Origin of the sequence: Paenochrobactrum sp. BZR 201-1, from assembly GCF_044987585.2 — a bacterium.
Taxonomy (GTDB): Bacteria; Pseudomonadota; Alphaproteobacteria; order Rhizobiales; family Rhizobiaceae; genus Paenochrobactrum; species Paenochrobactrum pullorum.
Map to the genome: position 1 here is coordinate 1 of NZ_JBJDRZ020000026.1, position 47,086 is coordinate 47,086.

At 48.9% G+C, this 47,086-nt stretch carries 42 protein-coding genes and 2 pseudogenes; 17 read left to right on the forward strand and 27 right to left on the reverse strand.

Features of this window, described 5'->3' with window-relative positions; genetic code table 11:
• Window positions 1–265: 265 nt before the first annotated feature.
• The 4 genes from ACI0FR_RS13520 to ACI0FR_RS13535 form a co-directional block, all read right to left on the reverse strand.
• Entirely contained in the window at window positions 266–1,084 is an 819-nt protein-coding gene (locus tag ACI0FR_RS13520; RefSeq protein WP_404907771.1) for an ABC transporter permease, read from the reverse strand.
• Window positions 1,081–1,926 (reverse strand): ABC transporter permease, encoded by an 846-nt coding sequence (locus ACI0FR_RS13525; protein WP_404907769.1) that lies wholly within the window; start codon window positions 1,924–1,926, stop codon window positions 1,081–1,083. Before ACI0FR_RS13525 ends, ACI0FR_RS13520 begins: the two co-directional genes overlap by 4 nt.
• Window positions 1,923–3,026, reverse strand: coding sequence for an ABC transporter ATP-binding protein (locus tag ACI0FR_RS13530; protein WP_374833416.1), 1,104 nt, complete (start codon window positions 3,024–3,026; stop codon window positions 1,923–1,925). The genes ACI0FR_RS13525 and ACI0FR_RS13530 overlap by 4 nt, the downstream gene beginning before the upstream one ends.
• A gap of 129 nt (window positions 3,027–3,155) precedes the next feature.
• Window positions 3,156–4,208 (reverse strand): ABC transporter substrate-binding protein, encoded by a 1,053-nt coding sequence (locus ACI0FR_RS13535; protein WP_374833418.1) that lies wholly within the window; start codon window positions 4,206–4,208, stop codon window positions 3,156–3,158.
• Window positions 4,209–4,391: 183 nt separating this feature from the next.
• Here ACI0FR_RS13535 and ACI0FR_RS13540 point away from each other — a divergent pair, with 183 nt between their 5' ends.
• On the forward strand, window positions 4,392–5,435 hold the full coding sequence (locus ACI0FR_RS13540; RefSeq protein WP_374833420.1) for a LacI family DNA-binding transcriptional regulator: 1,044 nt from the start codon (window positions 4,392–4,394) through the stop codon (window positions 5,433–5,435).
• 42 nt (window positions 5,436–5,477) lie between these two features.
• Here the strand turns inward: ACI0FR_RS13540 and ACI0FR_RS13545 are convergent, their stop codons facing one another.
• Complete coding sequence (locus ACI0FR_RS13545) at window positions 5,478–7,202, reverse strand: IlvD/Edd family dehydratase (protein WP_374833422.1); 1,725 nt, start codon at window positions 7,200–7,202, stop codon at window positions 5,478–5,480.
• Window positions 7,203–7,408: 206 nt separating this feature from the next.
• Between ACI0FR_RS13545 and ACI0FR_RS13550 the strand changes: the two genes are divergently transcribed.
• Window positions 7,409–8,269, forward strand: coding sequence for an amidohydrolase family protein (locus ACI0FR_RS13550; protein WP_404907765.1), 861 nt, complete (start codon window positions 7,409–7,411; stop codon window positions 8,267–8,269).
• A gap of 130 nt (window positions 8,270–8,399) precedes the next feature.
• Here ACI0FR_RS13550 and ACI0FR_RS13555 read toward each other — a convergent pair whose 3' ends face one another.
• Together ACI0FR_RS13555 and ACI0FR_RS13560 are read right to left on the reverse strand one after the other, a co-directional pair.
• Window positions 8,400–9,245: a fumarylacetoacetate hydrolase family protein gene (locus tag ACI0FR_RS13555; protein ID WP_404907763.1), complete on the reverse strand. Its 846-nt coding sequence runs from the start codon at window positions 9,243–9,245 to the stop codon at window positions 8,400–8,402.
• Between the two features lie 28 nt (window positions 9,246–9,273).
• The gene (locus ACI0FR_RS13560; RefSeq protein ID WP_404907761.1) at window positions 9,274–10,593 is read right to left on the reverse strand and encodes an aspartate aminotransferase family protein; all 1,320 of its coding nucleotides are present in this window, start codon (window positions 10,591–10,593) and stop codon (window positions 9,274–9,276) included.
• A gap of 295 nt (window positions 10,594–10,888) precedes the next feature.
• Here ACI0FR_RS13560 and ACI0FR_RS13565 point away from each other — a divergent pair, with 295 nt between their 5' ends.
• The 4 genes from ACI0FR_RS13565 to ACI0FR_RS13580 all read left to right on the forward strand — a co-directional run bounded on the left by ACI0FR_RS13565 (window position 10,889) and on the right by ACI0FR_RS13580 (window position 14,464).
• Window positions 10,889–11,938 carry a LacI family DNA-binding transcriptional regulator gene (locus tag ACI0FR_RS13565; protein WP_374833430.1) on the forward strand — a complete coding sequence of 350 codons (1,050 nt, stop codon included), beginning with the start codon at window positions 10,889–10,891 and terminating at the stop codon, window positions 11,936–11,938.
• Window positions 11,939–12,006: 68 nt separating this feature from the next.
• Complete coding sequence (locus tag ACI0FR_RS13570; protein ID WP_404907758.1) at window positions 12,007–12,813, forward strand: AraC family transcriptional regulator; 807 nt, start codon at window positions 12,007–12,009, stop codon at window positions 12,811–12,813.
• 325 nt (window positions 12,814–13,138) lie between these two features.
• Window positions 13,139–13,753 carry a LysE family translocator gene (locus tag ACI0FR_RS13575; RefSeq protein ID WP_404907757.1) on the forward strand — a complete coding sequence of 205 codons (615 nt, stop codon included), beginning with the start codon at window positions 13,139–13,141 and terminating at the stop codon, window positions 13,751–13,753.
• A 327-nt stretch (window positions 13,754–14,080) separates the two neighbouring features.
• Window positions 14,081–14,464 (forward strand): DoxX family protein, encoded by a 384-nt coding sequence (locus tag ACI0FR_RS13580; RefSeq protein ID WP_374833436.1) that lies wholly within the window; start codon window positions 14,081–14,083, stop codon window positions 14,462–14,464.
• A 67-nt stretch (window positions 14,465–14,531) separates the two neighbouring features.
• Here the strand turns inward: ACI0FR_RS13580 and ACI0FR_RS13585 are convergent, their stop codons facing one another.
• Window positions 14,532–14,903 (reverse strand): VOC family protein, encoded by a 372-nt coding sequence (locus ACI0FR_RS13585; RefSeq protein WP_374833438.1) that lies wholly within the window; start codon window positions 14,901–14,903, stop codon window positions 14,532–14,534.
• Between the two features lie 233 nt (window positions 14,904–15,136).
• Between ACI0FR_RS13585 and ACI0FR_RS13590 the strand changes: the two genes are divergently transcribed.
• From ACI0FR_RS13590 to ACI0FR_RS13610, 5 genes are read left to right on the forward strand one after another with little or no spacing between them, the layout of a single operon-like run.
• The gene (locus tag ACI0FR_RS13590) at window positions 15,137–17,338 is read left to right on the forward strand and encodes a TonB-dependent receptor plug domain-containing protein (protein WP_404907754.1); all 2,202 of its coding nucleotides are present in this window, start codon (window positions 15,137–15,139) and stop codon (window positions 17,336–17,338) included.
• A complete protein-coding gene (locus ACI0FR_RS13595; protein ID WP_374833442.1) occupies window positions 17,332–18,303 on the forward strand; it encodes an ABC transporter substrate-binding protein in 972 nt (323 codons plus the stop codon). The genes ACI0FR_RS13590 and ACI0FR_RS13595 overlap by 7 nt, the downstream gene beginning before the upstream one ends.
• Complete coding sequence (locus ACI0FR_RS13600; RefSeq protein ID WP_374833444.1) at window positions 18,303–19,292, forward strand: FecCD family ABC transporter permease; 990 nt, start codon at window positions 18,303–18,305, stop codon at window positions 19,290–19,292. The genes ACI0FR_RS13595 and ACI0FR_RS13600 overlap by 1 nt, the downstream gene beginning before the upstream one ends.
• A gap of 2 nt (window positions 19,293–19,294) precedes the next feature.
• Window positions 19,295–20,293: a FecCD family ABC transporter permease gene (locus ACI0FR_RS13605; protein ID WP_374833446.1), complete on the forward strand. Its 999-nt coding sequence runs from the start codon at window positions 19,295–19,297 to the stop codon at window positions 20,291–20,293.
• Window position 20,294: 1 nt separating this feature from the next.
• Window positions 20,295–21,089, forward strand: coding sequence for an ABC transporter ATP-binding protein (locus tag ACI0FR_RS13610; protein ID WP_374833448.1), 795 nt, complete (start codon window positions 20,295–20,297; stop codon window positions 21,087–21,089).
• Window positions 21,090–21,098: 9 nt separating this feature from the next.
• Here ACI0FR_RS13610 and ACI0FR_RS13615 read toward each other — a convergent pair whose 3' ends face one another.
• A complete protein-coding gene (locus tag ACI0FR_RS13615; RefSeq protein ID WP_374833450.1) occupies window positions 21,099–21,668 on the reverse strand; it encodes a TetR/AcrR family transcriptional regulator in 570 nt (189 codons plus the stop codon).
• Between the two features lie 63 nt (window positions 21,669–21,731).
• On the opposite strand from ACI0FR_RS13615, the gene ACI0FR_RS13620 reads away from it, so the two are divergent.
• Window positions 21,732–23,216, forward strand: coding sequence for a DHA2 family efflux MFS transporter permease subunit (locus ACI0FR_RS13620; RefSeq protein WP_404907750.1), 1,485 nt, complete (start codon window positions 21,732–21,734; stop codon window positions 23,214–23,216).
• A 59-nt stretch (window positions 23,217–23,275) separates the two neighbouring features.
• On the opposite strand, the gene ACI0FR_RS13625 is transcribed toward ACI0FR_RS13620, so the two are convergent.
• The 7 genes from ACI0FR_RS13625 to paaN form a co-directional block, all read right to left on the reverse strand.
• On the reverse strand, window positions 23,276–25,213 hold the full coding sequence (locus tag ACI0FR_RS13625) for a 3-hydroxyacyl-CoA dehydrogenase NAD-binding domain-containing protein (protein ID WP_404907748.1): 1,938 nt from the start codon (window positions 25,211–25,213) through the stop codon (window positions 23,276–23,278).
• 1 nt (window position 25,214) lies between these two features.
• Window positions 25,215–25,916, reverse strand: coding sequence for an ABC transporter ATP-binding protein (locus tag ACI0FR_RS13630; protein ID WP_374833456.1), 702 nt, complete (start codon window positions 25,914–25,916; stop codon window positions 25,215–25,217).
• Window positions 25,903–26,691 carry an ABC transporter ATP-binding protein gene (locus ACI0FR_RS13635; protein ID WP_404907745.1) on the reverse strand — a complete coding sequence of 263 codons (789 nt, stop codon included), beginning with the start codon at window positions 26,689–26,691 and terminating at the stop codon, window positions 25,903–25,905. Before ACI0FR_RS13635 ends, ACI0FR_RS13630 begins: the two co-directional genes overlap by 14 nt.
• Entirely contained in the window at window positions 26,688–27,647 is a 960-nt protein-coding gene (locus ACI0FR_RS13640) for a branched-chain amino acid ABC transporter permease (RefSeq protein WP_374833460.1), read from the reverse strand. The genes ACI0FR_RS13635 and ACI0FR_RS13640 overlap by 4 nt, the downstream gene beginning before the upstream one ends.
• A complete protein-coding gene (locus ACI0FR_RS13645) occupies window positions 27,647–28,519 on the reverse strand; it encodes a branched-chain amino acid ABC transporter permease (protein ID WP_343804916.1) in 873 nt (290 codons plus the stop codon). Before ACI0FR_RS13645 ends, ACI0FR_RS13640 begins: the two co-directional genes overlap by 1 nt.
• 94 nt (window positions 28,520–28,613) lie before the next feature.
• Complete coding sequence (locus ACI0FR_RS13650; RefSeq protein ID WP_374833498.1) at window positions 28,614–29,768, reverse strand: ABC transporter substrate-binding protein; 1,155 nt, start codon at window positions 29,766–29,768, stop codon at window positions 28,614–28,616.
• Window positions 29,769–29,796: 28 nt separating this feature from the next.
• Window positions 29,797–31,440 carry a phenylacetic acid degradation protein PaaN gene (gene paaN / locus ACI0FR_RS13655; RefSeq protein WP_404907741.1) on the reverse strand — a complete coding sequence of 548 codons (1,644 nt, stop codon included), beginning with the start codon at window positions 31,438–31,440 and terminating at the stop codon, window positions 29,797–29,799.
• 107 nt (window positions 31,441–31,547) lie between these two features.
• On the opposite strand from paaN, the gene paaG reads away from it, so the two are divergent.
• The 4 genes from paaG to ACI0FR_RS13675 all read left to right on the forward strand — a co-directional run bounded on the left by paaG (window position 31,548) and on the right by ACI0FR_RS13675 (window position 34,877).
• Window positions 31,548–32,336, forward strand: coding sequence for a 2-(1,2-epoxy-1,2-dihydrophenyl)acetyl-CoA isomerase PaaG (paaG, locus tag ACI0FR_RS13660; protein WP_374833464.1), 789 nt, complete (start codon window positions 31,548–31,550; stop codon window positions 32,334–32,336).
• Window positions 32,333–32,776: a hydroxyphenylacetyl-CoA thioesterase PaaI gene (gene paaI / locus ACI0FR_RS13665; RefSeq protein ID WP_374833466.1), complete on the forward strand. Its 444-nt coding sequence runs from the start codon at window positions 32,333–32,335 to the stop codon at window positions 32,774–32,776. Before paaG ends, paaI begins: the two co-directional genes overlap by 4 nt.
• A gap of 60 nt (window positions 32,777–32,836) precedes the next feature.
• On the forward strand, window positions 32,837–34,147 hold the full coding sequence (gene paaK, locus ACI0FR_RS13670) for a phenylacetate--CoA ligase PaaK (protein ID WP_404907738.1): 1,311 nt from the start codon (window positions 32,837–32,839) through the stop codon (window positions 34,145–34,147).
• Window positions 34,148–34,277: 130 nt separating this feature from the next.
• On the forward strand, window positions 34,278–34,877 hold the full coding sequence (locus tag ACI0FR_RS13675) for a TetR/AcrR family transcriptional regulator (RefSeq protein WP_374833470.1): 600 nt from the start codon (window positions 34,278–34,280) through the stop codon (window positions 34,875–34,877).
• Between the two features lie 63 nt (window positions 34,878–34,940).
• Here the strand turns inward: ACI0FR_RS13675 and paaZ are convergent, their stop codons facing one another.
• The 10 genes from paaZ to ACI0FR_RS13725 form a co-directional block, all read right to left on the reverse strand.
• Complete coding sequence (paaZ, locus tag ACI0FR_RS13680) at window positions 34,941–37,013, reverse strand: phenylacetic acid degradation bifunctional protein PaaZ (RefSeq protein WP_404907735.1); 2,073 nt, start codon at window positions 37,011–37,013, stop codon at window positions 34,941–34,943.
• A 53-nt stretch (window positions 37,014–37,066) separates the two neighbouring features.
• Window positions 37,067–37,819 carry a Phenylacetic acid catabolic protein gene (locus ACI0FR_RS13685; protein ID WP_404907732.1) on the reverse strand — a complete coding sequence of 251 codons (753 nt, stop codon included), beginning with the start codon at window positions 37,817–37,819 and terminating at the stop codon, window positions 37,067–37,069.
• An 11-nt stretch (window positions 37,820–37,830) separates the two neighbouring features.
• Window positions 37,831–38,907, reverse strand: a complete 1,077-nt coding sequence (locus ACI0FR_RS13690) for a 2Fe-2S iron-sulfur cluster-binding protein (RefSeq protein ID WP_404907729.1) — start codon at window positions 38,905–38,907, stop codon at window positions 37,831–37,833.
• An 89-nt stretch (window positions 38,908–38,996) separates the two neighbouring features.
• Entirely contained in the window at window positions 38,997–39,518 is a 522-nt protein-coding gene (gene paaD / locus ACI0FR_RS13695; protein WP_404907727.1) for a 1,2-phenylacetyl-CoA epoxidase subunit PaaD, read from the reverse strand.
• A 5-nt stretch (window positions 39,519–39,523) separates the two neighbouring features.
• Window positions 39,524–40,366, reverse strand: coding sequence for a 1,2-phenylacetyl-CoA epoxidase subunit PaaC (gene paaC / locus ACI0FR_RS13700; RefSeq protein ID WP_404907726.1), 843 nt, complete (start codon window positions 40,364–40,366; stop codon window positions 39,524–39,526).
• A complete protein-coding gene (paaB, locus tag ACI0FR_RS13705; RefSeq protein WP_184222979.1) occupies window positions 40,366–40,650 on the reverse strand; it encodes a 1,2-phenylacetyl-CoA epoxidase subunit PaaB in 285 nt (94 codons plus the stop codon). The genes paaC and paaB overlap by 1 nt, the downstream gene beginning before the upstream one ends.
• A 54-nt stretch (window positions 40,651–40,704) precedes the next feature.
• Window positions 40,705–41,697 (reverse strand): 1,2-phenylacetyl-CoA epoxidase subunit PaaA, encoded by a 993-nt coding sequence (gene paaA, locus ACI0FR_RS13710; RefSeq protein WP_374833482.1) that lies wholly within the window; start codon window positions 41,695–41,697, stop codon window positions 40,705–40,707.
• Window positions 41,698–41,716: 19 nt separating this feature from the next.
• Window positions 41,717–42,922, reverse strand: coding sequence for a 3-oxoadipyl-CoA thiolase (pcaF, locus tag ACI0FR_RS13715; protein WP_404907723.1), 1,206 nt, complete (start codon window positions 42,920–42,922; stop codon window positions 41,717–41,719).
• Window positions 42,923–43,059: 137 nt separating this feature from the next.
• Window positions 43,060–43,896, reverse strand: a complete 837-nt coding sequence (locus ACI0FR_RS13720) for a PaaX family transcriptional regulator C-terminal domain-containing protein (protein WP_404907722.1) — start codon at window positions 43,894–43,896, stop codon at window positions 43,060–43,062.
• Window positions 43,897–44,082: 186 nt separating this feature from the next.
• Window positions 44,083–45,585 (reverse strand): C69 family dipeptidase, encoded by a 1,503-nt coding sequence (locus ACI0FR_RS13725; RefSeq protein WP_374833488.1) that lies wholly within the window; start codon window positions 45,583–45,585, stop codon window positions 44,083–44,085.
• A gap of 902 nt (window positions 45,586–46,487) precedes the next feature.
• Between ACI0FR_RS13725 and ACI0FR_RS13730 the strand changes: the two are divergent.
• A pseudogene (locus ACI0FR_RS13730) lies at window positions 46,488–46,966 on the forward strand (IS5 family transposase); the annotation flags it as partial.
• Window positions 46,967–46,988: 22 nt separating this feature from the next.
• Here ACI0FR_RS13730 and ACI0FR_RS13735 read toward each other — a convergent pair.
• Window positions 46,989–47,086, reverse strand: a pseudogene (locus ACI0FR_RS13735) (IS5/IS1182 family transposase); the annotation flags it as partial.

Genomic DNA, 47,086 nt, shown 5'->3' on the forward strand with positions numbered 1-47,086 from the left:
GGCTTTCTATCAGAATATGAAAATATGTAATAAAGCTGCATAAGCGTCGAACAAATTGCGCGCCGCAAAATCCAGTGAGGTTCAAATACACTTCTTGGTTGGCGAGTGCTCAAATTGTTGCTTAATTTCGAAATGCCGACCATTGATATAATAATCTCTGAGTTAAAGGCGGGATCTGTCTCTTTAGAACCGGCCGTTTGTGACCAACAATGATGATTGATCGGCATTGTACCTTATATTGAAATTTCTAATTTCTTCATAAGTATCAGGATGCATTGTCGGTGGCTCGTTGTGAGCGTTTAAGCACTGCAATAAGGCCAAGAAGAGCAATAGACCCGAATGTCAACAAGGTGGATACAGCGGCAACCACAGGTGAAACGTCGAAATCTAAATCTTCAAAGATCTTGCGCGGTAGTGTTTTGTCTTCAACGCTGGACAAGAAAAAGGACACGACGGGCTCGTCAAACGATATGATGAAGGCAAAGACGCCGCCAGCAATAACCCCCGGCATAATAAGCGGTAAGGTGACGTTGCGAAATGCTTGCCATCGTGAGGCTCCAAGGCTCATGGCGGCCAGTTCAAGTCCTGCGTCGGTTGCTGCAAGAGCTGCCGATACGGTTATAATAACATAAGGCACTGCAAGCACCGTATGTGCAAGCACAAAAGCGATGAGCGATCCAGATAATCCCATGCGCGAAAACATCAGATACATCGCAACGCCCACAACGATATTGGGTGCAATGATTGGTGCAAGCATTGTCATGGAAATGACTTTGCGGCCGATTATTCTGCCCCGTGCAAGTGCCAGAGCCACCATGGTCCCAAGAACCATAGCAAGGGTTGCCACAATGAGTGCAATTTTGAGTGAAAACAATGCAGGCCCAAGCCAGTTGGGATCGCCAAGAAGGCTTTTATACCAATCCAGCGTAAAACCGCGTGGAGGGAACTGCAAATAGCGATCTGGCCCTACGGAAATCGGAATCACGATAAGTGTTGGCATGAGCAGAAAGGCAATACCTGCTATTCCTGCAAGGCGGGCGAGAAGGACGGGAAGCCGATAGATCGAAAATAGTTGGGTTTTCATCGTGATTCCAGCTTATTGAGTTTAAGAAAACGGCTGAATACGGCAATCAGACACATCACCGAGATGAGGAGTAGCGCGGAAAGCGTTGCGCCACGTGGCCAGTCAAATTTTTCAGTAATTTCATTACTGATTGCTGTAGCCAACATCATGCTTCGCGGGCCGCCGATCAATGCAGGTGTAACGAAGGCGCCAAGCGTTACAATGAAAACCATCAGGCTGCCAGCTAAAACGCCTGGTCGCGAGAGCGGCCAGATTATAAGGCGGAAAACGGAAATCTGGGAGGCACCAAGACTAAGTGCGGCGCGTGGAAATTCTTCCGGAATAGAACGTAAGGATTGATAGATTGGCATGACCATGAACGGCAGCATGACATGCGCTTGCGCAACAACAACGGCAATTTCATTGTACAGAAAGGGCAAGGGCGCGTTGGTGATTCCTGTCCATTGCAGAAACGAATTGAATACACCATTCCGCTGTAGAAAAACCGTCCACGCAAAGCTGCGTACCAAAACGCTGGTCCATAACGGAATAAGGACACAAGCGCCTATAACTGCTGCCCAGATTGGTGAGACATTGCGCATGAGATTGGCGATCGGATAACCGATAGCCAGAGCAAGCAAAGCCACAAGAAAACTGACTTTGAATGTTCGCCAGAATATAATCAGTGTAAAATCATCAGTTAACACTTCGCGATAATGACGCAAAGTAAAATCAGGATCGAAAAAACTCGTGCTTATCAGCTTGATAATAGGCCAGCAAAATACGAATAACAGGATTGTCAGCAAGGGTGCCACAAGCATCCAGCTTGTACCTGTTGAGAGATCTTTGCGGTTTGTACTCATGGGCGTGTACCTGCGCTGGAAAAGCAGACTGCTTTGCGCGGTTCTATCGCAAATAATATTGGTGCACCGATACCAAGTTCCCTTGCGGCATCCAGGCTGAGACGAGCCGTAATGCGGGTGCCACTTTTTGTTTCAGCTGTTACAACTGTTGTGGCGCCCGTGAAACTGCGGGAAATGACGGTCGCTTGCGCTGCTTCCGGCTCGGAGCCAACTTTTAGCGTTCTGATATGTTCAGGGCGCACATACACATCTACGATTGATTGAGGAGCGAGATGGGTTCCGAAAGGGGTAAGTGCTTCAACGTGCCCGCCATCTTTGAGATTAATGAAGACTGTTTCGCCGGCAACAGAACTGACCGTTCCTTGCAACTGGCTGCTTTCGCCAACGAAACCGGCAACGAATTGCGTCTGCGGAGCATGGTAAAGGGTATCAGGCGATGCGATCTGTTCAATTTTGCCTTGGCTCATGACGGCGATGCGATCAGACATCGTCAGCGCTTCTTCCTGATCATGGGTTACGAAGATGATGGTCAGGCCAAGTTTGCGCTGTAGTTCTTTAATTTCAATTTGCATCTCTTCGCGCAGCTTTTTATCAAGTGCAGAAAGAGGCTCATCCATTAATAATAAAGGCGGGCGGAAAGAAATAGCGCGGGCAATAGCCACACGTTGTTGCTGGCCACCGGATAATTGCGCCGGCAATCGATCACCAAAGGTGGAAAGCCTGACTGTACTGAGGGCTTCATTAACGATTGGCTCTGACTGAGCTTTGCTCATTCCGCGCATACGCAAAGGGAAACGTACATTCTCTCTTACGCTCATATGTGGAAACAAAGCATATTTTTGAAAGATAATGCCGATTTCACGTCGATTGGGGGGCAAGGTCGTGACATTACGATCTCCGATGCTGATCGTACCGGAGGTTGGTATTTCAAAACCGGCCAGACACATCAGCAAGGATGTTTTTCCAGAGCCACTTGGTCCGAGAATTGAGAGAAACTCACCAGCAGTTACATTGACATTGGCATTGTCGACTGCCGTGACGCTGGATCCGTAGCGTTTAACTAAATTCGAAATGTTGACGCTGGCACCCATTTTTTGCATCTGCGGTTCTCCGATATTACGATTGTCGGCGAGGGGGAAAGCCTCGTTTCATGAAAGGGAATGTGTACGACCGTGATTGGATCAAAAGCAGCTATTGCATGGCCCGAAACAAGTCGGGCCATGTCAAAATCAGCGGCTGAGATACTCGATCATGCGCTGGCGCATTTCTGCGTCATTATCGGCGATCCATTTCCAATCCGGATCGATCTGAACTGCCAAATTCTCTGCACTGCCGCCGCGTGATTGACGCTCTTCCGGGGTCAGCAAATCAATGGCTTTTTTGTTTGGCGTTTCGAAAGGAAATTCTTTCGAGAAGGCAACGTGTGCCTCAGGATTGGCAAGGTAGAAATTGATGAATTCTAATGCGCCTTTTTTATTCTTGGCGTTTTTCAAAACACCCCACATGCCGATATCTTTGATACCTTGGTACCAGGTGAAAGAAACAGGCTCGCCACTTTGAACAAGAGTGGCAGCGCGACCGGATCCCATCATCGACATGACGGCTTCACCGGTACGTAGCACATTTTGTGATTGGTCGGCAGTTTTCCACCATACGGAGATTTCCGGCTTCAATTCGTCCAGTTTGGCAAAGGCGCGCTCAACATCAAGTGGAAATAATTTGTCGCGCGGAACGCCATCTGCTTCAAGTGCAGCGATCAGCAGCCACGGCCAATAGCTTGCATCCGGCATGGCACGGGGGCCCGGAAAATTTTTCACATCCCAAAAGTCAGCCCAGTTTTTGGGTTGTTTGCCTTCCGGAAAAGCATCCGTGTTCCATGCCAGAACATTTGCTCCCCAGGTTCGCAACACGCCATTGCCCATGCAGGTGCCTTCAATGGCAAATTCGGCGGCATTGGTTAAATCTGCACAGTCGATAGGCTCAAGATAGGATGCTTGTGCATAATTATCATTTGGCAATGCGGTAACGATATCCCACTCGGCTGCAGGGAAATCGGCCATAGCTTTGACCTTTGCCCATTGCGCACCGAGTCCGGAAGCCACTGGAATGACACGTATACCGGTTTTGGCGGTGAACGGCTCATAAAAATTCTTTTTCATGGCCTGTTCGAAAACACCGCCGGCAGTGACGATGACGATTGAGTCATCGGCTGCTTGGGCAGTGATTACTACATTGAAAAGAAGGGCTGCGGATGCAGCGAATCGAAGGAGATGTGCTTTCATCTGTTTGTTCCCGGTTTTATTGTTTCTTGCTTTATGCCTTTAACGTTACATATTGTCAATCCGTAACGAAGGATGCAGTTTCTATTATTTATCACGCAGCTTTCGTTAATTCTTTATGATAATATTATTTTACGTTATAGTTGTATTTTATGTATGGATTCAGCGAGGTATGAAGAGAGTGAAATGACGGAAAGTAAAACAAAGCCCAGACGGTGGGTGACCATCAAAGATGTGGCTGCCGCTGCCGGCGTCTCTCCGATGACAGTGTCAAATGTTATCAATAAGCGACACAAATTCGTCAGCGATTCGACTCGTAAAACGGTGGAGCGTGAAATTGCACGTCTTAATTATCGCGTACAGCAAAATGCGCGTGGGCTTCGTGTGGCAAGACGGCGTGCTGTCGGGATTATCATCGTTGATGAAACGCAATCTTTTCTTTCGGATCATTTCAACTCTCATATTGTTGCAGGTCTGAGTAATGTTTTGAGCCAAAATGATCATGCGCTCAGCATTCAGGGGATCAGTCTTGATCATTTTGAAAAATCATTTGCGGTGCGAAATTTTTCGGTTGATGGCTTTTGCATCATTCTTTCCGGCAAAACTGAAGATCGCCGCAAAGTTATCGACAAATTGGTCGAGATGGATCAACCGGTAGTTTTATTTCAGGAACCTCGGATTGAAAGTGATGCTGATATCTGCATCATCAGGCAAGATGATACACTGGGAGGGCAAGCGCTGGCAGATCATTTTGCTGCCCGCCGGCTCCGGCGTTATTTAATCTTGCGACCGGCAACCGATTGGCCGGCTATTGAAGCGCGGATCGAAAGTTTTACCCAGCAAATCACGCGGCTTGTACCGGATGCAACAATTGATATTATCCATTCGGCCAATGAAGATTTTGATAGTGTGCGCGAGGCATTTGCTGCTTATCTGGAAGATCATGAATTGCCGGAAGCTATTTTTGGTGCCAATGATCGTTTGGCAATCGGCGCGATGGCGCTTTTACAAACGCGGGGCATTGCTATCCCCGGGCAGGTGGCCATTGCTGGTTTTAACGGCTTTGAATCCCGCCGTTATGCGCAGCCCCTTATCACCACCGTTATTTCGCCGGCTTATGCCTTGGGTGAGACAGCCGGAAAAGTTTTGCTTGAGCGTTTTTCCAGCGACAGATTTAAAGAAAAAGAAATTGTGCTCCCAGTTTATCTGGAACCTGGAGCGACGACTTGATCCGGCAGGTCTGATAACTGCCGGATCAAACGGTTTGTTGGTTTATACGGATTTTGCTGGTACGGCACTGCCGCTTGCGCCCACCAATACACCGAAATCGGCCCCCTTATCGGCTTGCATGACATTTTCGATAAAGATACGGCCATAACCGCGGCTATAATGGGGCGCTGGTGCTTTCCATTCTTTGCGTCTGGCTGCCAGTTCTGCATCGCTGATATCAAGATGCAAGCGCCCCATTTCGACATCAAGCTCGATCATGTCGCCGTTGCGCACAAAAGCGAGCGGGCCACCCACTGCCGATTCTGGTGCAACATGCAAAACGACTGTACCGAAAGCGGTGCCGCTCATGCGTCCGTCGGAAATGCGAACCATGTCCCGGATACCCTTACGCAGCAGCTTATTCGGCAGGGTCATATTGCCCACTTCAGGCATACCCGGATATCCGACCGGCCCTGCATGTTTGAGAACAAGTATGCAGTTTTCATCAACATCAAGTTCATCCGTATCAATACGGGCTTTGAAGTCTTTCATGTCTTCAAAGACAACTGCTCGTCCACGATGCTTCATCAATTCCTGCGAAGCGGCAGAAGGTTTGATAACGGCGCCATCCGGCGCCAGATTACCGCGCAAGACGACGATACCGCCACGATCTTTGAAAGGTTCGTCCAGTGCTCTGATGACATCGCGATCATAGCATTCTGCTCTTGCAACATCTTCGGCAATGGTTTTACCCGATACAGTGATTGCGTCACCATGCATGAGTGGCAGCAGTTCTTTCATAAGGGCCGGAAGGCCACCGGCATTGAAGAAATCTTCCATTAGATAAGCACCCGATGGCATCAGATTGAGCAGGCAGGGCACTTTTTTACCCAAACGATCCCAATCATCGAGGGTGAGGTCAATGCCAAGTCGCCCGGCTAATGCCAGCAAATGAACAACAGCGTTGGTCGAACCGCCAATACCACCATTAACGATGATGGCATTCTCCAGCGCTTTTTTAGTGACGATTTGCGAGAAACGGATATCGTCCTTCACCATCTCCACAATTCGTTTGCCGGATTGTGCGGCAAGAACTGCTCTGCGGCTGTCAACGGCAGGTACTGCGGCATTTTGCGATAAAGCAATGCCCATTGCTTCTGCCATCGAAGCCATGGTGGATGCCGTTCCCATCGTCATGCACGAACCGGCGGAACGGCTCATGGCTGCTTCTGCATCAAGAAATTCCGCCATCGACATTTCGCCGGTTTGCAGCATTTCATCATAACGGATGACGTCGGTGCCAGAGCCGAGAAGACGGCCACGGAACCGGCCATTGAGCATAGGTCCACCCGATACCATAATGGCAGGAACGTCGACACTTGCGGCGCCCATCAGCAAGGCGGGGGTGGTCTTGTCACAACCGGCAAGCAGCACTACACCATCAATTGGGTTGGCGCGGATGGTTTCTTCTACATCCATGCTAACCTGATTGCGGTAGATCATGGCTGTCGGGCGTACCAGCGACTCGCCAAGGCTCATGACCGGAAATTCCAGCGGCAGCCCGCCAGCAGCCAAGACGCCTTTTTTGACATGCTCTGCAAGGCCGCGCAGATGTGCATTGCAAGGGGTTAGTTCCGACCAGGTATTGCAAATTCCAATCACTGGCCTGCCATCAAACATTTCCGGCAAAATGCCTTGGTTTTTCATCCAGCTTCGGGCATAAAATCCATATTTATCGGCTGTCCCAAACCATTGCGCACTGCGAAATGCCGGCTTTTTCTCGCTCATAAGTCATGTCCTCCCATGGGTTAAACAAGAAAATTAAGTTTAACGTTATATATTTGATATTCTTGTTATCAAGACCTGTCAACGACCGGATAAACTGCTTCTATATGGAATAATGCGACATCTTTACCCTGACGAGATGATCGAGACTTGACAGAAAGCTCGTAAATAGGTTTAACGTTATATTACGATTACAACGGAGTCTTCTTATGATCGTCGATTGCCATGTAAACATCTTCAATCCAGAACAAACCACACCCCTTTTTGCTCGTCTTTCACCAACGTCCAGACCGGGAAAAATGGGTTTGGAAGCCGATGCGGATACTATTTATAAAGCAATGGAAGACGTGGATAAGGCGATCTTGTTCACTTTGCGTTATGCAGATGCCATTGGTGTTGATGGTGATGATGAAGTGACCGCGGCTGCTGTTGCCAAATATCCGGATAAATTCATTGGTTTTGCCGCGATGGATCCGCGCCGTCCTGATTATATGGACTTATTGGTTCACGCCATTGAAGACCTCAAACTGACAGGTGTGAAATTCGGTCCGATTTATAATGGTGTTTCATTGCTTGATCCGCGTTTGGTTCCGGTTTACGAATATTTGCAGAAGAAAAATATTCCGCTGACCATGCATATGGGAACGACCTTCAGTCCTACAGCTCCCGTCCAATATGGTCGACCGCTTGATGTAGATACAATCGCGGCCCGCTATCCTGATTTGAAGATGATCATGGCGCATATGGGGCATCCTTGGTATGAAGAATGTATCATTGTCGCACGCAAACATTCCAATGTTTATTGCGAAGTATCTGCTCTGCATTATCGTCCATGGCAGTTCTACAATATTTTGATTTGTGCGCAGGAATATCTCATCACTGAACGCGACAAGATTTTCTGGGGAACTGATTTCCCATGGACAACGGTGGAGGAATCAATCGGAGGGCTGCGTTCTGTCAATGATCAGGTGGAGGGGACACGTCTGCCACGCGTTGCTCAAACGACAATTGATCGTATTTTACATTCCAATCCATTGGAGCATTGGTGGCATGGCGGCTATCCAGGCTGAAAACAGTCATAAAATTTGTGAAAAGAGCAGGCTTAGGCCTGCTTTTTTTGTTTCGGTCTTCATTTAAAATATGCGATAAAAAAATGGCCGGAACAAACCGGCCATTTTTTATTAATATTGCAATAAAGACTTAAAGATCAGCGGTAAAATGCTGCTTTTGGGTACCCAATCCTTCAATGCCAAGTTCGACAATATCACCGTGCTTGAGATAGCGTGGCGGTTTCATTCCCATTCCAACACCCGGAGGGGTTCCGGTGGAAATAATATCGCCCGGCATCAGGCTCATGAACTGGCTGAGATACGAAACCAGATAGGCTACCTGATAGACCATTGTTTTGGTCGAACCGTTCTGCATCGTTTCGCCATTGACTTTGAGCCACATGGACAGCCGTTGCGGATCATTGATTTCATCTTTTGTCACCATCCACGGACCGATTGGCCCGAAGGTGTCACAGCTTTTGCCTTTGGTCCATTGACCTTGGCGCTCATTTTGAAAAGCACGCTCAGATACATCGTGAGCCACACAATAACCGGCAACATAATCGAGTGCTTCTGCTTCGGAAACATATTTTGCCTGTTTGCCGATGACGATACCAAGCTCGACTTCCCAGTCAGTTTTTTCTGAGTCGCGCGGGATCAGAACATTGTCATTGGGGCCGACAACGGCGGATGATGCCTTCATGAAAACGACAGGTTCTGTAGGCAGGGCAAGACCTGCTTCTGCGGCATGGTCGGCATAGTTCAGACCGATGCAGATAAATTTGCCGACATTGCTGACACATGGGCCAAGGCGGGGGGAGCCGTCCACAATTGGCAAAGATTGTGGGTCGATTTTTGCCAATTGCGCAAGGGACGCAGGATCAAGCACTTGACCGCCTATATCGGTGATCCGGTCAGACAAATCACGAATTCTTCCCTCGGCGTCCAGCAAGCCGGGCTTTTCTTGCCCCAGCTCTCCGTAACGTAATAGTTTCATGGTTCAACTCCTTTGCCCTCGATAATTGTCAGGCGAGTTCGTTTACAACTTTTTCTGTAATCTCAATGGTGCGATCAATATCTGCATCCGTGTGAGCAAGCGAAATTGACCCCTGCTTGGTGACAACAGGGAAATGGAAAATGCCATTTTCAATAAGTGCGCGACGATAGGTGATATCACGCTCCATGTCGTTGTTCATCACCACATCGCGCCAATTTTCAGGTGCATGATCCATGAAATAAACGGCAAACGCTGAGCCTTGACGCACAATGGTGGTTGGATAATTGCGTCTTTCAAAGACACTCTTTAAGCCTGCTTCAAGACGTACTCCAAGGCGTTCCAATTCACCATAAACCTCAGTTTCACGGGTTTTAAGGCGTGACAGACAGGCTTTTGCAGCTGCAGCATTGACCGGATGGCCATTATAGGTGCCAGCGACAGAGACACGTTTCTTTGGATCAGGATGGGCGCATAAGCTCATAATTTCACGCTTGCCGCCGACGACACCCATAGGATAGCCATTGGCAACCGCTTTCCCAAAAGTACAAAGATCAGGTGTCACACCTGATAGCTGCTGATAACCGCCCAATGCATGGCGAAAGCCGGTTTTAACTTCATCAAAGATCAGCACTGTGCCATATTTATCGCATAATGCCCGCAGGCCTTCCAAATAGCCTGGCAAAGGTTTGACGATACCGATATTTTGCAGCACTGGCTCCAGAATAATGGCGGCAACATCGCCCTTGGCAAGTACTTTTTCCGCTGCAGCCAGATCATTATATTCGATGGCGCGCACTGTCTGGTCGATGACTTTAGGGACGCCGGCTGTGGTGACAGAAAGCGGATATTCCTCACCTTCCTGATGATCTTCCACGAATGAACGCGGATCCATCAGGTTGTAACTGACATAGTCGAAGCAACCATTATAGCCGCCCTGCATGACAACAACGACATCACGTCCAGTGTGGGCACGTGCCAGACGCAAGGCATAACCGACCGCTTCGGAACCCGTGCTAGTAAGCTGCAATTGTTCAATGCCGGGGACACATTCAACCAGTAATTCGGCTACTTCTGCTTCCCAAGGCATGGTGCCTGCGCCGATTAGCGAAGCACCGGAGCGGATCATATCGATGACCGCTTCATCAACCTCGGCATCGCCATGGCCGAACAGATAAGGTGCGAAACCGGCGTGGTAGTCGATATATTCTTTGCCATCGGCGTCATAAAGATAGGCGCCGCTTGCGCGCACAAAAAGCTTGGATGGGGTGATGGCGCGGTTAAGCGACATCGTTCCGCCAGCAATGTACTGGCGTTGGCGTTCAACCGTGCTTTGCAGTGTATCCGGCATGTCATCAACTTTCATTGGATGGTGAAAAAACGTTTAGTCGATGAATCAGGAGATGACGATCTTTCCGATTTGTCTCGACAATGATAGAAATATGGCTAGGTTTAACGTTAAGTCAAGCGTAAATCATGGGGAAATGTGCGTTAGTGTAAATTGTGTGATGGATGCACAGGGATAAAAGGGTTGTACCTTTTATCGTTTCCCCGATAAGTGAATAGGATAGATCAGGTATGCCTAGATAACAGGGATGGGCTTTTTCTGACGAAAAAGGGAATAGATTTCCGTAAGGAGCAGGCAATTGGATAAATCAAAAATGGTGAAACAAAAAGATGTGACCATCAAAGATGTGGCACGCGTCGCACAGGTTTCAGCTATGAGTGTTTCCAATGTCCTTAATGGCAGCGGGCGGGTTTCAGAAACGACCGCCGCCAGAATTCGTAAAGTGATCGAAGAACTGGGCTACCGGCCGTCCGTTGCAGCACGCAGACTTCGCTTGTCGCGTCAATGGACAATTGGTATGCTGATTATCGTTGAAGATCCCAATTTTCTGAGTGATCCATTTATCACTGCACAAGTAACGGGTCTCACCAATTATTTGACGGCTAATTCCTATAGCTTGATTCTACGGGGAATGAAGCCATCCGACTTCAGAACTTCAGGTATGTTTCAAGACATCGAAGCTGATGGAATGGTTGCTTTATTGTCCGGCCATAAAGATCAACGTGATTTATTCGTGAAAGAACTTGCCAATCTTAATGTGCCATTGGTTCTGCTTGAAGAACATAAATCGCGTCAGGATATGGATTGCATTACCATCCGTCAAAATGATGAAGAGGGAGGATATCTGATTGGTCAGCATCTTATGTCGTGCGGCGCGCGTCGTCTGTGGACATTGATGCCTTCGGCTGATTGGCCTGCTATTCAAGCCCGTATGACGGGGGTGCAACGCGCTCTTCATCAAGCGGGATTGGATGTCGCCTATGTCATTGATTGCGGTGATGAAAGTTATGATTTTACTTATGCTGCAACCTTGGTCGCTTTACAGGAACATGAGGCACCGCATGCAATTGTCGGCGGTAATGATCAGATGGCAATCGCCGCAATGAAAGCTTGTAAAGATTATGGATTACGGGTGCCGGAAGATGTCATGATTACCGGATTTAACGGTTTTGATATTTGGCGTTATGTTGATCCGGTACTCACCACTGTACGATCTGCGGCTCATGCATTGGGTGAATGTGCGGGCAGCGAATTGATACGCCGCCTGCATGAAGGTCAATTTAGACAGCAAGAGATTATTTTGCCGGTCACTTTCCAACAAGGAGCGTCCACACGCGCTTTTGCTTGATGCTATGGGGTATGATTTTATTTTAAATCCAATCTAGTCAGGAATAGTCTTCATGGTAAAATAATGACATGAAAAAAGGGCGCTTTCATTTAATTCCATGCGAAATGAAGGGAGCGGAGGCAGTGCTTGCCGATTCATCCCATAGTTTTGGGCGCCATATGCATGACCAATTTGGTATCGGTATTATTTTAACAGGTGCCCAAAAATCATTAAGCGGGCGCGGTATGGTTGAAGCTGAAGCGGGAGACGTCATTACGGTTAATCCCGGAGAGATCCATGATGGCTCACCCATTGGCGATAATGGCCGCCGCTGGCAAATGCTTTATTTTGATCCGATGTGTTTGATTGAACCCATCCGTGCCATAACAGATTGCAAAATTGATATGCTCGAATTGTCTCGTCCAGCATTGCAAGACACAGTTTCCGCCAGAAGTTTTTTGAAGTTATTTCGTGCTGTTACCGATAAAAATGGCGGTGAAAGCGAGATCGAACGCCGTGAAAATCTGTTGATTTTGCTATCAAGGCTGATGGATTACCGTGTGCATGATCAATTTATCCTGCCTAAGGCGATCAATGAGGCGCGTGAGCGAATTGATGATGATCCGTGTGCGTCACTTTCCCTTGACGAATTGGCGAAAATTGGCGGGGTTAGCCAATTTCAGTTGATCAGAGGTTTCACAAAGCTGACAGGTCTGACCCCGCATGCCTATCTGGTACAGCGCCGATTGCAACGAGCGCGTAAAATGATCGCCGCTGGTGCGTTACTTGCCGATGCCGCCTATACTTGCGGTTTTGCTGATCAAAGCCATATGACACGGATATTCGTGCGTGCTTATGGTTTTTCACCGGGGCATTATGCTGCTTTAATCAATTAGAGCGTGTCGCACTTTATCTTATCTACTGTGCTTACTCTGACGACTTGTTTTTACGCATGTCTCCCAAAACCGGTGCCCACTTTTGGGAGACATGCTTTAGCTGCAATTTTCTTCAAGACGCGAGGTAATAAAGCTGCTCAATTGCTTGAAAACCAACCAGCCGAGGCGTTTTCATGCAGCTTTTTCATAGTCTGAACATTCAACATTATTTTTTGCAATTAGTCCTCATGTTTTATCGAACTGAGGCTATGGTTTATAAAATCAGGCAATCTAGTTGCAACTCTCAACTTGGTTATGCTGCAATCTTCTTGAAGGGGAATGCGGCATGACACCCGAGTTTTTGTTAACATCACTTATTATTATTGCCTCACCCGGCACGGGCGCGATTTATACCATTGCTATCGGCCTTTCGGATGGCGCACGTATGAGCTTTATTGCAGCACTGGCATGCACGTTGGGTATTATACCGCATATGGTTGCTGCGATCAGCGGTTTGGCTGTGCTGCTCCACACCAGTGCAGTGGCTTTCAACTTTTTAAAATATTTCGGCGTTGTTTATTTGCTTTATATGGCTTGGGGTATGTTTCGGGCACGAGGCGTGTTGAGCCTGAACAGGCATTTTCAGAGTGGAAAAACACCACGCCAAATTATTATCTCGGCGATATTGATCAATGTGTTGAACCCTAAACTTTCCATCTTTTTCTTTGCTTTTCTACCACAGTTTGTCTCGGCAGACAGCAGCTTACAATTCGGCCATATGATAGAATTGAGCTTGGTATTTATGGTTCTGACATATATCGTTTTTGCGGTTTATGGGATTTTCGCTGCCACTTTACGCCAATATGTCATTTCCAGTGTTCTTGTCCAAAACTGGTTGCGACGGAGTTTTGCTGCAGCCTTTGCTGCATTGGCTGTGCAACTTGCTCTGACCCATCGATAGAGACGAAAGTACTGATTTCAAAACAATAAAAAAGGCCGGGGCAACTCTGCACCGACCTTCGATATATCATTTAAACTCAGTGCCAGTACATCCGTGGTCAAAGGTTTCAAATGACTTTAGACAATTGCGAGCGCTGTGAGATGAGCGCTCATAAGCTTTGTCTATGACCAAGATATAGGTGCGCAATGTGTTTAAAATAAGGACAAAGCTGTTTTTTATCTTCGTATCCGGATCATCTGTTCATTATGAACGAATATTAACTTGATTTTGGTCTTTTCATTCGATTGAGCTAATCCTGACTAAAAAACACTAGTTTGGAGATCCTCGATGAATTTAAGCTTCCTCAACAAATATGAACCCTATGCACTCGCAGCCCTTCGTATCATGACAGGCCTGCTTTATTTGGCTCATGGTACACAAAAGGCTTTTGGTTTTCCTATTGAAGGGCCTGCAAGCTTATCGGCAATGGCGCTGATTTCGGCAATTTTGGAAGTTGTTGGCGGCACGCTTATTGTATTGGGTCTCTTTACCCGACCGGTCGCTTTTATCCTGTCAGGGCATATGGCTTTTGCTTATTTCATTGCACATGCGCCAAGAAGCTTTTACCCGATCGCCAATGGTGGTGATTCATCAATCCTGTTTTGCTTTGTGTTCTTGCTGCTGGTTACGAGCGGACCGGGTGCTTTTGCATTAGATAAACGAAACGCCTAAATCTTTTTTGTGGTCTGGTGATTTTATATGCCTGATCAACAGGTAAGCATGATCATCAGACCATTTTTTATGAAGTTGTAACAGGTTGCATGAATTCAATCCGGTTGCCGAATGGATCATTGGCATAAAGACGGTTAAAGCCTTCCAAGGGTTCATCGCTCACCATAAGATAGCCCGAAGATTTAATCTTGTCAGCCAAGGCGTTCAAGTCGCTTACGATAAAAGCCGGATGTGCTTTAGTGGCGGCGATAAAAGGGGTCTGTACGCCTAGGTGAATTTTAATGTCGCCCGATTGAAACCAGCAACCGCCACGCTTTTTTAAATTATCAGGTTTTTCAACTTCATTTAATCCTAATAATTGCGCATAAAATGAGCGCGCTTTCTCTTCCTCACCTTGTGGCATTGCCAATTGCACATGATCCAACTGGATTAATTTCATGGTGAGCCTCCATTGTGCCTGAATATGTGTTTGCTTCGGCCATAATTCTTTTCACTTGCAAAAGGATTGGACATTCAGAACTATTAAATCAATGGGTTAATATAAAGTGCGACTTATTTATCGCACTTTGTGCTCTTTATTTATTAAAACCTGTTACTTAGATTTTACTGCCTTGACGAATGTGACAGAAATATGACAACTCAACTCAAGTTTAATTGAAAAGTGAGATTGTCATGAAAAATGCGCGGGTGTTGTTATTATCAACAATATCGGTAGCCGGTGTTTTATTTGCCGTTTCTGCCCATGCCCAGCAGGCAAATGAAGTTTTGCAGCTTAAAGAAATCGTAATCAAGGATCTTGTTCGCGGTTCTGTTGCAAATGCTTATGGTGTCCGTGCCAAAGCGCCAAACTCAATGACGGTGATTGAAGGTGAACAGCTCAATCAGTTCAGTGATTTAAGTGCTGGTGATGCAATCCGCCGTTTACCAGGTGTAACATTCCCTGGTGTCAACCGGTCACGCGAGATCAAATTACGTGGTATCGGACGAGAATATACGCAAGTTTTGATTGATGGCCGCCCGCTGATCGATGGCGATTCTAGCCGCAACTTTGAAGTTGACCGTCTGCCGTCAGCTATGATCGAACGCATTGAGATTATTCGCAGTCCCTTATCTAATATGGCGTCGCTGGGTGCTGCCGGTACAGTGAACATCATCACCAAACGACAGTTCGAGCGTAAAGGTGGCGGGTTGTCTCTGGGCGGCGGCTATTTGACCAAAAATGGACCTGTCGGTGATATTAATGGCTGGGCTTCGGGTTCCGAGGGAGGCTTCCGCTATTTTCTGGGTGCCGATTATCAGCGCCGTCGTGTGAACGAAAGTTCATCCGAGATGTCTTTCAAGGGTGATGGCAAGCCTAATGGCGGCTCCGATGAAGAGCAGGAACGCAGCTTTGATGACTATCTCGTTACCGGCCGTTTTGAATTTGATGTTTCGGAAAAAGATACCATTACTTTTGCTCCGACCTATTCACGTTCTTATGAAAAGCGTGACCAGACAAGTTTCAAATTTGAAAAAGATCAGGTCGCTTTGAAAGAACAGAGCGATGAATTGCGCAAGCGCACCCGTGAGACTTATGCCGGTTATTTGGAATGGGCGCATGAGTTTGATGATGAAACCCGCTCGCGTTTATTTCTTGACTTGCAAAAAGGAAGTGAATCAACAACGCGCGATAGCGTCAAACATAAGTTTGCAGATAATAAAACCGATTTGGAAGAGCGCGAGAACGATATAGATTTGCAGCGCATTGCGCCTGGTTTTGTTTTCAACAACCGCTTTGGCGACCATAAATTCGAGGCTGGTTTCGGTGCTTCATTCAGCAAGCGGGATGAAGAAGAAAATCGTATTAAAAAGGGTAACGTCACACCAGAACTGGGTCGTATATATAATATCAAAGAAGATATTTATTACGGCTATTTAAGTGATCAGTTCTCATTGTTTGGTAATGACGAATTTACCGCAGGTCTGCGTATCGAGCACAGTCGCACACAGACTACAGATTCATCGAATGATGATTACAGTGTCAACAGCACACAGGTAAATCCGTCTTTACAATATAAATATAATATCAATGAAGACTTGAATTGGCGCTTAGGCGTTGCGCGCACCTTGCGCCGTCCGGATTTGCGTGAGCTTACGCCATCGCTGACCGAGAAAGATGGTAATTTAGGGAAGCCGGACACGCGCGGTAATCCGTTCTTGAAGCCTGAAAAAATCTGGGGTGTCGACACCGGTCTTGATTGGTACTTGTTCGATGAGCAAGGTATTTTGTCGACTAATGTCTATGCGCGTCACTTTGATGACAAGATCGAAGATTCATTAAGCAAAGACGCTCAGACAGACCGTTGGGTCAAGACACCGGAAAATGTCGGCAATGGTCATCTTTACGGTGTGGAACTGGAAGCGCGCGCTCCGCTTGAATTTCTTGGTTTGGAAAATTTGAGTGTCTTTGCTAATGCAACGGCCATGAAAAGCCGCCTGACAGACGAACGTACCGGCCAAAAACGCCGCTTTAGCGATATGCCGAATTTTGTTTCGAATATTGGTATGGACTATTATGTGCCGGATTGGAAAACCACTTTTGGTATCAATCTGAATACGACCTATGCCTATACACAAAACATTCTGGAAGTGCAGGGTGTTGATAAAATTGCGAATGTCCGCACACATTTCTCGGCACTTAACCGTCTTGATTTGAGTGCGCGCACCGATATTACCGAAAGCTTCTCGTTATCATTGAGTGCGTTGAATATCTTGCGCACCAAAGACAAACGTGAGCGCACTACATTTGACGCGGATGGTGCAATTGCCGATAAGACCTTTATCAAAGAACCATCTTACAGCTCTTATTATGTAAGGGCGAGCTATAAATGGTAAGAGTTTTATCGCTCACGATCTGCATATTAACCGCGCTTCACGGCGCGGTTTCTGTGTCTGCATTGGCGGCAGACAAGGTTCAAAACCAGATCGCGACAGATGATGCTAATCTGGCCGTTGTTTTAACGCGGGATGATAAAATCAAGCATGTGAAACATCTGGATGGCATCAGCGAAGTACCATTGGCTGCAAAGCGCATTGTTGCTTTACATAATAGTTTTTCTGAAAGCTTAATTGCACTTGGCATGGCACCTGCCGGTGCAGTTGAACGGCCACAGGGTGCACCAGTTCAGCTCAAAGCAGCGATGACAGAGACTATTTCAGTTGGTGATCAGAGCAATCCCGACTATGAAAAAATCCTCATTTTACAGCCCGATTTGATCTTATCGGTTGGTGATGTTCATAGTCAGAATATTGATCTTTTGAAAGCCATCGCTCCGGTTGTCAGTCTGCGAGAGCCGGAAGAAGATTGGCGGCCATGGCTCATAGGTCTTGGCGATGTACTGGAGCGGCAATCGCAAGCAGAAAAGTTGATTGATGATTATAATCAGCGCGTGGAAAAATTACGTCTGACATTATTGGTTGAGCATAAAGATGAAACCGTTTTGCTAATGCGGGTTCGTCAAAAAGATATTCGTATTTATGGAACGGAAAGACGTTCGGGGCCGGTGCTTTACCGCGATCTGCAACTTACGCCACACAGGCTTGTGCCGGTGGGCAAAAATTATGAAGCCATTTCCAATGAGCTGATCGGGCAAATGGATGCCGACCGTATTTTTCTGATGGTTGAAGATGCCGAACGCCTTGGCAATATTGAAAAAACTGCACTGTGGCAGGGGTTGCCTGCGGTAAAAGCCGGACGTGTTTACAAAGTTAATATTGAACCGTGGAACCAGTCCAGCGGGCCGATCAGTGCTTCGGTTATTGTTGATGATGTGGCACGTGCCTTTGGTCTGACTGAATAATGCAAAAGCGTATCTGCATATTGTTGACGGGTGTAGTGCTGCTCTTGGCAGCCTTATTGTTTTCAGCCTCTTCAGGTGCTGCCAATATTGCCTTTTTTGATATTTTACAGGCCATATTTGCCTTTGATATAGCTAAACAAGACCATTTGATTTTACGTGAGTTTCGCATTCCGCGGGTACTGGCTTCGGCTCTTGTCGGTGCGGCATTGGGAACGGCTGGTGCCTTGATGCAAGGCATGACACGCAATCCATTGGCCAGCCCATCTCTGATGGGCTTGAATGCAGGAGCAGGGCTGATGCTGGCCTTAGGGCTCGCATTTTATCCGTCATTGGATTTTTCATGGCTGATTTGTCTATCTTTTTTAGGCGCAGCATTGGGTGTCGCTATAGTATTCATGGTGGGTTCGGCGCAACGTGGCGGCTTGACGCCTGTGCGATTGGCCTTGGCAGGGGCGGCTATTTCGGCTTTTTTTGGAGCGCTCACCAGTTTCATTATTGTCTATTTTAAAATCGGACAGGACATTCTGTTTTATAGTGCTGGTGGTGTGCAAGGCGTGCAGGAAAGCCAGTTGCTTTTTGTGACACCTTGGATTGTTGCAGGTTTAACAGGCGCAGTTTTATTGTCCCGCAGCGTTACTTTGCTAAGTTTGGGACAGGATGTGGCGCTCGGTTTAGGTCTTAATATTTTACATGCCCGTATATTGATTAGTTTTGTTATTCTGCTTTTAGCCGGATGCAGTGTGGCATTGGCGGGAGGCATTGGTTTTGTCGGTCTGCTCATTCCGCATGTCAGCCGTTTCATGTTCGGGCTTGATTATCGCTGGATTATTCCGGGCTCACTTGTTTCAGGCGCTTTGCTGCTTGTACTTGCGGATTTTGGTGCTCGAATGATTAATCCACCCTATGAAACACCGGTAGGTCTTATCACGGCACTGATCGGTGTACCGTTTTTTCTGGCGCTTGCGTGGCGTGACGAGCGTGGTATCTGATCATGCATGCGGTACGCTTTGAAATTATCTTATGTTTGATGGTGGCGGTTTTAGCCGCAATTATGCTGGTCAGCCTTAATGCCGGTTCTTATCCGTTACGCTTGAGCGAACTTTATATGATTGCTGTTGGTGAAGGTTCACCACAGCAAGAACTGGTATTATTTTCCATGCGAGTACCACGTTTGCTGCTGGCGATCCTGACCGGTTGCGGTTTGGCCTTATCGGGTGCGGTTTTGCAGGCAATTTTCCGTAACGATTTGGCCGATCCGGGATTGCTGGGTTTAAGCGCCGGTGCCGGATTTGTCATTATCCTTTTGCTTTATACGCAACAGCAAGGGGTATTTATTTCCGGCCAATGGCGGCCTTGGGCAGCCTTTTTTGGGGCGGCTGTTTCGGCAGCTTTGATTTATATCTTGGCGCATAAGAAAGGTGTGGCGACATCAGCGCGGATTTTGCTAACCGGTATAGCCGTCAATGCGGGCTTGGGTGCATTAACACTTGTACTGGCAATGCGTCTTGATCGCAGTCTCTATGATCAGGCCGTGGTGTGGTTGGCCGGTAGTCTGTCCGGTAAAAATTATAAAGATATCGCACTGTTATTGCCGTGGTTTGTTATTTTGTTGCCTCTATTGGCATTACGGGTGAAGGTACTGGATATTCTTGCGCTCGGTGATGAAACAGCCATCGGTTTGGGGGTCAATGTTCAGCGGCAACGCTTGCTGATGATGGTGATTGCAGTTGCTCTGACGGGCGCCAGTGTGGCAGTGACCGGCGGCATTGGTTTTGTCGGATTACTAGCACCGCATATGTGCCGCCGGCTGGTTGGTGCACGTCATGCTTTGTTACTTCCGGCTTGTGCGCTTTGCGGGGCGATTTTGGTGCTTTTTGCCGATACATTGGGGCGCACTTTGCTGGCACCTGTCGAGATACCGGCAGGTATTTTCTGTGCCATGATCGGCGCTCCATATTTTCTTTATTTATTGATGCGGATAGGGCGTTAACATGGGAAAAATGATCTTGGAAACCAAAAATCTGAGTTTTTCCTATGACGCAACCGAGATTATCAGCGGCTTGAATTTGCAAGTGATGCAGGGAAAAATTACGGCTCTAGTTGGTGCAAATGGTTCAGGCAAAAGCACGATTTTAAAAAATTTGGCTCGGATTTTGAAACCGACCGGTGGCACAGTACTGCTGGAAGGGCAAGAGATGAAAAATTTTAACGCTAAAACGATTGCCCGCAAAATGGCGGTTTTAGCGCAGGCTCCCGAAGCGCCTGCAGGTTTGAAGGCCTATGATCTGGTCGCTTACGGGCGCTATCCATGGCAAACGGGTTTTGGCACTTTAAGCAAATTCGATAAACAAAAAATAAGCGATGCTTTGGCTTTAACCAATCTCACTCAATTGAGTGAAAGAGCGGTCGGTTCGCTATCGGGTGGCCAGCGGCAACGGGTATGGATTGCAGTCGCTCTTGCGCAAGACAGCGATATTATTCTGCTGGATGAGCCTACGACTTTTTTAGATATGGCGCATCAGCTGGAAGTGATGCAGCTTCTGGAAAGGCTCAATCAACATCAACAGAAAACCATCGTGATGGTATTGCATGATTTGAACCAAGCAGCGCGTTTTGCGCATCATATTATTGCGATCAAACAGGGTAAAATCGTGAGTCAAGGCAGTGCCAATGATATTATGTGTGCTGATGTTCTGCGTGATGTATTCGGCGTGGAGGCGGATTTTTTTGAAGATCCACGCACTGGAAAACCGGTGTGCATTCCTTTCGGAACATGTTTGAAATAGGTTTTATTCTTACTCTTCAGACTTCATCAGCACTTCAATATCATCATAGATTTCTTGCCACTGACTTTCTGTAAAAGCAAAGAGATTGAAGCTGCGCAATAAAAATGCGCCTTCACAGGCAATGAAAGCCAATCGCGCCATGCGGTCGGCAGGGTTGCTCATGTCGAGCCCCTGCAATTGGCTACTATACCATTTCCGGCTTTCTTCCAGCTGTTCGCTATTGGGAACAAGGCTTGCCATCATAGCGGAAAATCGGGAATCATCCATCTGCTCGCCATCACGTGTAGCCTTAATATGAGCGATCACATGGCTTTGAGGGTCAGTGGCACCTTGCTTATAAGCAGAGACTTTGGCATCAAATATATAGCTCCAGCGATTAATAATAGCGCGCATCAGACCATATTTATTGCCGAAACAATATTGTACACCACCCTTGGTAATACCAGCCTCACGTGCGACATTATCCATGGTGAGGGCTTCGATCCCGCCTTCCACCAACAGATGTTCAGCAGCATCGAGCACCTTATTGCGGTCAACCACCCGCGGGCGGCCGATTTTTTTGAATTTTTTAGTTTCCATACAAGAGGATTTAAATTAAGCGCTGCATGATACAAGTAGTTTTTTTATGAATGGTATTGAAAAATGACGAATAATCGCTGGATCGTACTGGCTGTTGTTTCCTGTGCCTTGCTGCTGATTGTTGTTGATATGACCGTGCTTTACACAGCATTGCCGCGCTTGACGCATGATCTGCATGCCAGCGCTTCGCAAAAATTATGGATCATCAACGCTTATCCGCTGGTGGTGGCGGGTCTTTTACCTGGAACCGGCACTTTGGGTGACCGCATCGGTCACCGGACAATGTTTCTGTCTGGTCTCATTGTGTTCGGCTTTGCATCAACTGCGGCTGCCTTTGCGCCGACGGCCAATTTTTTAATTGCTGCACGTATTGGTCTGGCCGTTGGCGCGGCGATGATGATGCCTGCCACTTTGTCAATCATCCGCATTACCTTTCAGGATGAAAAAGAACGTGCGGTAGCTCTTGGCATCTGGAGCTCAATTGCCGCCGGAGGCGCCGCAATTGGCCCTGTCGTTGGCGGCGTACTGCTTGAATATTTCTGGTGGGGATCGGTCTTCTTGATCAATGTGCCGGTCGTTATTGTTGCATTTATTGTCGGACTGATTGTGTTGGAAAAACGCGGTGGCAATAAAGATCGCGCATGGGATTTTGTCGGCTCTGTGCAGATTATGCTGGCCTTGATTGCATTAACCTTTGCCTTAAAAGAACTGGGCAAACCGGATCGTGATCTGTTGCTCTTTGCAGGTGCTTTGGTGATCGGATTGATCGCGGCGGTGATTTTTGTCAAACGCCAGAATAAGCGCAGCGAACCACTGCTTGATTTTCAACTGTTCAAAAACACCAAATTTTCATCGGGTGTTTTAACTGCTTCTGTTGCTTCTGCCTCATTGGTAGGGGTTGAATTGGTTTTCACACAACGTTTGCAACTGGTTTCGGGCTACTCCCCTTTGCAAGCAGGTCTTTTGATCTTGCCGATACCATTATCCGCTTTTGTAGCAGCACCTTTGATGGGCTTTTTTATGAACCGTGTCGGCACAGCCAGAGCTTTGTTTTTGTCACTCGGCATGACAGGCATCGGGATTGTTCTATATCTCGCAAGCTTCAAAATGGAGAGCATGATCTGGTTGCTGCCATTGATGATTGTAGGCTTTGGCGTTGGTGCTGCCATGACAGGCGCATCCACCGCCATTATGGGTAATGCATCAGCCGACAAAGCAGGTATGGCTGCTTCTATTGAAGAGGTTTCCTATGAACTTGGCGGCTCCATTGGTGTAACGGTGATGGGCAGCTTGATGACGGCAATCTATAGTATGAGCTTGGTATTGCCGGATTTCGCGGCGCAAAATCCATCACATGCGAAGGCTGCAACCGACAGTCTTGATGGGGCAAAACTGGTGGCTGAAACCTTAAACGCTGATCAGGTGAGCATATTGCTCACGCAGGCCTATCAAGCATTTGATCAGGCATTTGTGTCGGTAATTGCGGTGGCGGCTGTTTGTGTTTTCATGACTGCATTTGGCGTTTACCGCTTGAGCAGAACTCGTTAATTTCAACAGCTATGTTTTAAAAAAGGCTCCAGAGAATATCCTTGGAGCCTTTTATATTTTTAAGCTTTGTTGCTGGCAAACATTGGCCCGCCGCGCCAGCGCGGAAAGCCGTAACCGTGGATTTTGACCAGATCAATGTCCACAGCACTCAGGGCAATCCCTTCATCAAGAATGGCCTGACCTTCGTCTGCCATTTCATCAACCAGTGTTTCAGCAATTGTTTTAAGTGATAATGGCTGCTCAGCACTGATTTCATTTTTGAGCAATTCATCAACCTGTGTTGAAGGACGACCTTTACGCTCTCCCTCCACATAATCATACCAGCCGCCTTGGGTTTTTTGTCCCTTACGTCCAGAACGCACAAGAATATCGCCCAAAGTTTCCGGCACATCAGCGCCTGTCGTGCGCGCACCTTCACGCTGCAAATAGGCAATGTCGAGGCCGCCCATATCCTGTGCTTCAAAAGGCCCCATAGCGAGACCATAGCCGCGCATTGCAGCATCGATATCGGCGATTGTATTGCCTTTGCGCAGCAAGTTCTCCGCGGCTGCGCGATAGCGTTTCAAAATGCGATTGCCGATAAAACCTTCACAAATACCGGCGCGTACAGGTATTTTTTTGAGCTTTGAGGCAATGGCAAAAGCGGTCGCCAGCACCGGTTCTGAGGTGTCCGGTGTCGGCACGATTTCCATCAGCTTCATCACATGGGCAGGGCTGAAGAAATGCAGTCCAATAAAGCGTTCCGGATGTGGCAAATCTTTTGCGATGTCACTTGGATCAAGGTAAGAGGTGTTAGTGGCTAGAATAGCATCGGCACGGCAGGCTTGACCAATCTTGGCAAACACATCGCGCTTGACATTGATTTTTTCAAAGACCGCTTCGATAACGAGATCGACATCGGCCAGTTTAGCATAATCGCTGGTGCCTTTGATGCTGTTCAAACGCTCTACGGCTTGAGTTTCGCTCAAAATACCGCGCTTGACGCTAGCGTCAATGATCTTTTGAACATTAGCCAAACCACGTTCAACCGCTTCCGCATCCTGCTCGACCAGAACCACCGGATAACCGGCATTGCTAAGTGTCATCACGATGCCTGCGCCCATAGTGCCGCCACCGATAACGGCTGTTTTTTTAATCTCGATTGGCGTGATGTCTTTGACAAAATCCGGCTTGGTTGCATTGCGTTCGGCAAAGAAAATGCGGCGCAGGGCTGCGGCCTCTTTGGAATCGCGACGCTCTAAAAATGTTTTGCGCTCAAAAGCCATTGCTTCATCAAAAGGCAGAAGTGTGCTTTGACGAATGGATTCCAGTGCCAGCAAAGGCGCACTCGCACCTTTGGCAGTCCTCTTCACTGACGTTTTTTGAGCCTCCCAGAATGCCTCATCTGCTTGCGGTGCTGCACGCTGTGACAAGACTTTTGGAAGCTCTTGTTTGATGGCGCTACGGGCAAAATTCACTGCACCTTCTTGCAAGTCACCGTCGATAATGGCATCAATCAGCCCGTCTTTTTGTGCTTGTTCCGCGCGTATCGGCTTGCCGGAAGTGACCATGACGATCGCTTTTTCCAGACCGATAAGACGCGGTGTGCGCACAGTGCCGGATGCTCCCGGAATGACACCTAATGTGACTTCCGGCAAACCAAGGGATGCACTTGCAACAGCGACACGAAAACGGCAGCCCAGTGCCACTTCCAAGCCACCACCAAGGGCTGAACCGTGAATGGCAGCTATCCATGGTTTTTGTGCATTTTCGATTTTTGCCACCACATCAGGCAAATGTGGTGGCTGTGGACTTAAGCCAAATTCACGCACGTCTGCGCCCGCGATAAAAGTACGACCAGCACAAATCAGCACAACGGCTTCTACCTGAGGGTCTTGATCCAGCGCTTCTACCGCATCCCAAAGGCCTTGGCGCAAGGCTTGGCCGAGTGCGTTAACCGGTGGATTATCAACCGTTACAATGGCGATATTTTCGTCGCGGGCAATGGTCACAGACATATCAAATTCCCAAATAAGCTTCCCGGATTTTCGGATCTGCAATCAGCTCTTCGGCAGATCCCTGCATGGTGATGTTACCGGTTTCCATCACATAACCGCGATCGGCAATTTTCAAAGCACCATAGGCGTTTTGTTCCACCAGCAAAATGGTGACGCCCAAAGTTTTCAAATTGCTGACCACATCAAAAATCTGCTGGACGATAATGGGGGCAAGCCCCATGGAAGGCTCGTCCAGAAGCAAACAAGCCGGACGACCCATTAGGGCGCGCGCCATGGCAAGCATTTGTTGCTGGCCGCCGGAAAGACCACCGGCTGGCAAATTGCACTTTTCTTTCAGGATCGGGAACATGGCAAAAGCATCTGCCATATCTTTTTCCACCTGATCGTCACGGAACAAAAATGCGCCAAGACGCAAATTTTCTTCCACCGAAAGATTGGTGAATATCTGCCGTCCTTCAGGCGATTGTGTCAGCCCGCGGGACGGGCGACGAAATGCTGCCAGATTAGTGATGGTCTCACCACGGAAATGGATCGAGCCTTCCGATACCGGCTGCAAGCCGGAAAGGCAGCGCAATAATGTGGTTTTACCTGCACCATTGGCGCCCACAACGGTTACGATTTCGCCGGAATCGACGGTGAGATTGATGCCGTGTAAAACTTCTATACGCCCGTAACGTGAGCGTAAGCCCTCAACGGTCAGCATGGGCGGCCTCCTCGTTGAAATCTGCGCCAAGATATGCGGCAATCACTGCCGGATTGCGGCTGACCTCGGCTGGCAAGCCTTCGGTCAGCTTCTGGCCATGATCGAGAACGACAATATGATTGGAAATACGCATCACCATTTTCATGTCATGTTCCACCAGCAAAATCGCGACACCTGACGCTGCCACATCGGCGATCAGCTGGTCGATTTCATCGGTTTCAACGGCGTTACAACCAGCAGCCGGTTCATCCAGCAGCAGTACTGCCGGATTGAGAGCCAATGCGCGGGCAATTTCAAGACGTTTCAACGAGCCATAGGAAAGGTTTCCCGCTTCCCGTTCAGCGGCGCGCTCAAGTCCGACTTTTTTCAACAGTTCCATCGCGCCTTCGTGCGCTTTGGTGGCACGTCGGCGGGAGGCTGGCAGGCTAAGCAAATCCGCTATGACGGAGCCACGTTCGGCCAAATGAAAACCTGCAATAGCGTTTTCAATCACGGTCATATTTTGAAAGATTTGCAGATTTTGGAAGGTGCGTGACATGCCGCGACGCGCCAGCAAATCGGGACGCATTCCGGTAATATCTTCACCTTTCAAAACTACACGGCCTTGAGAAGGTTGATAAATACCGGAGATCATATTGAATAGTGTTGTTTTACCTGCACCATTAGGGCCGATGACGGATGTGATCTCACCTTGTTTGACCTGAAAGCTGACATTGTCAACCGCTTTCAGACCACCAAAGCTGATGCCTAAATTTTCAACTGAGAGCAGGGTCATTCGCCGGTTCCCTTGAATTTGCGGACGATGGATGGCAGTAAACCTTCACGCAGGAAGATCATCACCAACATCATCACAAAGCCTAAAATCAGCTGTTCATATTCGGCAAAAACGGTGAGGACTTGCGGCAGAATTGTTAAAATGGCTGCGCCCAAAATTGCACCCAGCACTGAAGCTGCACCACCAAGAACGGCCATGGTCACCATTTCAATCGAATGCATGAAGCCGGCAATATCAGGGGTGATGAATTTATTTTGCAATGCAATCAGCGAACCGGCAACGGAGGCAAAAACGGCTGAAATAACAAAGGCCAGCAATTTATAACGTGCCACATCAATGCCGACAGTACGGGCGGCAATTTCCGAGCCGTGCAGCGCACGTAATGAACGTCCCATTGGGCTGTTATAAAGATTGAGCACAATCCATGCACCGATCAGCAACACGAAACCGCAGAAATAATACCAGAACTCACCATTTGTCAGGTTGATACCGATATTTTTCAAGCCAGCACGCAAGCCCAGTTCCGGCACCGACATACCGTCAGGCCCGCCGGTAAGATTGCGTTCATTGCTCAAAACCATTGAGATCAAAATGCCAAAGCCAAGGGTGGCAACGCCTAAATAATAACCTTTGAGGCGCAAAATTGGACGCCCAACCAGATAAGCCATAATCGCAGAAATAGCCGCGCCCAAAAATACGGCAACGCCCGGATGAATGCCTAAATGAATAGGTGCCAAAGCACAGGCATAGCCGCCAATACCGGCAAAACCGGCATGACCAAGGCTGATTTGACCCGCATAACCGGTGAGGATGACAATGCCGAGCACAGCAAGGCTATTGACGAAAACCATAGCACCGATGCGGAAATAAAAACCGGACGGAAAGAAGAACGGTGCCAGCGCAATCAGTGCGAAAAGCACCAATAGGGTGGTGTTTTTGCGTGAAATGAATGACATCAGACACGCTCCGTGGTTTTCTTGCCGAAGAGGCCTTGCGGCATCAGGAATAGCACCAGCAAAATAACGATAAAGGCGGCAGCTTCTTTGTAGGTGGAGGAAATATAACCGGCCGTCATTGCTTCAATGAGACCGATCAAAAAACCACCGGCGAGAGCACCTTTCGGATTGCCCATGCCGCCCAGCATGGCACCGGCAAACCCTTTGAGCGCAAAGCCGATGCCGACATTATAGGCAACAAGGGTGATTGGTGTGGCAAGAACACCCGCCAGTGCACCGATACCAGCCGACAGTGCAAAAGAAAGCGTCATGATGAAAGTGGTGTTGATACCGACCAATTGCGCGGCCTGACGATTATTGGACGTGGCAAGAACTGCGCGCCCCAACAGGGTGCGTGTGAAGAAAAGCCACAGGCCGATAAAGACCACCAAAGCACCGCCGATAACCCACAAGCTCTGGGTCTGGATGGTCGCGCCCAAGAAGTTGAGTGGTTTGTCACCGGAGAAAGCCGGAAAACTATGGATCTGCTTATCAAAGATGATCTGTGCCGCGCCTTGGATGAAAACGGAAGCACCGATGGTAATGATAATCAGTGAAACAACAGGCGCACCACGCGCCGGTTCGATTGCGAATTTATTGATCGCAACGCCGAGTGCCGCTGTCAGAACAATGGCAATCAGAGCGGCCAACGGCAGGGGCAAACCCGCTGCATAAGCTGCCCATGTGATCATGCCACCCAACATGACAAATTCGCCCTGAGCAAAATTGACCACATCGGAAGCATTGTAGATGATCGTGAAGCCAAGGGCGATCAGCGCATAAACGGCGCCAACAGTTACCCCTGAAGAAAGAAATTGCATAAACTCTGACATGAGCTCTCCGCGTCTGGATGGAGAAATAACAGGCCGGATGACATGATCCCGCCTGTGACTAATCAAAGGCGCAGGCAGGATGCTGATGTCAGTTTTATTCGGCTACAGACCAACCGCCGTCTTTAATCTGGAGCATACGGAAAGCTGTCAGATCAAGGCCGAGATGGTCTTCTGGCGAGAAGGTGTAGATACCTGTCGCACCGGCCAGACCACTGGTTTTTTCAATCGCGTCACGGATTTCCTGCGGTTCGGCAGAACCGGCTCGGGTAATTGCGTCGGTAACGATCAGGAAGGCATCATGAGCGTAGCCGCCGAATGTATCGACCGGCATTTTATAGCGTTCTTCAAACTTTGCCTTATAAGCGGTGACGAGCGGCTGCTGCGGGTCGCTTGCATCAAGCTGATCTGCGATCAAAAGGGCTGTGCCGGGAAGGCGCAAGCCCTCGGCAGCTTTCTCGCCTGCCAGTTTGATAAAGCCTGAAGAGGCAACGCCATGTGACTGGTACATCGGCAATTCGATGCCGAGCTGATGATAGTTACGCGTTACAATCGAAGGCCCCTGACCAAAGCCCGGATTGAGCACAGCCTGCACACCCGGCGCATTGCGGATTTTGGTCAGCTGGGCGGTCATGTCCGCGTCTTTTGGATCATAGGTTTCGTCAATGACGATGTCGATTTTATAATCTGGCGCTACGTTTTTGCACTGGGCTTCCATCGAAGCACCAAAACCGTCGGTGCCGGAAATCATACCGATTTTGCTGATGCCGCGCTTGCCCATATCTTCATAGATTTTCTGGCAAGCCATGCGGTCGGTATGGGGTGTTTTGAAGGTGTAAGGACGCACTGGCTGAATGATTTCAATTGCACCGGCAAGGGCGATGAAAGGAATTTCAGCATCTTCTGCAACTGACAAAATCGACATGGCGGTGCCGGTGGTGGTGCCGCCGATGATGGCAACCACTTCGTCATCTTCAATCAGACGGGTGGCAAAAGTGCGCGCTTTGTTGGCGTCGCCACCATCGTCATACATGATAAGCTTGATTTTCTCACCATTGATGCCGCCTTTTTCATTGAGTTCGGCAACCAGCATTTCCAGTGTTTTAAATTCCGGATCGCCAAGGAAAGCCGCAGGGCCGGTGGCGGAAACGGATGCACCGATACGGATTTCGGCGTGCGCTGCACCTGTCCCCACACCTGCCATTGCAAGGGCAATAACAGCGGCCGGAACAGTTGCTTTCAGAAAGTTCATCATAAGGATACTCCTCCCAGAGTGTTTGTTACTCAGTCACCGGCCGGCGCCACATGGCGTGGTGAAAACGGCTGGCAACAAATGCTGTATCGGTTAAGCAAGCATTTCCTGCAGGATTGGCACCGGTAACGTGAAAATCGCTGAAGGCTGCTGACTGGTTGACGAAGATATTGCCTGTCAGATTAACCGACAGATTGACACCGCCGTGTGCAAAGGCGATTGCCGCCCGTTGAATGCGTGGCTCATTGGTATCGTAAAAAGCGGCAGTGATGGCGCCTTTTTTACGGGCGAGGCTGGATGCGGTCTCAATGGCTGCATCGCCATCTTTGGCCGGAATAAGGAACATGATCGGCCCGAACCATTCGGTGTTTACGGATTCATCATCGCCGTCGACGGCGATGAGCAAAGGTGTTGCGCTGTTTTGATAATCGAGCGGCGCAGAATCACGAATGATGCGGCCAAGTGAACGGGCTTTTTCTACGCGCTTCAATGTGGCGGGATTGGCAATAGCACCGCAAATGGCAGCAGCGCGTGCCGGATCAGCGACAAGGCGGTCAATCGCATCGGCCAAACCTTTTGCCACCTCATCAAAGCTTTTGTGGCCTTCATCCGTCTCGATGCCGCTCTCAGGAATATAAATATTCTGTGGTGCGGTGCACATCTGGCCGGAATATAACGACAGCGCAAAAGCCAGATTATCGCTCATGGCTTGGAAATTATCAGTGCCTGCGATGGTGATCGTGTTGATACCGGCTTCTTCGGTGAAAAGCTTGGCTTGGGTAGCGTTTTTACGCAACCAGTCACCAAAAGCATTGGAACCGGTATAGTCAATCAGCTTGATATCATCGTGGCTTGCGAGCTTATCGGCAATTGGTGCGCCAACTGAATCGACCGCCAAAAGAACGGCATCAGCTGGGAGACCGGCTTCAACAAACACTTCGCGCAATGTTTTAACGGTTAGTGCCAAAGGCAGCACGGCCGACGGATGCGGTTTGATGATGACCGGATTGCCGGTGGCAAGGCTTGCAAAAATGCCCGGAAATGAATTCCATGTCGGGAATGTATTGCAGCCGATAGCCAGCGACAGACCGGACGGAATCAGTGTCCAATGTTTTTCAAGGCGTAATGGTGCTTGTTTGCCTTGCGGCTTTTCCCAAATGGCCTGTGACGGAAAACGCTGCATTTCTGCCCAAGCGGCAGCAATAGCTTCCAAAGCGCGGTCTTGTGCGTGGGGGCCGCCAGCCTGAAAAGCCATCGGAAAAGCTTGTCCGGTGGTGTTCATCACTGCATTGCCCATCAGGAAGCTTTGTGCGTTCATACGCGCCAAAGTTTCAAGCAAAGCACCAATGCGGGTTTTCACATCAGAACGGGCAAATTCGTCAGCAATCTTATTGGCAGCATCAATTAGCACTTGTGGTTCTGCTGCAGGATAGGTGATCCCAAGTGCTGCGCCATAAGGAGAAACTTCGGCGCCGATACGGGCAGTTTCCGGGTGTCCGGCAATATCGAAAGGCTTATTGAGAAGTGCCAGATAGCTTGCTAATCCGTCGTCACGGGCAGTTTCGCCATAGATCTTGCCGGACGGGACTTCCGGATATGGTGTCCAGAACTCACGGGCCAGCAGTGCTGCACCGGCAGCATTGAGTGTAGGTAAATGGCGATCCCAAAACATCGTGAAAACGTTCCTCCTCGTTCTTCATATTATTATTGACCGGCCGGTCAGTTTATGCAACAAAAAAAAGAGGGCTCCACAAATATCATGGAGCAGGGAGTTGAAATATGTCGGATACGGTTCTTGTAGAGCTGGCTGATGGCGTTCTGTCTTTGACGTTGAATCGCCCTGAAAAGCTGAACTCATTTAACGAAGAAATGCACATGGCGCTGCGCGCCGGCATCCAGCGCGCGCATGATGATGATTCTGTTCGTGCAGTACTGATTAAAGGTTCGGGACGTGGTTTTTGCGCCGGACAGGATTTAGGCGATCGCGATCCGCGTAAAGGAACGCCGGCGCCGGATTTGGGCAATACGCTCGAAACTTTTTATAATCCGACATTGCGATTGATCCGTGCTTTGAACAAGCCGGTTATTTGCGCTGTGAATGGTGTTGCAGCTGGTGCAGGCGCGAATATTGCCATTGCGTGTGATATTGTTTTTGCGGCAAAATCTGCCCGTTTTATTCAAGCTTTTTCCAAAATCGGGCTTATTCCCGATGCTGGCGGCACATTTAATCTTACCCGTATTTTGGGTGAGCCGCGCGCCAAGGCGCTGACTATGCTGGCCGAACCATTATCGGCGGAAGATGCAGCCTCTTGGGGGCTGATCTGGAAGGCTGTTGATGATGAAACATTGCTTGATGAAGCATTGGCGACAGCGCGCAAACTTGCCAAGGGTGCTACTTTCGGCCTTGGTTTGACCAAACAACTTATTCAGTCAGCCGCCATCAATTCATTGGATCAGCAGTTGGATCTGGAGCGTGATGCCCAGCAAAAAGCCGGTAAAAGTGCTGATTATGCTGAAGGCGTGACCGCATTTTTGGAAAAACGTGCCGCGGAGTTTAAGGGCAAATGAAAAAAGTTGCAGATATGACCCCGCAGGAACTGGCTGAAGCCTCCGCACAAGCGATGTGGGCAGGCGATAAAGCCAGCCAGAATTTGGGCATGGCGCTGGAAAGCATTGCACCAGGCACTGCCACTTTATCGATGACACTTACTGAAACCATGTCGAACGGCCATGGTAATTGTCATGGTGGTTTTATTTTCATGCTTGCTGACAGTGCTTTTGCGTTTGCTTGCAACAGCTATAATCAGCTCGTTGTAGCGCAAAGTTGTTCGGTCAGTTTTATCAATCCGGGGAAAATCGGGGATCGGTTAACAGCCGTTGCGCGTGAAGTCTCCCGACGCGGCCGCTCAGGCATCTATGATATTCGGGTTTCCAATCAGGATGGTGAGCATATTGCAGAATTTCGCGGTTTGTCGCGCAGCGTTAAAGGAACGCATGTGCCCGAGTGAATGTCTTTGACGTGACACTCATCTGACACCGCATCAAGTTATTACCCTAGGGAGGTTATTATGACAGCGATGGCACCGGATCCCAAGATCCTAGACCCTATTGAAACTGCATCACGCGATGAAATCGAGGCGTTGCAGTTCCATCGCATGAAGCGTTCATTGAAGCATTGCTATGAAAATTCCCCGTTCTACCGCAAGCGTTTTATCGAAGCTGATGTGCATCCGGAAGAGTTGAAAACACTCTCCGACATTTCCAAATTCCCATTTACCTATAAGCAGGATCTGCGCGACACTTATCCGTTCGGCATGTTTGCAGTGCCGCAGAACAAGGTTGTGCGTATTCACGGTTCATCCGGCACAACCGGCAAGCCGACTGTTGTCGGTTATTCGCAGTCAGACGTTGATAATTGGGCAAATTTGATTGCCCGTTCCATCCGTGCCGGTGGCGGTCGCTCCGGTGATATGCTGCATAATGCTTATGGTTATGGCTTGTTTACCGGTGGTATCGGCGCGCATTATGGTGCGGAGCGCTTGGGCTGCACAGTCATTCCGATGTCCGGCGGTCAGACCGAGCGACAGGTCACCCTGATCAATGACTTCCGACCGCGCATCATCATGGTAACGCCGAGCTATATGCTCTCCATTCTGGATGAATTCCGTCGTCAGGGGCTTGATCCGCGCAAGAGCTCGCTGGAAATAGGTATTTTCGGAGCCGAACCATGGACAAATTCCATGCGTGAAGAAATCGAAGATGCTTTTAACATGCATGCTGTCGACATCTATGGTCTGTCGGAAGTGATGGGGCCGGGTGTTGCGATGGAATGTGTGGAAACCAAAGATGGTCTGCATGTTTGGGAAGATCACTTCTATCCGGAAATTATTGATCCTGTGACCGGTGAAGTACTGCCTGATGGTCAGGTGGGTGAATTGGTATTTACCACACTCACCAAAGAAGCACTGCCGATGGTTCGTTATCGCACCCGCGATTTGACCCGCATTTTGCCGGGCACTGCCCGCTCGATGCGCCGTATTGAAAAAATCACCGGCCGCAGTGATGATATGATTATCTTGCGTGGTGTGAATGTGTTCCCGACCCAGATCGAAGAGCAGGTTCTCAAATGTTCTGGTCTTGCACCGCATTTCCAAATTCAACTGACCCGTACCGGTCGTATGGATTGCATGACCGTTCATGTGGAATGCACAACCGATATGACAGATGATGATGCGCGTGCTAAATCAGCGCGTGAACTTTCACATCATATCAAAAGCGTTGTTGGTGTTTCGGCACAAGTGGTCGTTAAAGATCCGCATTCTATGGTACGCTCTGAAGGCAAAGCCAAGCGCGTTGTGGATGACCGCCCTGTTGAATAATGGCCCTACTAATATAGCTAAGTCAACTTGGCTAATTGGATTTGAAAAGTTAATAATCATATCAGGGGGCATTTTAGCCCCCTTATCTTTTGCTGATGAAGCACGATACTGTAAGAATGAGGGAGGCAATATGTCTCGTACCAGAGCCACCGATTTTGAAGAAAAACAACGTGGTTTACTGATGAGCGCCGCGGAAGTGTTTGCTGAGGTGGGCATGGAGAAAGCCTCCATGTCGCTTATTGCAAAACATGCAAGTGTATCTAAATCTTTGCTCTATCATTATTATCCCAGCAAAGAAGAACTGATTTTTGCCATCATTTCCACGCATCTGGAAGATCTGGTGGCCGCGATTGAAGATGCTGATGACGAAACATTGCCGCCGCAAAAACGTCTGCGTCAACTGGTCGGCACGGTGCTGGAATGCTATAAAGGTGCCGACAATCAACATAAAGTGCAGCTGAATGCGGCATGGGCTTTGCCGGATGACAAACGCCAGCAGATTTACACGATTGAACGCGGCATCGTGAAGCGTTTTTCAAAAGTTCTGCGTGAGATCAATCCTGAATTGGATAATGCCGAGCGCCCGCTGCTTACGCCCGTGACCATGTCGTTGTTCGGGATGATCAACTGGGTTTATATGTGGTTTAAAGACGGCGGCAAAATTACCCGTGATGATTATGCCGATGTGGCGACAACATTGATTTTAGAAGGCATCAAAGCGGTTCGTTAATTTTTTTGTACGGTTGAATAATAAAAGCGGAGCGCTTGTGGGAAGCGCTCCGCTTTTTTATTTTTATGCGGGTGTTGCGGCCAGCGGCCATGTTTTGGCAACCATGGTAAGAACGTCGTATTGGGCAACGACGTCATCACGCTGGTTGGTGACGCGGCAATCCCAGCGCACTTCGCCGTGCTGGCTGTTCATGCGCGGGTTGATTTCCTTACAGGTGAGACGCACCTGCAAAGTGTCGCCAAAATAAACCGGCACGAGGAAGCGCAGATTATCAACGCCGTAATTGGCAAGAACAGGCCCTGCATCAGGATGGACAAAAAGCCCTGCCGCAAAGCTTGCAATCAGATAGCCATGCGCCACGCGTTCATCAAAAAACGGATTGGCTTTGGCAGCTTCACTGTCCATATGTGCATAGAATGTATCACCGGTAAAATGTGCGAAATGCTCGACATCTTCCAAAGTGATGGTGCGTTGTTCGGTGACAAGCTGATCGCCGATTTTCAGTTCTGCCAAGGATTTGCGGAACGGATGCTCGCCCTGATAGCTTGGCGCACCTTCAATCCAGCGTCCGGTGACGGCTGAAAGCAGGGTAGGAGAGCCCTGAATGGCAGTGCGCTGCATGAAATGCTTGACGCCACGAATGCCGCCCATTTCTTCGCCGCCACCTGCGCGTCCCGGGCCACCATGAATAAGACCGGCAAGCGGTGAACCATGGCCGGTGGATGATTTGGCAGTCTCCCGATTGCTAATCATCACACGGCCATGCCACGCAGCGACACCGAGAACGGCTTTCTCGGCAGTCTTGGGATCATTGGTGAAAACGGATGAAACGAGCGAACCTTTGCCTTTGCGCGCAAGAGCAATTGCTTCATCAAGATCGTCATAAGCCATGACAGTAGAAACAGGGCCAAAAGCCTCCACATCGTGGATGGCTTTCGCTTCAAACGGTTTATCAGCGTAAAGCAGAACCGGATTGAGGAAAGCACCTTTTTCTGCGTCCCCTGAAGTGAGGCGAACCTCATCGGGATTGCCTGCAACAATGCTGGCACCTTTTTGCAGCTCAGTAATACGTTCACGCACTTCCACGCGCTGATCGAGGCTTGCAAGTGCGCCCATACGGGTGGCTTCATCGCCCGGCAAACCAACAGCAGTTTTGCCCAAGCGATCACGCAGCGCATCAATCAATGCATCAACTTGTGCGCGCGGTGCGATAACACGACGAATGGCGGTGCATTTCTGCCCTGCCTTCGAGGTCATTTCGCGTGCGACTTCTTTGACGAAAAGATCAAATTCCGGCGTGCCGACAACCGCATCTTCGCCCAAAATCGAGGCGTTCAGACTGTCGGCTTCCATGGTGAAACGGGTGGAATTAGCAACAATGGCTGGATGGTTTTTCAGCATACGGCCAACTTTGGCCGAACCTGTGAAAGTCACGGCATCCTGCTCGGTGACATGGTCAAGCATATTGCCGACCGAACCACAGATAAGCTGCAAGGCACCTTCAGGCAGAATACCGCTTTCGATGATGCGGCGCACCATCAGCTCGGTTAAATAGGCGGTCTGGCTGGCTGGTTTAACAATGCAAGGCACACCGGCAATCAGCGTCGGTGCGATTTTTTCCAACATGCCCCAGATCGGGAAGTTGTAAGCATTGATATGCACGGCCACACCTGCAAGCGGGGTGAGAATATGCTGGCCTAAAAAGCTGCCATCGCGTGAAAGCGGTTCGATATCACCTTCGGTGAGCACGCGGGTGTTTGGCAGTTCACGGCGACCTTTGGAAGAATAGGTCAGCATCGTGCCGATGCCGCCTTCAATATCGACCCAAGCGTCAGGGCGCGTCGCACCGGTATGCAGGCTTTCGGTGTAGAACTCTTCCTTTTGTGTCATCAGCAACTGGCCAAGCTCTTTGAGAAGCAGGGCACGCTCATGGAAGGTCATTGCTTGCAGTTTTGGTGCTGCAATTTTGCGACCATAGTCCAAAACATCGGCAAAATTTATGCCGGTTGAATCGATCTGCGCAACCGGTACGCCTGTTGCGGCATCGAGAAGCGTTTGCCCTTCTTTAGTGCCAGCGACCCAGCTGCCATAGACATAGCTTTCAAGGCGGCGAGGCTGAACAGCCGTATTGCTCATTGCGTTTCCTTCCAAATTTCTAATGGGGGCGGGGCGCAGTTATGCGCCCTTAATCAAAGACCAAGGGCTGTCAGTGCTTTACTGCATTCAGCATTCCACTGCGCCAGCAGATCTTTGTTGGAGCTATGGCGCAGGCCAAAGCGGCTTAAAATTTCAAAGCGGCTGGAGTTCGGATCACCAAACCCTGCAGCCACGCGTGGGAGCCAATAAGCAACCGAAGATTTAGCCTCAGCGCGACCTTCTTCGGTGGTGACAATTTCGGTCAAACCCTCAAGGCCTAGCTGCATATGGCGGGTTTCACGCGGGGCAATTTCGCGGAAAACTTCAGCCAAAGGGGCATAGGAAATGCGGGTAAACTCGGTCATCAAAACACTGGTCGCCAAGCCTTGCAGTACATTCATCACCACCGCATCAATCCAGTTGATAATCGGGTAATGAAAAACCGAAACGCGCATATCGCCTTCTTTACGCGCTAGACCTAAATCGCTGTCGCGCTCAACGCGTGCAGCCCAATCATATTGCGATTGATAACGGCGCTTGTCGGTGCCGAAATCACCCATAATATTGAGAACGCGCTCGGCATGATCTGCTTTTTCAAGCGTGATGCGGCTCGCTGCAATGCGCTCTTTAATGGCTGGTGCAAAGTTGATCGAGGAGGCAAAACCGGCAGAGGCTGCCAATTCGCTGTCGATAAAGCTCGCCATAATACGCATCAACTCGCCGCGATAACGCGCTGGCACATTGTTTGGTGCGGTCAAAACACCGCCTTTTGCCAGATAGTCTTCAATATTCATCAGATCAGTCATGGCATGTTCCTTTATTCGTCGTAAGTAACGATAACGCGGTCGCTGAGCACAGAAGCCTGACAGGAGAGCACATAACCGGCACGCACTTCATAATCTTCAAGCGCGTGGTTGATGGCCATTTCCACTTCACCTTCCAGTACTTTACAGCGGCAAGTTGAGCAGACACCGGCTTTGCAGGAATATGGCGCATCGAGATTGTTGGCGAGTGCCGCATCCAGAATGGTTTCGCCGTTTCGCTGCATTTCAAAATTGCGCGTAGTGCCGTCAAGGGTAAGCGTTGCCTGAACGCCTGCACCATCAGTTATGGCTTGTTTTGAAACCGTGCGCTGTTTGGCGCGACCCTGCTGACCGGAGGCAAAAAGCTCGAATTTGATCTGTTCGTCTTTGAGGCCGTGATCGCGCAGGCTTGCCGCAACGCTCAGCATCATCGGTTCAGGACCACAAATAAAGGCTGTATCAATGGCTTTTGGATCAATCCATGCGCGGAACAGATCTTTCATTTTCGCTTCATCAATATGGCCGGTGAACAGGTCGATTTCTTGTCCTTCCTGACGCAGGATGTGAATGACGGAAAAACGGCCAAGATAGGTGTTTTTCAAATCTTCCAGCACTTCGCGGAACATGATCGAGCTGATCTGGCGATTGGCGTAAACCAAGGTGAAGCGTGAATGTGGCTCGCGCGCCAAGGTGGTTTTGATGATGGAAAGCAAAGGCGTGATGCCGGAACCGGCGGCAAAGCCCAAATATTGCTTGGCCTGATCGGCAGCCAGCGGCGCGAAGAAACGCCCCATCGGCGGCATGGCCTCAATCTCGTCGCCGGGATTGAGGTTTTCATTCGCCCATGTGCTGAAGGCACCGCCATCCACACGCTTGATGCCGACCTGCAAAACACCGTCATCAACACCAGCGCAGATCGAATAGCTGCGGCGCAGTTCCTCGCCGTCAAAGGTGCGGCGGAAGGTCAGATATTGACCTTGGGTAAAATTAAAATGCTCGCGATCTTCATCACGCGGAGCGAGCGTCAGGACGACGGCATCTCGCGTATCGCGTTGAATATCAGTGACCTTCAGGGTGTGAAAGCGTGCCATGAGGTATCTTTCTTAAAACCTACCTGCATCTGTGGATGCATTTGAACTTGGCTGCATCTTGCGGATGCACTTGAAACTAGATTGCATCCTTAGATGCATTTGAAATAGTCGAAAGGCTCCAGACAATCCTTGCAGCGATAGCTGGCCTTGCAGGGTGTGGAGCCGAACTGGCTGATTTTCTCGGTATTGATTGATGAGCAGCGCGGACAGCTGATCGTCATATTGGCGCCGGAAAGGCTGCGCGCACGGTCAAGCAAAACGCCGTCAGCGGCAGTGCCGTCAACCGGTGGCGTGATGCCGTAAGCGCGCAGTTTTTCACGCGCTTCTGCGGTTAGCCAATCTGTTGTCCATGCCGGAGACAGGCGACGTTCCAGCCGCAATTGCTCGATGCCTTTGGCGCGTAATGCCGTTTCAATATCGAGATTAATGATACCTGTCGCCGGACAGCCGCTATAAGTCGGCGTTACGGTGACGACCAGTTCATTATCCTGCCATTCGACATCACGGATAATGCCGAGATCTGTCAGGCTGATAACCGGGATTTCGGGATCCGGAACCTCGGCAAGCCAGCCCCAGATTTCATCAATGGAGGGACGGGCAGAGTTCTGCATGGCGCTTACCAACTGGCGCCAGGATAAGCGCGCTGCAACCATTGCATTTGGGTCAGTAAATGCCCCAAATGTTCGGTATGAACGCCCTGACGGCCACCTTGATGGGCAAAATTTCCATCTGGAACGCGTAAATTGCCTTCGCTCAGCACGGCGTGGATCACGGCTTCCCAGTTTGCACGCAGATCTGCTGGATCGGGTGCCAAACCTTGCTCAGCCACTTGCTTGTCACTATCATCGCTAATGAACATTTCGCCGGTGTAGGACCACAATGCATCCAGCGCATTCTGCATGATTGTGTGGCTTGTCGCGGTGCCATCGCCCAGACGGATAACCAGATCAGAAGAGCGCTCCAGATGATAGGCGACTTCTTTGGCTGATTTTTCCGCAATATCGGCTATGCGCTGATCGGTCGATTTTTTCAGCTCTTTCAAAAGTTCCAGATGATAGGCATCAAACAAGAACTGGCGCATCAATGTATGTCCGTAATCACCATTCGGACGCTCGACGATCAGCAGATTTTTGAAATCCCAGCCGTCTCGCAAGAAAGCCAGATCATCGGCGGAGCGGCCTTTGCCTTCCACTTCACCGGCCAGACCAAGCCAAAGCTGGGTTTGGCCGATCAGATCAAGTGCTACGTTTGCCAGTGCAATATCTTCTTCCAATGCCGGTGAATGGCCACACCATTCTGAAACACGATGGCCGAGGATGAGCGTATTGTCGCCTATACGCAGCAAAGTTTCAAAAAGCGGGTCATTTTTTGGTTCAGCAAGAGGGCGTACATTGCGTACGATCTCTTCCTGTCTGGCGCGGTCACGAACCGGCGCTGTTTTGCCGTGTGCTGCGCTCATTACATGCTCCCCACTTCTTCAGGAATGTCGAAGAATGTCGGATGACGGTAAACTTTGCTGTTGGAAGGCTCGAAAAGCGGGCCTTTGTCCGACGGGCTTGAAGCAACGATATCATCGGAGCGCACTGCCCAGATTGATACGCCTTCATTGCGGCGGGTGTAAACATCGCGGGCATTGTTGATGGCCATTGCAGCGTCGGGCGCATGAAGGCTGCCGACATGACGATGGTTGAGGCCGTGCTGACCGCGGATAAAGATCTCCCAGAGTGGCCATTCTTTTGACATGGGTGTGTTCCTTGACTTTGTGGCACTTAAATTTTCTGCTTGTTCGTAAGCTGCTTATTCAGCGGCTACACGTGCAGCGCGTGCATCAACTTTTTCCGCATGCGCAACCAGCGCTTCGCGGAACCATGCACCGTCATCCCAGGCTTTGACGCGTGCGCCGAGACGATCGGCATTGCACGGGCCATTGCCGTTAATGACGTTGAAAAACTCTTCCCAATTTGGCTCGGTAAAGTCGTAACCGCCTTTTTCCTCGTTCCATTTCAGGTTTGGATCCGGCACGGTCAGACCCAGATATTCGGCCTGTGGTACGGTCTGATCGACGAACTTCTGACGCAGCTCGTCATTGGTATTCATCTTGATCTTCCATGCCATAGACTGGACGGAATGGACTGAATCTTTATCCGAGGGGCCAAACATCATCAGCGACGGATACCAGAGACGGTTCAATGCATCCTGCGCCATGCGTTTTTGTTCCGGCGTGCCGGAAGCCATCTTCATCATCACGGCATAGCCCTGACGCTGATGGAAGGATTCTTCCTTACAAATACGGATCATCGCACGGCTATAAGGGCCATAAGATGTACGCTGCAACGGCACTTGGTTCATAATCGCTGCACCGTCAACCAGCCAGCCCACTGCGCCCATATCAGCCCAGTTGAGGGTTGGATAGTTGAATATGGACGAATATTTCATCTTGCCTGCATGCAGGCGCTCCAGCAATTCATCACGCGAAACACCAAGGGTTTCTGCGGCTGAATAGAGATAAAGACCGTGACCGGCTTCATCCTGCACTTTGGCCAGCAAAATGGCTTTGCGTTCCAGTGTTGGTGCGCGGGTGATCCAGTTGCCTTCCGGAAGCTGGCCGACAATTTCACTATGGGCATGCTGGCCGATCTGGCGGATCAGAGTTTTGCGGTAGCCTTCCGGCATCCACTCTTTAGGTTCAATCTTTTCACCGCGGTCAATGCGTTCCTGAAACGCAATTTCCTGCGGGCTCATATCAGTGCGGTCTTTTGCACCTTCAGACGTTACGAGCTGTGCATACATTTTAAGATGTCCTTCCTGCTCACACGCGTTCGATAATGATAGCGATGCCCTGACCAACGCCGATACACATTGTGCATAATGCATAGCGTCCGCCGTTGCGGTGTAATTGATACATGGCAGTTGCAACCAGACGCGCACCCGACATGCCGAGCGGATGACCGATCGCAATCGCGCCGCCGTTCGGGTTCACATGTTCTGCATCATCCGGCAGGCCGAGATCACGAAGAGTAGCCAATGACTGACTGGCAAAAGCCTCATTGAGCTCGATCACATCCATCTGATCAATGGTGAGACCCGCACGCGCCAAAACTTTTTTGGCAGCAGGTGAGGGGCCGATACCCATGATGCGCGGTTCAACACCGGCGGCGACCATGGAGACGATGCGCGCTTTAGGAGTAAGTCCTTGTGCTTTGGCCGCCTCGCTTGAGAGGATTGTTAAGGCGGCTGCACCATCATTAACGCCGGATGCATTACCGGCTGTAACCGTCCGATCAGGGCCATTGATGGCTTTTAGTTTAGCAAGTGTTTCAAAAGTTGTTCCTGGGCGTGGATGCTCGTCTTCGGCCACAATAATCGGATCACCACGACGCGGTGTAATGGTCACCGGTGCAATCTCATCATTGAAAAGACCCGCAGCCTGCGCTTTCGCCCAACGTGCCTGACTGCGTGCTGCAAAAGCATCTTGATCTTCGCGGGAAATATTAAAGTCACCTGCCACATTGTCGGCGGTTTCCGGCATTGTATCAACGCCGAATTTTGCTTTCATGGCCGGATTGACAAAACGCCAGCCGATGGTGGTGTCATAAACCGCATTGCTGCGTGAAAATGCACTGTCGGCTTTCGGCATGACAAACGGCGCGCGCGTCATGCTTTCAACGCCACCGGCAATCACGAAGTCGCAATCACCAGCGCGGATAGCACGTGCTGCCATACCAATCGCATCCATGCCAGAGCCACAAAGGCGGTTGACCGTGGTGCCCGGAACACTGATCGGCAGGCCTGCGAGGAGAGCAGCCATACGCCCGACATTGCGGTTATCTTCGCCAGCTTGGTTGGCGCAGCCGTAAATCAGATCGTCAACGGCTGACCAATTGACCGAAGGATTGCGCTCGATAAGGGCTTTGAGAGGCAGTGCTGCAAGATCATCTGCACGCACGGAAGCCAGCGCTCCGCCATACCGACCAATTGGAGTACGAACTGCATCGCAGATAAAAGCATCTTGCATGAATATTTTCCTTCCTACCCTGAAAGCGGAAGAATCTCCTCATTCATCGACCGCTTGGTCAGATTATAAGGTCATGAAACATTACAATGCAAGTAAATTTTTAGAATTGTTGTAATGTTTTGAATTTCAGAGCTTTTTTATTCGGCAATTAACAATCCCTGATGGCGTGAGCGCGTTTCATCGGTATTTGCTGGCAAAACACCGTCAACGCCTTCACAAAGCGTGGAAATACAGGTTTCTGCTTTCGGGCTCAGTTCCAGATAAAGATTGCGGAACAAATTGCGCGCCGTGTGACCTTGCCAGTCTTGCGGCAAAGCCTTCAGCGGCAGGCGCGGGTCACGCAGCAAAACGCCGCGATACATATGCACCAGAATGAGCCGTGCCATCAGTGCGTTTTCAGACGATAAGTCATCGGCACGCTGATAAAGCGGTTCAAAGCGGGCAATGAGATCACAGTAACGCTGGTGGATTTGGCTCAAATCCCAGAACTGCGCCAGCCAGCCCATGTCATCGGGGTCTTGTGCGCGCAGGATTTGTGCGTTTTCCGGCAAAGTCTGTCCGCGATCAGGGCGGATAAAAATGGCTGATCCCATCCGCCCCATGCGAAGGCGCGCGGCATCGGCATCGCTTAAATCAGGCGCATAAATGACCTGCCAACCTTTAGGCTCCTGATCCGGTTGATAAAGAAGTTTGGCCGCTTGTTCAAACTCGGTGCGCGAAGAGGCGTCAAGACTGTAATAGCTGCGCCGTCCGTTGCGCTCACCTTTGAGACGATTAGCGGTCACCAGCCGTGAAACGGCAGTCCTCACTACTGATTCACTTAAACCCGCACGGTTGCAAATCTCGATTAAAGAGCCGGTCCAAAATACGCCGCCACGCGGTAAAACAATGTCGCCATAAACTGTGACAATAAAAGCTGCTGCCCGCAATTCCTGATCTTTGAGCAGATTTTTAATGGTTTTATCGACGGACATGGATGTTTTACTTTCAATTGAAGCAACAGAAAAACAGCTGCGATGAGATGTTAGCTGATGCAGAGAAAGATGATGTTTTCTTGTAGCTTTCATAAACCAACTATTTAGAGATAGCAAAACTATCAAAAAAGGCGTTTACAAGCTGATGCAAACGCCCTTTAAAATGCTGGTTAACTTAGTAGATGATTATTTCTTTCGGCACGGCATGTCAGCGTCTTCTGCATTGATAGCGGTGCCATCGATGGTTTCAATGCCGTAAAGTAGTTTTGCACGTGCTTCAATGGAAGCCAGTAATGCATTGCCTAAATCAAGGGCACGCTCAGATTGGCGCACACTGTAGTCTGTTAGATATTTGGATGCCAATTCAGGTTTTTCAGCTTGATAAAGAATTTCGGCGGTTGTCTGAATGGTTGCAATATCTTGAATTTGCCCGTCTTCGAAGGCTTCCAGTGCTTGGGTGACTTCCGGCATGAATGTTTCAGGATGGGCGCAGCTATGATACATGATGCGCTTAAACAAACGGCCTGCAAATTGGGTTGCTTCCTGAGACTGATATTCAGCATTTAAGAAGGTGGAACCTGCATCACGGAACAAATATCGATGAATACCATATTCCGGAATAACTTTATTGATCCCGATATGGTAAGGCACAAATGGAGCCGTTACAGAACCGGTAGGCGCAACCCAAAGCAGGTTGAGCTCAGGGCGTGTTGTCTCACGTAACTGTGCCACTTCACCATAGCCGGAGCGTTCGGTTGATACGCGTGGATCGCGCACCATTTTCATCATTTTTTTCAAAGTGACCGGTGCCATGTCGCGTAATTCTTTTTCGACCGTATCAATTGTCCAGTGTTTTTGACCGGTACGCATCGGGCGGTCTTGTTCACTATAAACAGCATGGACATTGAAAGGCTTATCACCGTCACGCTTCCACCAGCCTTGCTCAATGGCGAAATCATAAAAATTAGGCGATGCCAAATAATCATTGCTGTCAGTAATATCGGCCGGAATATCGCCGATATAGCCGGGATAAGAAACGCGGACATCGTCTGGCCCTAAGCGTTCAGCCACCCAAAGCCCTTTGCCACCTGCAAATTGCAGAACTACCCAACCTTCATTTTTGTCAGCAATAAGATGAGAGTTCCCACCGTAAGTGGTGTAGCCATATTTATTGATGAGATCACCAATGATTTCGACGGCTTCACGTGCTGTTTTGGCACGTTCCAATGCAATGCGTGCCAGATCGCTATATTGCGGGCCGGTTTGCGGATTGGGTGTCATCTCGACAAGCTCATCGCGGGAGTTAGACCAGATGTCACGGATTGCAACACCGTGCTCATTCAGGCCTCCATTGGTCAGAGGCGCCGGAAAGCCTTCAAAATCGCTGTAGTTCATGTTGATATATTTGAATGTCTCAGGCGCTTGGGGAATTTCCATCAATTTGCCTGGCATATATGCTTTTTCTGTTGCTCCGACAGAAATGGTTGTTCCTTCTGCATGTTTCTTCGCAGGTACTACAGTTAACCAGTGACCGGATACTTCTTCACCGGTGCCGCCGATAAGTACTGAGCCGTCTTCGGTCAGGTTTTTACCAACATAAAAGCCATAACTGGCCAATGTTGGAGATGACATTGATACGGATACCAATAAATTGAGTGCGATGATTTTGCAGAAATCCGAATTTTTCATTATTTCCTCTTGCGAGTGCATTTCATGTTACATTCGGAGGCCACATCCCCTTTCGTAAGCGCATAATAAATAATGTGCAGAAATGAGCCTCTAACGCCTATAGTGGAGAAATAATTTTTAAGGATCAACCGTGTTTTTGAAATTTTGTTATTAAAAACTGATGTATATAAAATAAAATAATAATATAAAATATTGCATATTGGTTACTTATGATAAGGATAAATTATTGTTAATATACTTCATACTGTAATTTATTATTGATGTTCATCAGATTTGAGCCTGATGATAAAAAAATCAGAAAAATTTATTTATATCAGTTTATATAATACACTAATAAGCTGATGTGAGAGGTAGCTTAAGTGCTGCCTATTTTGGAAAAATTACTTCAAGTGATTATTGAGTTATTTGCTTTGGCATCCATCATTGCGAGCATTCAAGGCTCGTTACTTTTAGGCAAAAGTGCATTTAATGCTTCCTGATTTGTACTGCACAATGAATTTACGTTATTTTCACAGCTAGCTGACTTGTTAACGGAACGGTACCAGATACAAAATGTAGATATAGGTCAACTGCCAGAGCAATTGCTCCAAACGATAGCAAAAGGGTGTTTACGCGGGATAAACTGTCTTTGTGCATAAGGCGCCCTTTTAATTTCAATGGCGCCTTAAAATTAATTTTTTAAATACGCAATTTAACTCCGATCATTTATGTTTTTATAGTTATCATGAAATGAGTTCTGAAAATTTATAATATTGTTTTAAAAGATGTTTGATTTGAAATAAAGTATTTTAATTTATTTTGCTTGGTAAAATCATTGGATTTATTTAGACTCAAGACCTATTAAATGTCTTGCGTTGTGGTGATCTACCGGATTAATTGGTCACATTAGGAGGTGCGCCATGAGTCATCTTAAAGCCCATCGTACCGCAGCCAGCCTGCTAAAAAAGGGGATGTTCCCAGACGTATTGGGCGCACCAAAGGCGGACTGAATTCTAAATTGCATGCTGTATGCGATCGCTATGGCCGCCCACTGGTTATGCTGCTCTCAGAAGGGCAGATGAGTGATTACAATGGCGCGGCCTTGATAATCAATGCTCTTGCGCGCGCAGACACATTGCTAGCGGATAAAGGTTATGATGCAGATTGGTTTCGTGACGCGCTCACTGAGCGTGGCATCAAAGTTTGCATTTCGTCGAAGGCAAATCGTAAAGTGCCAATAGCGCATGACGTTACGCTCTACCGAAAACGCCACAAGATCGAGAATATGTTTGGAAAGCTCAAAGATTGGAGGAGGGTTCACACCCGCTACGACCGATGTGCCCATACATTCATGTCAGTAATTTGCATCGCTGCAATAATCATCTTTTGGATCAATCAATGAGTCTTGAGCCTAGGCTGAGGACTCAATTACCCCATGCGATGAGTGTAGAAACAAGAGCAATTGCGGCGAGATAGTTTATTGCGAGGCGATCATATCTGGTTGCAATGCGTCGCCAGTTTT

Bases quoted from the DNA above. Each gene is read 5' to 3' on its own strand.
- ACI0FR_RS13520 (WP_404907771.1), bottom strand. From the start codon at position 1,084: ATGAAAACCCAACTATTTTCGATCTATCGGCTTCCCGTCCTTCTCGCC.
- ACI0FR_RS13525 (WP_404907769.1), bottom strand. From the start codon at position 1,926: ATGAGTACAAACCGCAAAGATCTCTCAACAGGTACAAGCTGGATGCTT.
- ACI0FR_RS13530 (WP_374833416.1), bottom strand. From the start codon at position 3,026: ATGCAAAAAATGGGTGCCAGCGTCAACATTTCGAATTTAGTTAAACGC.
- ACI0FR_RS13535 (WP_374833418.1), bottom strand. From the start codon at position 4,208: ATGAAAGCACATCTCCTTCGATTCGCTGCATCCGCAGCCCTTCTTTTC.
- ACI0FR_RS13540 (WP_374833420.1), top strand. From the start codon at position 4,392: ATGACGGAAAGTAAAACAAAGCCCAGACGGTGGGTGACCATCAAAGAT.
- ACI0FR_RS13545 (WP_374833422.1), bottom strand. From the start codon at position 7,202: ATGAGCGAGAAAAAGCCGGCATTTCGCAGTGCGCAATGGTTTGGGACA.
- ACI0FR_RS13550 (WP_404907765.1), top strand. From the start codon at position 7,409: ATGATCGTCGATTGCCATGTAAACATCTTCAATCCAGAACAAACCACA.
- ACI0FR_RS13555 (WP_404907763.1), bottom strand. From the start codon at position 9,245: ATGAAACTATTACGTTACGGAGAGCTGGGGCAAGAAAAGCCCGGCTTG.
- ACI0FR_RS13560 (WP_404907761.1), bottom strand. From the start codon at position 10,593: ATGCCGGATACACTGCAAAGCACGGTTGAACGCCAACGCCAGTACATT.
- ACI0FR_RS13570 (WP_404907758.1), top strand. From the start codon at position 12,007: ATGAAAAAAGGGCGCTTTCATTTAATTCCATGCGAAATGAAGGGAGCG.
- ACI0FR_RS13575 (WP_404907757.1), top strand. From the start codon at position 13,139: ATGACACCCGAGTTTTTGTTAACATCACTTATTATTATTGCCTCACCC.
- ACI0FR_RS13580 (WP_374833436.1), top strand. From the start codon at position 14,081: ATGAATTTAAGCTTCCTCAACAAATATGAACCCTATGCACTCGCAGCC.
- ACI0FR_RS13585 (WP_374833438.1), bottom strand. From the start codon at position 14,903: ATGAAATTAATCCAGTTGGATCATGTGCAATTGGCAATGCCACAAGGT.
- ACI0FR_RS13590 (WP_404907754.1), top strand. From the start codon at position 15,137: ATGAAAAATGCGCGGGTGTTGTTATTATCAACAATATCGGTAGCCGGT.
- ACI0FR_RS13595 (WP_374833442.1), top strand. From the start codon at position 17,332: ATGGTAAGAGTTTTATCGCTCACGATCTGCATATTAACCGCGCTTCAC.
- ACI0FR_RS13600 (WP_374833444.1), top strand. From the start codon at position 18,303: ATGCAAAAGCGTATCTGCATATTGTTGACGGGTGTAGTGCTGCTCTTG.
- ACI0FR_RS13605 (WP_374833446.1), top strand. From the start codon at position 19,295: ATGCATGCGGTACGCTTTGAAATTATCTTATGTTTGATGGTGGCGGTT.
- ACI0FR_RS13610 (WP_374833448.1), top strand. From the start codon at position 20,295: ATGGGAAAAATGATCTTGGAAACCAAAAATCTGAGTTTTTCCTATGAC.
- ACI0FR_RS13615 (WP_374833450.1), bottom strand. From the start codon at position 21,668: ATGGAAACTAAAAAATTCAAAAAAATCGGCCGCCCGCGGGTGGTTGAC.
- ACI0FR_RS13620 (WP_404907750.1), top strand. From the start codon at position 21,732: ATGACGAATAATCGCTGGATCGTACTGGCTGTTGTTTCCTGTGCCTTG.
- ACI0FR_RS13625 (WP_404907748.1), bottom strand. From the start codon at position 25,213: ATGTCTGTGACCATTGCCCGCGACGAAAATATCGCCATTGTAACGGTT.
- ACI0FR_RS13630 (WP_374833456.1), bottom strand. From the start codon at position 25,916: ATGCTGACCGTTGAGGGCTTACGCTCACGTTACGGGCGTATAGAAGTT.
- ACI0FR_RS13635 (WP_404907745.1), bottom strand. From the start codon at position 26,691: ATGACCCTGCTCTCAGTTGAAAATTTAGGCATCAGCTTTGGTGGTCTG.
- ACI0FR_RS13640 (WP_374833460.1), bottom strand. From the start codon at position 27,647: ATGTCATTCATTTCACGCAAAAACACCACCCTATTGGTGCTTTTCGCA.
- ACI0FR_RS13645 (WP_343804916.1), bottom strand. From the start codon at position 28,519: ATGTCAGAGTTTATGCAATTTCTTTCTTCAGGGGTAACTGTTGGCGCC.
- ACI0FR_RS13650 (WP_374833498.1), bottom strand. From the start codon at position 29,768: ATGAACTTTCTGAAAGCAACTGTTCCGGCCGCTGTTATTGCCCTTGCA.
- paaN (WP_404907741.1), bottom strand. From the start codon at position 31,440: ATGTTTTGGGATCGCCATTTACCTACACTCAATGCTGCCGGTGCAGCA.
- paaG (WP_374833464.1), top strand. From the start codon at position 31,548: ATGTCGGATACGGTTCTTGTAGAGCTGGCTGATGGCGTTCTGTCTTTG.
- paaI (WP_374833466.1), top strand. From the start codon at position 32,333: ATGAAAAAAGTTGCAGATATGACCCCGCAGGAACTGGCTGAAGCCTCC.
- paaK (WP_404907738.1), top strand. From the start codon at position 32,837: ATGACAGCGATGGCACCGGATCCCAAGATCCTAGACCCTATTGAAACT.
- ACI0FR_RS13675 (WP_374833470.1), top strand. From the start codon at position 34,278: ATGTCTCGTACCAGAGCCACCGATTTTGAAGAAAAACAACGTGGTTTA.
- paaZ (WP_404907735.1), bottom strand. From the start codon at position 37,013: ATGAGCAATACGGCTGTTCAGCCTCGCCGCCTTGAAAGCTATGTCTAT.
- ACI0FR_RS13685 (WP_404907732.1), bottom strand. From the start codon at position 37,819: ATGACTGATCTGATGAATATTGAAGACTATCTGGCAAAAGGCGGTGTT.
- ACI0FR_RS13690 (WP_404907729.1), bottom strand. From the start codon at position 38,907: ATGGCACGCTTTCACACCCTGAAGGTCACTGATATTCAACGCGATACG.
- paaD (WP_404907727.1), bottom strand. From the start codon at position 39,518: ATGCAGAACTCTGCCCGTCCCTCCATTGATGAAATCTGGGGCTGGCTT.
- paaC (WP_404907726.1), bottom strand. From the start codon at position 40,366: ATGAGCGCAGCACACGGCAAAACAGCGCCGGTTCGTGACCGCGCCAGA.
- paaB (WP_184222979.1), bottom strand. From the start codon at position 40,650: ATGTCAAAAGAATGGCCACTCTGGGAGATCTTTATCCGCGGTCAGCAC.
- paaA (WP_374833482.1), bottom strand. From the start codon at position 41,697: ATGTATGCACAGCTCGTAACGTCTGAAGGTGCAAAAGACCGCACTGAT.
- pcaF (WP_404907723.1), bottom strand. From the start codon at position 42,922: ATGCAAGATGCTTTTATCTGCGATGCAGTTCGTACTCCAATTGGTCGG.
- ACI0FR_RS13720 (WP_404907722.1), bottom strand. From the start codon at position 43,896: ATGTCCGTCGATAAAACCATTAAAAATCTGCTCAAAGATCAGGAATTG.
- ACI0FR_RS13725 (WP_374833488.1), bottom strand. From the start codon at position 45,585: ATGAAAAATTCGGATTTCTGCAAAATCATCGCACTCAATTTATTGGTA.